The 56981-nt window shown below is 42.8% G+C and carries 67 protein-coding genes and 1 pseudogene (1 of these 68 running past the window's edge); 43 read left to right on the forward strand and 25 right to left on the reverse strand.

All coding sequences use genetic code 11. The annotated features are described in order from the left end of the window. Nucleotides 1-196 precede the first annotated feature (196 nt). The 40 genes and pseudogenes from plsX (at nucleotide 197) to rsfS (ending at nucleotide 33326) form a co-directional block, all read left to right on the forward strand. Nucleotides 197-1201 carry a phosphate acyltransferase PlsX gene (plsX, locus tag EV212_RS00005; RefSeq protein WP_132086976.1) on the forward strand — a complete coding sequence of 335 codons (1005 nt, stop codon included), beginning with the start codon at nucleotides 197-199 and terminating at the stop codon, nucleotides 1199-1201. A 48-nt stretch (nucleotides 1202-1249) separates the two neighbouring features. Beyond that, nucleotides 1250-1480, forward strand: coding sequence for an acyl carrier protein (gene acpP / locus EV212_RS00010; protein ID WP_132086979.1), 231 nt, complete (start codon nucleotides 1250-1252; stop codon nucleotides 1478-1480). Between the two features lie 79 nt (nucleotides 1481-1559). Further along, the gene (gene rnc / locus EV212_RS00015) at nucleotides 1560-2285 is read left to right on the forward strand and encodes a ribonuclease III (protein WP_132086982.1); all 726 of its coding nucleotides are present in this window, start codon (nucleotides 1560-1562) and stop codon (nucleotides 2283-2285) included. Beyond that, nucleotides 2276-5842, forward strand: coding sequence for a chromosome segregation protein SMC (gene smc, locus EV212_RS00020; protein WP_132086985.1), 3567 nt, complete (start codon nucleotides 2276-2278; stop codon nucleotides 5840-5842). Before rnc ends, smc begins: the two co-directional genes overlap by 10 nt. 10 nt (nucleotides 5843-5852) lie before the next feature. Next, a complete protein-coding gene (ftsY, locus tag EV212_RS00025; RefSeq protein ID WP_132086988.1) occupies nucleotides 5853-6776 on the forward strand; it encodes a signal recognition particle-docking protein FtsY in 924 nt (307 codons plus the stop codon). A gap of 18 nt (nucleotides 6777-6794) precedes the next feature. After that, on the forward strand, nucleotides 6795-8012 hold the full coding sequence (gene ilvA, locus EV212_RS00030; protein ID WP_132086991.1) for a threonine ammonia-lyase: 1218 nt from the start codon (nucleotides 6795-6797) through the stop codon (nucleotides 8010-8012). Between the two features lie 85 nt (nucleotides 8013-8097). After that, on the forward strand, nucleotides 8098-8457 hold the full coding sequence (gene ylxM, locus EV212_RS00035; protein ID WP_132086995.1) for a YlxM family DNA-binding protein: 360 nt from the start codon (nucleotides 8098-8100) through the stop codon (nucleotides 8455-8457). 18 nt (nucleotides 8458-8475) lie between these two features. Next, nucleotides 8476-9822 carry a signal recognition particle protein gene (ffh, locus tag EV212_RS00040; protein WP_132086998.1) on the forward strand — a complete coding sequence of 449 codons (1347 nt, stop codon included), beginning with the start codon at nucleotides 8476-8478 and terminating at the stop codon, nucleotides 9820-9822. A gap of 98 nt (nucleotides 9823-9920) precedes the next feature. Continuing rightward, nucleotides 9921-10166, forward strand: a complete 246-nt coding sequence (rpsP, locus tag EV212_RS00045; RefSeq protein ID WP_132087001.1) for a 30S ribosomal protein S16 — start codon at nucleotides 9921-9923, stop codon at nucleotides 10164-10166. 21 nt (nucleotides 10167-10187) lie between these two features. Further along, nucleotides 10188-10418: a KH domain-containing protein gene (locus EV212_RS00050; protein ID WP_132087004.1), complete on the forward strand. Its 231-nt coding sequence runs from the start codon at nucleotides 10188-10190 to the stop codon at nucleotides 10416-10418. A gap of 72 nt (nucleotides 10419-10490) precedes the next feature. Further along, complete coding sequence (gene rimM, locus EV212_RS00055) at nucleotides 10491-11012, forward strand: ribosome maturation factor RimM (RefSeq protein WP_132087007.1); 522 nt, start codon at nucleotides 10491-10493, stop codon at nucleotides 11010-11012. 19 nt (nucleotides 11013-11031) lie between these two features. Beyond that, the gene (trmD, locus tag EV212_RS00060; protein ID WP_132088243.1) at nucleotides 11032-11778 is read left to right on the forward strand and encodes a tRNA (guanosine(37)-N1)-methyltransferase TrmD; all 747 of its coding nucleotides are present in this window, start codon (nucleotides 11032-11034) and stop codon (nucleotides 11776-11778) included. Nucleotides 11779-11871: 93 nt separating this feature from the next. Further along, a complete protein-coding gene (gene rplS / locus EV212_RS00065) occupies nucleotides 11872-12219 on the forward strand; it encodes a 50S ribosomal protein L19 (RefSeq protein ID WP_132087010.1) in 348 nt (115 codons plus the stop codon). Between the two features lie 68 nt (nucleotides 12220-12287). Next, the gene (gene lepB / locus EV212_RS00070) at nucleotides 12288-12860 is read left to right on the forward strand and encodes a signal peptidase I (RefSeq protein WP_165873243.1); all 573 of its coding nucleotides are present in this window, start codon (nucleotides 12288-12290) and stop codon (nucleotides 12858-12860) included. Between the two features lie 13 nt (nucleotides 12861-12873). Continuing rightward, nucleotides 12874-13728, forward strand: coding sequence for a ribosome biogenesis GTPase YlqF (gene ylqF, locus EV212_RS00075; RefSeq protein WP_132087016.1), 855 nt, complete (start codon nucleotides 12874-12876; stop codon nucleotides 13726-13728). After that, a complete protein-coding gene (gene lepB, locus EV212_RS00080; RefSeq protein WP_243115413.1) occupies nucleotides 13725-14309 on the forward strand; it encodes a signal peptidase I in 585 nt (194 codons plus the stop codon). The genes ylqF and lepB (EV212_RS00080) overlap by 4 nt, the downstream gene beginning before the upstream one ends. Nucleotides 14310-14376: 67 nt before the next feature. Then, nucleotides 14377-15135, forward strand: a complete 759-nt coding sequence (locus tag EV212_RS00085; protein ID WP_132087019.1) for a ribonuclease HII — start codon at nucleotides 14377-14379, stop codon at nucleotides 15133-15135. 51 nt (nucleotides 15136-15186) lie between these two features. Next, nucleotides 15187-15504: pseudogene (locus tag EV212_RS00090) on the forward strand (YraN family protein); the annotation flags it as partial. A 13-nt stretch (nucleotides 15505-15517) separates the two neighbouring features. Beyond that, nucleotides 15518-16345 (forward strand): peptidoglycan editing factor PgeF, encoded by an 828-nt coding sequence (pgeF, locus tag EV212_RS00095; RefSeq protein WP_132087027.1) that lies wholly within the window; start codon nucleotides 15518-15520, stop codon nucleotides 16343-16345. 15 nt (nucleotides 16346-16360) lie between these two features. After that, nucleotides 16361-17701: a DUF512 domain-containing protein gene (locus EV212_RS00100; RefSeq protein WP_132087030.1), complete on the forward strand. Its 1341-nt coding sequence runs from the start codon at nucleotides 16361-16363 to the stop codon at nucleotides 17699-17701. Nucleotides 17702-17739: 38 nt separating this feature from the next. Beyond that, the gene (gene der / locus EV212_RS00105; RefSeq protein ID WP_132087033.1) at nucleotides 17740-19065 is read left to right on the forward strand and encodes a ribosome biogenesis GTPase Der; all 1326 of its coding nucleotides are present in this window, start codon (nucleotides 17740-17742) and stop codon (nucleotides 19063-19065) included. A 5-nt stretch (nucleotides 19066-19070) separates the two neighbouring features. Further along, nucleotides 19071-19700, forward strand: coding sequence for a glycerol-3-phosphate 1-O-acyltransferase PlsY (gene plsY / locus EV212_RS00110; RefSeq protein WP_132087036.1), 630 nt, complete (start codon nucleotides 19071-19073; stop codon nucleotides 19698-19700). 98 nt (nucleotides 19701-19798) lie between these two features. After that, complete coding sequence (locus EV212_RS00115; RefSeq protein WP_132087039.1) at nucleotides 19799-20809, forward strand: ABC transporter substrate-binding protein; 1011 nt, start codon at nucleotides 19799-19801, stop codon at nucleotides 20807-20809. Between the two features lie 99 nt (nucleotides 20810-20908). After that, nucleotides 20909-21835, forward strand: coding sequence for an ABC transporter permease (locus EV212_RS00120; protein ID WP_207669037.1), 927 nt, complete (start codon nucleotides 20909-20911; stop codon nucleotides 21833-21835). Continuing rightward, a complete protein-coding gene (locus EV212_RS00125; protein WP_132087042.1) occupies nucleotides 21828-22622 on the forward strand; it encodes an ABC transporter ATP-binding protein in 795 nt (264 codons plus the stop codon). Before EV212_RS00120 ends, EV212_RS00125 begins: the two co-directional genes overlap by 8 nt. Before the next feature lie 61 nt (nucleotides 22623-22683). Next, a complete protein-coding gene (locus EV212_RS00130; RefSeq protein WP_132087045.1) occupies nucleotides 22684-22956 on the forward strand; it encodes a hypothetical protein in 273 nt (90 codons plus the stop codon). Nucleotides 22957-23003: 47 nt separating this feature from the next. Then, entirely contained in the window at nucleotides 23004-24875 is a 1872-nt protein-coding gene (locus tag EV212_RS00135) for a TIGR03960 family B12-binding radical SAM protein (protein WP_132087048.1), read from the forward strand. Next, nucleotides 24850-25542 carry a TIGR03936 family radical SAM-associated protein gene (locus EV212_RS00140; protein WP_408609151.1) on the forward strand — a complete coding sequence of 231 codons (693 nt, stop codon included), beginning with the start codon at nucleotides 24850-24852 and terminating at the stop codon, nucleotides 25540-25542. Before EV212_RS00135 ends, EV212_RS00140 begins: the two co-directional genes overlap by 26 nt. Further along, nucleotides 25523-26737: a ribonuclease E/G gene (locus EV212_RS00145; protein ID WP_165873244.1), complete on the forward strand. Its 1215-nt coding sequence runs from the start codon at nucleotides 25523-25525 to the stop codon at nucleotides 26735-26737. The genes EV212_RS00140 and EV212_RS00145 overlap by 20 nt, the downstream gene beginning before the upstream one ends. After that, complete coding sequence (locus EV212_RS00150; RefSeq protein WP_165873245.1) at nucleotides 26730-27212, forward strand: phosphatase PAP2 family protein; 483 nt, start codon at nucleotides 26730-26732, stop codon at nucleotides 27210-27212. Before EV212_RS00145 ends, EV212_RS00150 begins: the two co-directional genes overlap by 8 nt. A 116-nt stretch (nucleotides 27213-27328) precedes the next feature. After that, nucleotides 27329-27931, forward strand: coding sequence for a cytidylate kinase-like family protein (locus EV212_RS00155; protein WP_132087060.1), 603 nt, complete (start codon nucleotides 27329-27331; stop codon nucleotides 27929-27931). A 270-nt stretch (nucleotides 27932-28201) separates the two neighbouring features. Continuing rightward, on the forward strand, nucleotides 28202-28834 hold the full coding sequence (locus EV212_RS00160; RefSeq protein WP_132087063.1) for a cytidylate kinase-like family protein: 633 nt from the start codon (nucleotides 28202-28204) through the stop codon (nucleotides 28832-28834). 262 nt (nucleotides 28835-29096) lie between these two features. Next, nucleotides 29097-29405: a 50S ribosomal protein L21 gene (gene rplU / locus EV212_RS00165; RefSeq protein ID WP_132087066.1), complete on the forward strand. Its 309-nt coding sequence runs from the start codon at nucleotides 29097-29099 to the stop codon at nucleotides 29403-29405. A 16-nt stretch (nucleotides 29406-29421) separates the two neighbouring features. Continuing rightward, nucleotides 29422-29751, forward strand: coding sequence for a ribosomal-processing cysteine protease Prp (locus EV212_RS00170; RefSeq protein ID WP_132087069.1), 330 nt, complete (start codon nucleotides 29422-29424; stop codon nucleotides 29749-29751). 3 nt (nucleotides 29752-29754) lie between these two features. Beyond that, nucleotides 29755-30045: a 50S ribosomal protein L27 gene (rpmA, locus tag EV212_RS00175; protein ID WP_132087072.1), complete on the forward strand. Its 291-nt coding sequence runs from the start codon at nucleotides 29755-29757 to the stop codon at nucleotides 30043-30045. An 89-nt stretch (nucleotides 30046-30134) separates the two neighbouring features. Then, a complete protein-coding gene (obgE, locus tag EV212_RS00180; RefSeq protein WP_132087075.1) occupies nucleotides 30135-31424 on the forward strand; it encodes a GTPase ObgE in 1290 nt (429 codons plus the stop codon). Between the two features lie 15 nt (nucleotides 31425-31439). Further along, nucleotides 31440-31742 (forward strand): ribosome assembly RNA-binding protein YhbY, encoded by a 303-nt coding sequence (gene yhbY, locus EV212_RS00185; protein WP_132087078.1) that lies wholly within the window; start codon nucleotides 31440-31442, stop codon nucleotides 31740-31742. A gap of 12 nt (nucleotides 31743-31754) precedes the next feature. After that, a complete protein-coding gene (gene nadD / locus EV212_RS00190; protein ID WP_243115414.1) occupies nucleotides 31755-32381 on the forward strand; it encodes a nicotinate-nucleotide adenylyltransferase in 627 nt (208 codons plus the stop codon). Beyond that, nucleotides 32371-32952: a bis(5'-nucleosyl)-tetraphosphatase (symmetrical) YqeK gene (gene yqeK / locus EV212_RS00195; protein WP_132087081.1), complete on the forward strand. Its 582-nt coding sequence runs from the start codon at nucleotides 32371-32373 to the stop codon at nucleotides 32950-32952. The genes nadD and yqeK overlap by 11 nt, the downstream gene beginning before the upstream one ends. Continuing rightward, nucleotides 32952-33326 carry a ribosome silencing factor gene (gene rsfS, locus EV212_RS00200; RefSeq protein ID WP_132087084.1) on the forward strand — a complete coding sequence of 125 codons (375 nt, stop codon included), beginning with the start codon at nucleotides 32952-32954 and terminating at the stop codon, nucleotides 33324-33326. Before yqeK ends, rsfS begins: the two co-directional genes overlap by 1 nt. A 96-nt stretch (nucleotides 33327-33422) precedes the next feature. Here the strand turns inward: rsfS and lexA are convergent, their stop codons facing one another. Next, a complete protein-coding gene (gene lexA / locus EV212_RS00205) occupies nucleotides 33423-34037 on the reverse strand; it encodes a transcriptional repressor LexA (RefSeq protein ID WP_132087087.1) in 615 nt (204 codons plus the stop codon). Between the two features lie 217 nt (nucleotides 34038-34254). On the opposite strand from lexA, the gene EV212_RS00210 reads away from it, so the two are divergent. Together EV212_RS00210 and EV212_RS00215 are read left to right on the forward strand one after the other, a co-directional pair. Then, nucleotides 34255-34569, forward strand: a complete 315-nt coding sequence (locus EV212_RS00210; protein WP_132087090.1) for a LysM peptidoglycan-binding domain-containing protein — start codon at nucleotides 34255-34257, stop codon at nucleotides 34567-34569. Nucleotides 34570-34629: 60 nt separating this feature from the next. After that, complete coding sequence (locus EV212_RS00215) at nucleotides 34630-35973, forward strand: FAD-dependent oxidoreductase (protein WP_132087093.1); 1344 nt, start codon at nucleotides 34630-34632, stop codon at nucleotides 35971-35973. 6 nt (nucleotides 35974-35979) lie between these two features. On the opposite strand, the gene EV212_RS00220 is transcribed toward EV212_RS00215, so the two are convergent. The 12 genes from EV212_RS00220 to EV212_RS00275 all read right to left on the reverse strand — a co-directional run bounded on the left by EV212_RS00220 (nucleotide 35980) and on the right by EV212_RS00275 (nucleotide 45856). Next, nucleotides 35980-37032, reverse strand: coding sequence for a tyrosine-type recombinase/integrase (locus EV212_RS00220; protein ID WP_132087096.1), 1053 nt, complete (start codon nucleotides 37030-37032; stop codon nucleotides 35980-35982). A gap of 17 nt (nucleotides 37033-37049) precedes the next feature. After that, on the reverse strand, nucleotides 37050-37802 hold the full coding sequence (locus tag EV212_RS00225) for a tRNA lysidine(34) synthetase (RefSeq protein WP_132087099.1): 753 nt from the start codon (nucleotides 37800-37802) through the stop codon (nucleotides 37050-37052). A gap of 161 nt (nucleotides 37803-37963) precedes the next feature. After that, nucleotides 37964-38887, reverse strand: coding sequence for an RluA family pseudouridine synthase (locus tag EV212_RS00230; protein WP_132087102.1), 924 nt, complete (start codon nucleotides 38885-38887; stop codon nucleotides 37964-37966). Next, nucleotides 38880-39386, reverse strand: coding sequence for a signal peptidase II (gene lspA / locus EV212_RS00235; protein ID WP_132087105.1), 507 nt, complete (start codon nucleotides 39384-39386; stop codon nucleotides 38880-38882). Before lspA ends, EV212_RS00230 begins: the two co-directional genes overlap by 8 nt. Continuing rightward, complete coding sequence (gene aroB, locus EV212_RS00240) at nucleotides 39383-40465, reverse strand: 3-dehydroquinate synthase (RefSeq protein ID WP_132087108.1); 1083 nt, start codon at nucleotides 40463-40465, stop codon at nucleotides 39383-39385. Before aroB ends, lspA begins: the two co-directional genes overlap by 4 nt. A gap of 93 nt (nucleotides 40466-40558) precedes the next feature. Next, nucleotides 40559-41185: a DivIVA domain-containing protein gene (locus EV212_RS00245; protein ID WP_132087111.1), complete on the reverse strand. Its 627-nt coding sequence runs from the start codon at nucleotides 41183-41185 to the stop codon at nucleotides 40559-40561. An 11-nt stretch (nucleotides 41186-41196) separates the two neighbouring features. Next, on the reverse strand, nucleotides 41197-41934 hold the full coding sequence (locus EV212_RS00250; RefSeq protein WP_165873246.1) for a YlmH/Sll1252 family protein: 738 nt from the start codon (nucleotides 41932-41934) through the stop codon (nucleotides 41197-41199). A gap of 5 nt (nucleotides 41935-41939) precedes the next feature. Continuing rightward, nucleotides 41940-42209 carry a YggT family protein gene (locus EV212_RS00255; protein WP_132087117.1) on the reverse strand — a complete coding sequence of 90 codons (270 nt, stop codon included), beginning with the start codon at nucleotides 42207-42209 and terminating at the stop codon, nucleotides 41940-41942. 2 nt (nucleotides 42210-42211) lie between these two features. Further along, the gene (locus tag EV212_RS00260; RefSeq protein ID WP_132087120.1) at nucleotides 42212-42802 is read right to left on the reverse strand and encodes a cell division protein SepF; all 591 of its coding nucleotides are present in this window, start codon (nucleotides 42800-42802) and stop codon (nucleotides 42212-42214) included. Between the two features lie 23 nt (nucleotides 42803-42825). Further along, entirely contained in the window at nucleotides 42826-43518 is a 693-nt protein-coding gene (locus EV212_RS00265) for a YggS family pyridoxal phosphate-dependent enzyme (protein ID WP_132087123.1), read from the reverse strand. Nucleotides 43519-43529: 11 nt separating this feature from the next. Next, the gene (locus EV212_RS00270; RefSeq protein WP_132087126.1) at nucleotides 43530-44891 is read right to left on the reverse strand and encodes an HlyD family efflux transporter periplasmic adaptor subunit; all 1362 of its coding nucleotides are present in this window, start codon (nucleotides 44889-44891) and stop codon (nucleotides 43530-43532) included. A gap of 11 nt (nucleotides 44892-44902) precedes the next feature. After that, nucleotides 44903-45856, reverse strand: a complete 954-nt coding sequence (locus EV212_RS00275) for a TIGR01212 family radical SAM protein (protein WP_132087129.1) — start codon at nucleotides 45854-45856, stop codon at nucleotides 44903-44905. A 114-nt stretch (nucleotides 45857-45970) separates the two neighbouring features. Here EV212_RS00275 and EV212_RS00280 point away from each other — a divergent pair, with 114 nt between their 5' ends. Next, nucleotides 45971-46177: a DUF378 domain-containing protein gene (locus tag EV212_RS00280; RefSeq protein WP_132087132.1), complete on the forward strand. Its 207-nt coding sequence runs from the start codon at nucleotides 45971-45973 to the stop codon at nucleotides 46175-46177. A 142-nt stretch (nucleotides 46178-46319) separates the two neighbouring features. Here the strand turns inward: EV212_RS00280 and EV212_RS00285 are convergent, their stop codons facing one another. The 12 genes from EV212_RS00285 to EV212_RS00340 all read right to left on the reverse strand — a co-directional run. Beyond that, a complete protein-coding gene (locus tag EV212_RS00285; RefSeq protein WP_132087135.1) occupies nucleotides 46320-46739 on the reverse strand; it encodes a cupin domain-containing protein in 420 nt (139 codons plus the stop codon). Nucleotides 46740-46825: 86 nt separating this feature from the next. Next, a complete protein-coding gene (locus EV212_RS00290; protein ID WP_132087139.1) occupies nucleotides 46826-47941 on the reverse strand; it encodes a serine hydrolase in 1116 nt (371 codons plus the stop codon). A gap of 21 nt (nucleotides 47942-47962) precedes the next feature. Then, nucleotides 47963-48355 (reverse strand): methylglyoxal synthase, encoded by a 393-nt coding sequence (locus EV212_RS00295; RefSeq protein WP_132087142.1) that lies wholly within the window; start codon nucleotides 48353-48355, stop codon nucleotides 47963-47965. Between the two features lie 5 nt (nucleotides 48356-48360). Further along, nucleotides 48361-49494: an FtsW/RodA/SpoVE family cell cycle protein gene (locus EV212_RS00300; RefSeq protein WP_132087145.1), complete on the reverse strand. Its 1134-nt coding sequence runs from the start codon at nucleotides 49492-49494 to the stop codon at nucleotides 48361-48363. After that, on the reverse strand, nucleotides 49494-49778 hold the full coding sequence (locus EV212_RS00305) for a cell division topological specificity factor MinE (protein ID WP_165873247.1): 285 nt from the start codon (nucleotides 49776-49778) through the stop codon (nucleotides 49494-49496). The genes EV212_RS00300 and EV212_RS00305 overlap by 1 nt, the downstream gene beginning before the upstream one ends. An 11-nt stretch (nucleotides 49779-49789) precedes the next feature. Continuing rightward, on the reverse strand, nucleotides 49790-50581 hold the full coding sequence (gene minD / locus EV212_RS00310) for a septum site-determining protein MinD (protein WP_132087151.1): 792 nt from the start codon (nucleotides 50579-50581) through the stop codon (nucleotides 49790-49792). Nucleotides 50582-50655: 74 nt separating this feature from the next. Then, on the reverse strand, nucleotides 50656-53448 hold the full coding sequence (locus EV212_RS00315) for a penicillin-binding transpeptidase domain-containing protein (protein ID WP_165873248.1): 2793 nt from the start codon (nucleotides 53446-53448) through the stop codon (nucleotides 50656-50658). Further along, nucleotides 53441-53953, reverse strand: a complete 513-nt coding sequence (mreD, locus tag EV212_RS00320; protein WP_132087157.1) for a rod shape-determining protein MreD — start codon at nucleotides 53951-53953, stop codon at nucleotides 53441-53443. Before mreD ends, EV212_RS00315 begins: the two co-directional genes overlap by 8 nt. Before the next feature lies 1 nt (nucleotide 53954). Next, nucleotides 53955-54830: a rod shape-determining protein MreC gene (gene mreC / locus EV212_RS00325; protein WP_132087160.1), complete on the reverse strand. Its 876-nt coding sequence runs from the start codon at nucleotides 54828-54830 to the stop codon at nucleotides 53955-53957. Between the two features lie 14 nt (nucleotides 54831-54844). Then, nucleotides 54845-55867 (reverse strand): rod shape-determining protein, encoded by a 1023-nt coding sequence (gene mreB, locus EV212_RS00330; protein WP_132087163.1) that lies wholly within the window; start codon nucleotides 55865-55867, stop codon nucleotides 54845-54847. 12 nt (nucleotides 55868-55879) lie between these two features. Beyond that, a complete protein-coding gene (gene radC, locus EV212_RS00335; protein WP_132087166.1) occupies nucleotides 55880-56593 on the reverse strand; it encodes a RadC family protein in 714 nt (237 codons plus the stop codon). A 96-nt stretch (nucleotides 56594-56689) separates the two neighbouring features. Continuing rightward, nucleotides 56690-56981: the final stretch of a methionine gamma-lyase family protein gene (locus EV212_RS00340; protein WP_243115415.1), read on the reverse strand. 1004 nt of this gene lie beyond the right edge of the window; 292 of the gene's 1296 nt are visible here — the last part of the coding sequence; its start codon lies off the right edge, out of view; it ends in the stop codon at nucleotides 56690-56692.

Raw genomic sequence — 56981 nt, forward strand, 5'->3', positions numbered from 1 at the left:
AGCCGAAAGAGAAAGCCAGCGCCTTGAGACGCTGGCCTAGTATCATGGGCTTATAGCCCTGGAACAAGCCACCCGTTTTACGGGTGGTCATGACTTTTAAACACAGGAAAACTTCTATGTTTTTAGGGTTGATTTAATGAATATTATCTAGTATATTTATAGATGATTACAGAGTATGTAATTGGAGGCATAAAATATGGAAGAGTTAGTAACGGTCGCTCTGGATGTCATGGGCGGTGATCACGCACCGTCTGAGATTATCAAAGGCGGCGTGGAAGCGGTAAATGCCAGTAAACAGGTCAAGGTCCTCATGGTCGGTGATGAAGTGAAGATTAAAGAGGAACTGGACAAATATACCTGTGACAGGGAACGGATTGAAATTGTTCCGACAACGGAAGTCATCAGTAATAATGAAGCGCCGGTCAATGCGATTCGGAATAAAACGGATTCCTCTATCGTGCGGTGTCAGCGACTTGTAAAGAAAGGCGAGGCAGATGCTATGGTGTCGGCCGGTTCGACCGGAGCTCTGCTGGCCGGAGGACAATTGATCGTAGGACGGGTTAAGGGTGTGCATCGACCGCCATTGGCTCCGTTGATTCCGACGGCCAAAGGATTTTCATTGCTGATTGATTGTGGGGCCAACGTGGATGCCCGGGCGGTACATCTTCTGCAGTTTGCACAGATTGGTACGATATATATGGAAGATATCATCGGCGTTAAGAATCCGAAAGTTGCCATTGTCAATATTGGTGCAGAAGAAGAAAAAGGAAATCAATTGGTCAAGGAAGCTTATCCGCTTTTGAAAGAATGTCCATCGATTCATTTTATCGGCAGTATTGAAGCCAGAGATATTCCGTCAGGTGAGGCAGATATCATCGTCTGTGATGCGTTTGTCGGTAATGTCATTTTAAAACTGTATGAAGGCGTGGGTAACACATTGATTCATAAAATTAAAGTATCCATGATGTCATCGCTCCGGAGTAAAATCGGCGGATGGCTCGTTAAACCTGCATTAAAGGCTACGGTGAAAGAATTTGATGCTTCGGAGTACGGTGGCGTTCCACTGCTCGGGCTGAAAGGGCTGGTCGTGAAAGCCCATGGCAGTTCCAGCGCACAGGAGATCCAGCGGGCAATAATTCAATGCATAACCTTTAAACAGCAGAATATCAATGTACGGATAGAGGAAGTTTTGAATCAGTGATTTCCCAATCTCATAAAATAATTAATATTTTTGAAAGGACGTTAGATTATGGAATTAGAAAGATTAAAAGAGATTATTGCAGATATCCTGGGGCTTGATACCAATGAGATTACAATGGATTCTTCTTTTACGGAAGACCTTGGCTGTGATTCTCTTGATACAGTAGAGATTATTATGGCTATTGAGGATGAACTTGACATTAAGATTTCGGATGATGCGGCCGAAAGCATTGTCACTGTTGGTGATGCGATGGAAGCGATTAAAAACATTTTAAATTGATTGTAGTAAACAGGGGTCTCCGGTTACAAGAAGAGGCTCCTTTTTTAAATCATCGAACAAAAACAGAAAGGAAAATATAATGGATTTAAAAAAAATCACAGTTTTTCAACAAAAGATCGGCTATGAATATTCGGATGCTTCGCTGCTTGAAACAGCATTGATTCACAGCTCCTTTGCCAATGAACATGATCTCAGAAAATTTCAGAATAATGAACGTCTGGAATTTCTTGGGGATGCGGTATTGGAACTGGTCTCAAGCGAGGTATTGTTTAAAAAATACCCGGAAAAGCTGGAAGGTACGCTGAGCAAGACACGGGCAAGCCTTGTATGTGAACCTGCACTGGCCCATTGCGCCAGAGAATTGGATCTTGGGAATTTTCTTCAGCTTGGTAAGGGGGAGGATATGACAGGAGGAAGAGACAGGGACTCTATTTTGTCTGATGCTCTGGAGGCTGTCATCGGAAGCTTATATCTGGATGGAGGACTGGAATCGGCGCGGCAGTTTATCATGAATTTTGTCTTAAATGATATGGAAAATACCCGTCTTTTTCATGATAGTAAAACAACGCTCCAGGAGAATATTCAGAGCTGGTCGAAGGAAACGCCGGTCTATGAATTGGTGGATGTTTTCGGACCGGAACATAATCGGACCTTTGTCATGCAGATTCGTCTGGGAAATCGGATCCTCGGAAAAGGAAGCGGCCGGACAAAACAGGCAGCCGGACAAAATGCGGCTTATGAATCCTTATTGGCGTTAAAGGCAGAGGGACTATTCAAGGACAAGGACGAAGATTTATGTATTTAAAAAGTATCGAACTGCAGGGGTTTAAATCCTTTGCCAATAAGACGGTTTTAAAATTCAATAAAGGTATTACCGGCATTGTGGGACCTAACGGCAGCGGAAAGAGTAATGTGGCCGATGCGGTGCGATGGGTACTTGGCGAACAAAGCGCCAGGCAGCTTCGCGGAAGCAAGATGGAGGACGTTATTTTTTCTGGTACCGAGAACAGAAAACCCTTAGGTTTTGCCTATGTCGCCATTACCATTGATAATTCAGATCACAAGTTGCCTATCGATTATGAGGAGCTGACAGTGGCCAGGCGTGTCTACCGCTCCGGCGAGAGTGAATATCTGATCAATGGACATACTAGTCGGCTTAAGGATGTACAGGAACTTTTTTTTGATACGGGAATCGGAAAAGAGGGATACTCGATCATCGGCCAGGGACAGATTGATAAAATATTAAGCGGTAAACCGGAGGACCGGCGGGAGCTTTTTGATGAAGCGGTCGGTATTGTTAAATATAAAAAACGGAAGGCTCTGGCAGAGAAGAATCTTAATATTGAAAAGCAGAATCTGTACCGGGTGACGGATATTTTGTCCGAACTGGAAAAACAGATCGGTCCTTTGTCACGTCAGTCTGAAAAGGCAAGAGAATATTTAAAATTACGGGATTCCTTAAAAGCTCTGGACATACAAATGTATCTCTCCGAATATGCCCGGCTGAAAAAAGCGTCGGCAGAGTATGCGGACAAATTAAACATTGCACAGAACGATCTGGAAACAACGAGGAAGGCTCTGGAAGCCGCCCGGTTGGAATATGGCCGGATGGAAGCTGCTCTCGAGGAACGGGGAGGCCGGATTGATGCATTAAAAAATCAGATTTCTGATATACAGTTGGAACGTGAAAAGGCAGAAAGCGAGATTCGTCTTTTAAAAGAGCAGGTTCGCAGTGAGGAAGCTGCCGAAGGACATTATAAGGAACGGCAGGCTCAGGTTTCAGACGGCATTGCCGGAAAAAAACAGGAAGTCTCCCAATGGGAACAAGAGATGACCGGGCTGGCAGATAAGATTGCTGCACTACAGGACGCAAAGGATCAGGCGGAGAATCAACTGGATTCCATGAATGGCAGTATTGACAAACTTCGTCAGGCGATTGAAGAGAAAAACAGTGATGTGATCGAATCGCTGAATCACATCGGTAGTGTGAAGGCGAAACTTCAGCGTTATGATACCATGCTGGAACAGATTCAGATTCGTAAGTCGGAATTGAATCAACGTTTGCTTACGATGCAGAGTGAGGCGGCCAGCCGTGAAGAAACACTTGAACGATACAGCAGTGAACAGAAAGAATTGGATGCGCGTCGGGAATACCTTCAGAAAAAATTAGCGGACTGTCATGAGAAAGGTCAGATGATCCAAAAGCAGATCGATGACTTTCATGACACCCTGAATGCAAAAGAACAGGAATATCATCGGTTAAGTTCCCGATTCCAGACGCTTCAGGGAATCACGGAACGTTATGAGGGTTATGGTAACAGTATTCGCCGAATCATGGAACAGAAAAAGCAAACACCGGGAATCATCGGTGTTGTTGCAGATATAATCAAAGTAGATAAAGTCTATGAGACGGCTGTGGAGACAGCCCTTGGCGGCAGTATCCAGAATGTTGTTACAAAGGATGAAAAAACAGCGAAGCTTATGATTGATTTTTTGAAACGAAATCGCTTTGGACGGGCCACATTTTTACCACTGACAAGTATCCTTCCAAAGACTCTGCCGGAACGGGAACGCATTTTAAAAGAGAATGGGGTTGTCGGCATTGCAAGTGAATTGATTTCGTGCGGACCAGAGTTTGACGGCCTGGCCGATTATCTTCTGGGCCGGGTGGTGGTTGCTGACCATATGGACAATGCGCTGAAGCTGGCAAGAAAATATCGCTATTCCCTCAGAATCGTTACTCTGGAAGGCGAATCCCTGAGCCCTGGCGGCTCGATTTCCGGTGGTACATTTAAAAATGCAAGTAATCTCCTTGGCCGTCATCGAGAGATGGAAGAAATGGAGACCAGGATGGAACGGCTTAAAACCGAACTTGCTCTTTTAAATCGTCAGACCGATGAAGCTCACGATGCAAAACGGGAAAATAAACGGCGTATCGGAAGTATTCAGGAGGACCTGCAGGAAATCGGTCTTAAATCCAATACCATTTATGTGAATGTGAATCAGTTAAAATCTTCTGCTGCATCCCAGGGAGCGACGTATAAAGAGCTTTCGGGAGAGTCTGATGAATTGAAGCGTCAGACTGGGGAGATCAATACATTTAAAAAAGATCTACTGAAAGAACGGGAAGCGCAGGAACTGCTGAAATCTGAAGCAGAGGGCGCTATCGAGGTATTGAATGAGAAACTGGAAGCAGAAATTTTACGTCAACAGGAGTTTTCTGGTAAAACATCGGAGCTTGGCATTGATTTTTCAGGCTACATACAAAAACAGAATTTCCTGAAAGAGAATCGAAAACGCATTCTGGAAGAAATTCAGGCGTTGGAAAGGGAATATGAGGAACTTTCCGGAAAGGTGTCGGAATGTAAATGTATTATCCGGGAAAAGACTGAAAAGATTCAGACTATGGAATCGAAGGCTGAAATGATGGAGACAGGCGATGCTTCTCTGGATAAAGAATTAGAGCTTCTTTCAGCTGAACGAGAAAAAATGACAGCAGTTCATAAACAGTTTTTTGAGCGCCGGGAGAATCTTTCAGACCGATGCAGCCTTCTGGACAAAGAGATTTTCCGATTGGAGCATTTAAGTGAAAAATGTGAGGAAGACCGGACGAAACTCAGCAATTACATGTGGGATGAATATGAGCTGACTTATAATAAGGCTTTAGAACTTCAGAAAACAGACTCGGAAGCCTTGTCAATAGAGGATATCCGGCGCTGGATCAGTGAACTTAAGAAGTCCATCAAAGGACTTGGCAATATTAATCTGAATGCTATTGAAGAATATAAAGATGTATCGGAACGTTATACTATGTTAAAAACACAGCATGACGATCTGGTTGAAGCTGAGGGTAAATTGACGGGAATCATTCATGATCTGGATCAGGCCATGCGTGAACAGTTTCGGGAAAATTTTGTTAAAATCCAGGAAAATTTCAAACGGGTATTTGCCGAATTGTTCGGCGGCGGTAAAGGAACATTGGAATTGATGGAGGATGCGGATATTTTAGATGCGGGTATCCGGATCATTGCTCAGCCTCCAGGTAAGAAACTCCAAAACATGATGCAGCTTTCCGGCGGTGAAAAGGCGCTGACGGCCATCGCCCTGCTTTTTGCCATTCAGAGTCTGAAGCCATCACCTTTCTGCCTGCTGGATGAAATCGAAGCGGCTCTGGATGATGCCAATGTTAAGCGCTATGCCAGATATTTGAATAATCTGACCGAGGATACCCAGTTTATCATTATCACACACCGGCGCGGGACGATGAATGCGGCAGACGTACTCTATGGTGTGACGATGCAGGAAAAGGGCGTATCCGCACTGGTATCTGTAAATTTGATTGAAAATGAACTGACAAAATAGGAGGAAAACAATGTCGGAAGAGAAGAAAGGCTTTTTCAGCCGTCTGGTCGAAGGACTTACAAAGACCCGGAACAATATTGCTTCGGTATTTGATGATATTTTCAGTGGATTTTCATCCATTGATGATGATTTTTATGAAGAACTGGAAGAAGTTCTTGTTATGGCGGATATCGGCATTCATACAACAGAGATGATCATTGAGGATTTAAAGGTGAAAGTGAAAGAAAATCATCTGAAGGAACCAGCCGAGTGCCGGGAGTATCTTATCCATTCGATCAAAGAACAGATGGCGGTGACGGAGGGCGCCTATGAATTTGAAAATAAGAAGACAGTCATGCTCATTATCGGTGTCAACGGCGTAGGCAAGACGACTTCTGTCGGCAAACTGGCCGGACAGTATAAAAATGCCGGAAAAAAAGTTTTACTGGCGGCGGCGGATACCTTCCGGGCCGGAGCTATTGAGCAGTTGGTCGAGTGGTCGCATCGGGCCGGAGTAGATGTCATTGCCGGTCAGGAGGGTTCAGACCCGGCAGCGGTAGTTTTTGACGCAGTAGCCGCTGCAAAGGCACGAAATACAGACATTTTAATTTGTGATACGGCGGGACGTCTCCATAATAAGAAAAATCTGATGGAAGAATTGAAGAAAATTAATCGAATCATCGATCGGGAATATCCGGATGCCTTCCGTGAAACGATGATCGTTCTGGATGGAACAACCGGACAAAATGCCCTGGTACAGGCAAAACAGTTTAAGGAAGTGGCGGATATAACCGGAATTATTCTGACGAAACTGGATGGAACCGCCAAGGGGGGAATAGCCATAGCTATCCAGTCCGAACTGGGAGTTCCGGTGAAATACATCGGTATTGGCGAAAAAATCGAGGATCTGCAGAAATTTGACAGTGATTCTTTTGTGGATGCACTGTTTCAATAAAAAAAGGGGAATGCCATCATGTTGACATTAGAAAAATTTGAAGAAGCTTCCGAACGACTGAATCGGGTATTACTTGAGACAAAACTGGTTTACAGTGATTATTTTTCAGAACAGACCGGAGCGAAAGTCTATTTCAAACCGGAAAATATGCAGTTTACAGGCGCTTATAAGCTTCGGGGCGCCTACTATAAAATCAGTACGCTGACGCCGGAGGAAAGGGAACGGGGGATTATTTCAGCCTCTGCCGGAAATCATGCTCAGGGTGTGGCCTATGCGGCTAAATTGATGGGAGCGAAGGCGGTCATCGTTATGCCGACGACAACACCGCTTATTAAAGTGAACCGGACCAAAGGTTACGGTGCCGAGGTCATTCTTCATGGAGACGTTTATGATGATGCCTGCGCCTGCGCATTGGAACTGGCTGAAGAAAAGGGGTATACCTTTATCCATCCTTTTAATGATGAAACTGTTGCTACCGGCCAGGGAACGATCGCCATGGAAATCATCAAAGAACTTCCGACGGTCGATTACATTCTTGTGCCGATCGGCGGTGGCGGACTTTGCTGCGGCGTCTCCACTTTGGCTAAAATGCTGAATCCAAAGATCAAGGTCATTGGCGTGGAACCGGCCGGAGCCGCTTGTATGAAAGCCTCCCTGGCTGCCGGACATGTAGTGACGCTGCCGAAGGTGACGACGATTGCCGACGGTACGGCTGTAAAAACACCGGGTGATGTGGTCTTCCCATATATTCAGAAAAATGTAGATGATATCATTACAGTGGAGGATGACGATCTGATCGCAGCTTTCCTTGATATGATGGAAAATCACAAAATGATTGTTGAAAATTCCGGACTTTTGACCGTAGCAGCTTTAAAACAGTTGAATATTAAGGGCAAAAAAGTTGTTTCTATTTTGAGCGGCGGCAATATGGACGTTATTACCATTGCATCGGTTGTTCAAAATGGCCTGATCCAGCGAGACCGTATTTTTACCGTTTCCGTACTTTTACCGGACAAGCCGGGTGAACTCCATAGGGTTGCCGGTATTCTTGCCGAGCTGCGGGGCAACGTTATCAAATTGGAACATAACCAGTTTGTCAGCGTCAACCGGAGCAACGTGGTTGAACTTCTTATTACTTTGGAAGCCTTCGGTACGGAGCATAAAGAACGGATTTTAAAAGAACTGGAGAACCAGGGATACCGGCCGCTTTTGAAGATTCCCAAACAGATTTACTAAATTTTTAAAAAATCAGTTGACAGAGCGTCAAAGATAAGGTACAATACCACCTGTAAAGTAAAAACACTTTACAGGTGGTGCTTTTATGGATAAGATATTAAGGCAGGCATTGCTTTATGATTTTTACGGAGAATTGCTGACGGAACATCAAAAGTCAATCTATGAGGATTTCGTTCTGAACGATTACTCTTTGAGTGAGATTGGAGAGGATCGGAAGATCAGCCGTCAGGGAGTTTATGATATTATTAAACGCTGCGACAAGCTTCTGAATGGTTATGAAGAAAAACTTCATCTGGTTCAGAAGTTTTTAATGGCAAAAGAGCAGGTTGCAAAGATTCATGAACTTGCCAGTGAGATTCTTAAAGCGGAAGGCGCCCCGGATGAAGCCACCGAATATCTACGGCAGATTGAGAATATTTCCAATGGCATATTGGAAGAGATGTAGCCGGAAGGGAGGTTTTCCATGGCATTTGAAAGTTTATCTGAAAAATTACAGAACGTCTTTAAGAATCTGAGGAATAAAGGGCGTTTGACAGAAGCCGATGTGAAAGCCGCTTTAAAAGAGGTCAAGATGGCACTGCTGGAAGCAGATGTCAACTTTAAGGTTGTAAAGCAGTTTATTAAATCCGTTCAGGAGCGGGCAATCGGACAGGATGTTCTGAACAGCCTGACGCCCGGGCAGATGGTTATAAAGATTGTCAATGAAGAGATGGTTTCCCTGATGGGCAGCGAGACAACAGAGATACCGCTGAAACCGTCGAATGAGATCACCATTATTCTTATGGCTGGTCTTCAGGGTGCCGGTAAGACGACAACCTGTGCGAAAATAGCCGGCAAGATGAAGCAGAAAGGGCGCAGCCCTTTGTTGGTAGCCTGTGATGTTTACCGCCCGGCGGCGATCAGGCAGCTTCAGGTCAATGGCGAAAAACAGGGTGTTCCGGTTTTTGCCATGGGTGAAAATCAGAATCCTGTGAATATTGCCAAAGCGGCTGTGGAGCATGCGGTAAAAAATAATATGAATGTGGTCATTCTGGATACAGCCGGCCGTCTTCATGTTGATGAAGAAATGATGGCTGAGCTCCAGAATATCAAGGCGGCTCTTGACATTGATGAAACGATTCTTGTGGTCGATGCCATGACCGGTCAGGATGCTGTGAATGTGGCTAAGTCTTTTGATGAGACGGTTGGACTGGACGGCGTGATTCTTACCAAACTGGATGGCGATACGAGAGGCGGTGCCGCACTGTCGATTCGGGCAGTTATCGGAAAGCCGATTCTTTATGTTGGTATGGGCGAAAAACTCTCTGATCTGGAACAGTTTTATCCGGATCGTATGGCTTCAAGAATACTTGGTATGGGTGATGTGCTGACTTTGATCGAGAAGGCAGAAGCCCAGATTGATGAAGATAAAGCCCGTGAGATGACCCGCAAGTTTAAAAAGGCGGAATTCACTTATGAGGATTACCTTGAGAATATGAGCCAGGTAAAGAACATGGGCAATATTCAGGATCTGATCGCCATGATTCCCGGTATGGGGAGTCAATTAAAAAATGTGGATCTGAGCGGCAGTGAAGCTCAGATGAAACGGACAGAATCCATTATTCTGTCAATGACTCCGGAGGAGCGGGCGAATCCGGACCTGATGAACATGAGCCGTAAAAAGCGTATTGCCGCAGGCGCCGGTGTTCCGATCAGCGAGGTCAATGCACTGGTCAAACAGTTTGAAATGATGAAAAAGATGATGAAACAGTTTTCCGGACAACTTTCCGGAAAGAAACGGAGTAAATTCCGTATGCCTTTTGGCTTTTAGCCGGCCGTGATTCTGAAAAAACGGCTCAGAGAAAGATAAACAGGAAGAAGATTTCCTTTTTATAAATGATTTAGAAGTTAATTCAGGAGGTGAAAAAGATGGCAGTAAAAATTCGTTTAAGAAGAATGGGTCAGAAAAAGGCTCCTTTTTATAGAATTATCGTCGCTGATTCCCGTTCTCCAAGAGACGGTCGTTTCATTGAAGAAATCGGTACTTACAATCCAAATGTAGAACCAAGCGAAGTTAAGATCAATGCTGAACTGGCACAGAAATGGTTATCTACAGGTGCTCAGCCAACAGACGTTGTAAGCAAATTATTTAAAAATGCAGGAATTACAAAATAATTGCTGATGGAGGTGCGAGGGATGAAGGAATTAGTTGAAGTTATCGCTAAGGCTCTTGTTGACCATCCGGAAGGTGTTGTCGTTACGGAGACTGTGCACCCGAAATCCGTTGTTCTGGAACTGAAAGTAGACCCGGAAGACATGGGTAAGGTCATCGGCAAACAGGGACGTATTGCCAGAGCGATACGTACCGTTGTAAAATCCGCTGCATCAAAGGATGACAAAAAAGTAATTGTTGAAATTCTTCAGTAATTCAACATTGAAAGAGACCTCAATCCATTACGGACTGAGGTCTTTTCAGAATCAGGAATGTGAGGAAATATCATGGAAGAATATTTGCGTGTCGGCGTGATTTCAAACACTCATGGTGTGCGTGGAGAAGTTAAGATTTTCCCGACAACGGATGACATTGGGCGTTTTAAAAAATTAAAACAGTGTGTGATCGATACGGGAAGAGAATATGTCGCGGTCGAAGTAGAGAGCTGCAAATTTTTCAAGCAGACACCAATTTTAAAATTTAAATCCATCGACCAGTTAAATGACGTGGAGCGTTACAAGGGAAAAGATTTGCTTGTTCACCGTGAGCATGCCGTGAAACTGGAGAAAAATGAGTTTTTCATTATCGATTTAATTGGCCTGAAGGTCGAAAGCGATGAGGGAATGGACATCGGCACATTGACGGATGTGCTTCAGACCGGAGCCAATGATGTTTTTGTGGTAAAAACGGCGGAAGGGGAAGAGGTGCTGATTCCATATATTGAACAGTGTGTACCGGATATCCGACCGGAAACCGGAAAAATCACGGTTCATTTGCTTCCGGGACTTCTGGATTTAAACCGTAAGTAAACGGTAAGAGGAGTTAATGATGCGATTTCATGTGATGACGCTTTTTCCAGACATGGTGTCCGGAGGACTTCGGACGAGTATCACGGGAAGAGCTATAGAAAATCATATATTTGAACTGAATATTGTCAATATCCGGGATTATTCCAAAGATAAGCATAAACATGTGGACGATTATCCCTATGGCGGCGGGGCCGGTATGGTCATGCAGCCCGGACCGGTCTATGACTGTTATCAGGATATTGTTAAAAATATGGATAAGAAACCGAGGGTCATCTATATGACACCCCAGGGAAAGGTTTTCAGCCAATCCATTGCGGAAGAACTTTCAAAGGAGGAAGAACTCATCTTCCTCTGTGGTCATTATGAGGGAATCGATGAGAGGGTTCTGGAGGAAATCGTTACGGATGAGCTGTCCATTGGGGATTATGTACTGACCGGTGGTGAACTTCCGGCAATGGTCATGATTGATTCAATTTCCAGGCTGATTCCCGGTGTCTTAAATAACGATGATTCGGCGGAATATGAATCTTTTCAGGACGGACTTTTGGAGTATCCCCAGTATACCCGTCCGGAAACCTTTATGGATAAAAAAGTCCCGGCTGTTCTTCTGTCCGGGCACCATGGGAATATCGCGAAGTGGCGCAGAGAAGAATCCCTGAAACGAACCTTTCTTCGACGGCCCGAATTGCTGGGAACAGCCGAATTGACCGATAGTGACAAAAAAATACTTGAAAAGCTCAGGAAAAATCTTGATTTTCCTGAATGATTGTGATATAGTATCTTGGTATGAAAAAAGACGGTCCTCTGTTACACAGGTATTAAGAACGTCGGATTTATAAATTTAAGGAGGTTCATTGAAATGAACGACATTATTAAGAACATTGAAGCTGCTCAGTTGAAAGCGGAAGTACCTGTATTCCATGTAGGTGATACTGTACGTGTATCCGCAAAAGTAAAAGAAGGAAACCGTGAAAGAATTCAGGTTTTCGAGGGAACAGTCATTAAACGTCAGAACGGAAGCAGCCGTGAAACATTTACTGTAAGAAAAAGCTCCAATGGTATCGGCGTAGAAAAAACATGGCCATTACATTCTCCAATCGTAGAAAAGATTGAAGTTGTAAGAAAAGGTAAGGTAAGAAGAGCTAAATTATTCTACTTGAGAGACAGAGTAGGTAAGAAAGCAAAGGTTAAAGAATTAGTTAAATAATTCGTCAGGATTTTTGGGACAAGTACTTAGGTAGTTGTCCCATTTTTGTAATGCTAAAGGAGCAGACCATGAATCAGTTAAAACGCAAGACGAAAGTAAAACGCAAATGGAAGCGTTCCGTCAATAAAGTAAAAAAATTTCGGATCGGTACTCGCGCCATGAATCTTGGTATGTTTATTATTGGATGGTTTCTTGTCGTTGGTATTGCGGTTATGTATGTCCGGGGTTTTGGCATGAAAACCATTATTTCCAATGATTCTATGGTGCCGACCTTTCAGGAAGATGAAGTCCTGAAAATTAATCGCTTTATTTATAAAATCACTTCACCCAAACGGATGGATACGGTGGCGGTGAGAATGGGTGAAACCAAATCCAATGTCTACTATGTGCTTCGAATCATTGGTCTTCCGGGGGAAAAGGTTCAGATTCAGAATGGAAAAATCTATGTAGACGATAAAGAAATCAGCTACCCGGTAGGTGAGGAGCCGATTGAAGATGCAGGTATTGCCAACGATATCGTTTTATTGCAGGATGATGAATATTTTATGCTGTGCGACAATTACAATAACAGCAGTTATGACAGCCGTTCTGCCAATATCGGAGTGATTGATAAATCTCAGATTGAGGGAAGAGTCAAATAGGAGGACAGAAGTTATGAACATTCAATGGTACCCCGGGCATATGACAAAAGCCCGGAGAATGATGCAGGAGGATATTAAGCTCATTGATATTGTAATTGAGCTGGTGGATGCCCGGATTCCTCTGTCCAGTAAAAATCCGGACATTGATTCGCTGGCCGGACAGAAATCCCGGATGATCTTGTTAAATAAATATGACCTGGCAGACCCGGAGCACACCGCTGAATGGGAACGATGGTTTAAAGGGCAGGGCTTTTATGTTTATAAGCTGGATGCGCGTAAAGGCGGCCAGATGAAAGCAATAACAAACATTATTCAGGAGGCCTGCAAAGAAAAAATCGAGAGGGATCGGAAACGCGGGATCATTAACCGGCCAGTGCGTGCCATGATCGTTGGTATTCCAAATGTAGGTAAATCCACCTTTATTAATACCTATGCAGGAAAGGCCTGTACAAAGACGGGAAATAAGCCGGGAGTTACCAAAGGCAAGCAATGGATTCGACTGAATAAAAATGTCGAACTTCTGGATACACCAGGCATTCTCTGGCCAAAATTTGATGATCCGGCTGTGGGTGAGCGCCTGGCTCTGATTGGTTCCATTAAGGATGAAATTCTGAACATCAGTGAGTTATCGATACGCCTGATTGAGTTCTTGAAGGAATTTTATTCGGGAATTTTGGCGGAAAGATATGCAGTTGATGAAAATTGTGATAAAATAGCCATATTAGAGAAAATTGCGGAAGTCAGAAATTGCCGTCAGAAGGGAAATGTCCTCGATCTGGATAAGGCCTCGAAGCTTTTGATTGATGATTTTCGTTCCGGCAAACTTGGACGACTGACATTGGAATTTCCACAGGAGCAGAAAATATGAGTAAAAAAGTTTATTCGGATAAAAAGACCAAACCCGAAAAAATCGAACAAAGCAAAATGAAGGAAATCATTGGATTGGTGATTTATTGCATTATTGTTGTAGCAATTATGTTTTTCGTTATAAAATTTATCGGACAGCGGACAATCGTCATTGGCGATTCGATGAATCCGACGCTTCATGAAGACGAGAATCTGATTACCGATAAAATCACCTATCGCTTTAAAGAACCGAAACGGTTTGATATTATTGTATTTCCATATAAGGATAATACATCCAAGCTGCTGATCAAACGTATCATTGGCATGCCGGGAGAAACCGTACAGATCAAAAACGGCCGTGTCTATATCAACGATCATGAACTGAATGAGAACTATGGTAATGCGATCATGAACGATGGAGGCGTTGCTGCCAATGCGATCATTCTTGGAGAGGATGAGTATTTTGTCCTCGGCGATAACCGGAATAACAGCCAGGACAGCCGTTTTGCGTCAGTGGGGAATGTCCACCGCTCAGATATTATCGGTCGGGCATGGCTTCGTATATGGCCGCTGGATAAAGTGGCCTTATTAAAACATCAGTAATGTATCAGGTTCTCCTGCTCCAGGGCAGGGGAATTTTTTCACTACACAAAGGAGAAGAAGAGGGAGTATGGCTGCGATCAGTGACATTCGCCGGGAACTTTCTGAAATGTCATCATCAGAATGGCCGGCATTTATTGAACGATATGTAACAGACCAACGGGCTGGTGTGCAGAAGCTTGTGGAGAAATGCCGAAAACAGATGGAAAAGGCTGCTGAAGAGGATGCGCGTTTGGAGCATATGTTAGTTTATGAAAAAAAGTACTATAAAGATTATGATTATATCTGTGGGATTGATGAAGCCGGGCGAGGGCCGCTGGCGGGTCCGGTGGTGGCCGGGGCGGTCATTTTGCCAAAGGGATTAAAAATTCCCTACTTAAATGACTCAAAGCAACTCAGTGCCAAACGCCGGGAGGAACTTTTTGATATTATTATGGATAAAGCTCTGGCCGTCGGTGTGGGTACAGCGTCACCGGAACGCATTGATGAAATCAATATTTTACAGGCAACTTATGAAGCGATGCGTCAGGCTGTGACTGAACTGAAGGTAAAACCTCAGATATTGCTTAATGATGCGGTACTCATACCGGGGCTTGATTTGCCTCAGGAAAAAATCATCAAAGGAGATGCTCGGAGTCTGTCCATTGCGGCGGCAAGTGTTATTGCCAAAGTGACCAGGGACCGGATGATGGTTGCTTACGATGAGATTTTTCCGGAATATGGCTTTGCAAAGCACAAAGGCTATGGCGCAAAAGCCCACATTGAGAAAATTCAGTCCATCGGGCCATGTCCGATTCACAGACGCAGTTTTATTACGCATTTTATATAAGCATGCAGGGAGGACTGTCCTACGGATAAACGGACTTTAGGTAAAGCATATGAAATTCAGGCAGCCGAATATCTTCGCTCCAAGGGTTATCAGATACTGGCAGAGAATTATCGCTGCCGGTATGGGGAAATTGACTTGATCGCAAAATCCCCGGAAAGTGTGATCGTTTTTGTGGAAGTCAAAGCCCGCAGAAATGATGTCTTTGGCAGCGGAGGTGCCGCGGTAACGCCGGCGAAACAAAGAAAAATCATCCGCACGGCGAAACAGTATATTTTCGATCATCGCCTTTCGTGGGAAGGGGATTTTCGTTTTGATGTCATTCTTTTTGAAAAGGACAGGATGGAACATATGGTTCATGCATTTTTTTAATAAGGAGAAACGAATGATTTTAGAAAATAAATCAGAATATGTAGACTGGAATGCGAAGGTTCCGGTGATCCGGTATGCTTCCCTGGATGAAACCGGTTGTGTTGAACATGGTTTTTCCACACGGCTCGGAGGTGTGAGTGAGGGAATTTATCGTTCTATGAATTTATCCTATACCCGCGGAGATGATAAAAATCATGTCGATGAAAATTTTCGTCGATTTTGTTCGGCGGTTCATATGGATTGGAAAAGGGTAGTAGGGACAGATCAGACTCATACGTCCAATGTCCGTGTCGTTACAGAAAAGGATGCAGGGCATGGCATTATCCGTTCAAAAACCTATCATGACGTGGATGGACAGATTACCAACGTTCCCGGATTGCCCCTCATTACTTATCATGCGGACTGTGTGCCTTTGTTTTTTGTCGATCCGGTGAAAAAAGCAATTGGTCTGACCCATTCGGGATGGCGCGGTACGGTGGGGCGTATTGGTCGGAATACTGTAGAGGCCATGGGGGAAAATTATGGTTCCCGGCCGGAAGATATCATCGGTGTGATCGGTCCATCCATCTGTCAGTCCTGTTACGAAGTCAGTCAGGATGTGGCAGAGAGATTTGAGAAAGATTTTCATGTGACGGATGCGCTTGTCTATGCGAAGAAAAATGGTAAATATCAATTGAACCTGTGGGAAGCCAACCGGCAGATCATGCTGGATGCTGGGATGCTGCCGGAACATATCACGGTGACCGGATGGTGCACCGGATGCCATCCGGACCTTTTATGGTCTCATCGAAAGACAGGAAATAACCGCGGAAGTCTGGCCGCTTTTTTATGTTTGAAGTAAGAGAGGAAATAGCTGATGAAAGAAGGACACAAAATAAAAACGATCATTCCGGGCAGCATTGGTGATGAACTGGAACTTGAACCGGGAGACCGGGTGCTTGCGGTGAATGATCAGCGAATTGAAGATGTCTTTGATTACCACTATTTGATCAATGATGAATATATTGAGCTGACTGTTCTGAAAAGGGATGGAGAAGAATGGGTTTTTGAGATTGAAAAGGATGCGGAAGAAGATTTAGGCATTGAATTTGAGTCCAGCCTGATGGATGATTACCATTCCTGTACCAATAAATGTATTTTTTGTTTTATCGATCAGCTTCCGAAGGGGATGCGCTCCACGATGTATTTTAAGGACGATGATTCGAGACTTTCATTTCTCCAGGGGAATTACATCACTTTGACCAATATGAAAGATAAAGATCTGGATCGGATTATTAAATACAAATTATCTCCGATCAATATATCCGTTCATACCACCGATCCGGAGCTGCGCTGCATGATGCTGCATAATCGCTTTGCCGGAAAAATCATGGAGCAGATTCAAAAGCTCTATGGGGCGGGAGTTCTCATGAACGGACAGATCGTACTCTGCAAAAATATCAACGACGGTGATGAGCTTCGTAAGACCATCAACGATCTGGGCAAATTTTTACCCTATATGGAAAGTCTCTCTGTTGTACCTGTGGGACTTTCTGACCACAGAGAAGGACTTTATCCGCTGGAACCCTTTACGCCAGAGGATGCCAGAGAGGTCATTGACATTATCCATGGTTATCAGAAAATATTTATGGAGGAATACGGGACCCATTTCGTCCATGCCAGCGATGAGTGGTATATTCTCGCCGATGTACCGCTTCCCGAAGAGGAAAATTACGATGGCTATGTCCAGCTTGAAAACGGTGTGGGTATGCTCAGGCTGCAGGAACGGGAATTCCACGCCGCTTTAGATGAAGATGTTTTTGAAAGTGTATCTGAAGTGGCGGAAGAACGAGAACATCAAAAAAGAAAACATTGTACGATTGCCACCGGGAAACTGGCCGGCCCCTTCTTAAGGAAGCTCGTGGACGATTTACATGTACATTACCCAAATATTCAGGTGGACGTGGTTGAGGTTACTAATTATTTCTTTGGTCCAAGAATTACCGTATCCGGACTGCTGACTGGTCAGGACATTATCCGCGCTTTAAAGGGCCGGAATCTGGGAGAGGAACTATTACTTCCAATTAATGTGCTGCGCAGTGGTGAAGATGTATTATTGGATGATGTGCACGTGAAGGAAATTGAAAAAACTTTACAAGTTCCGGTTCGTATTGTACAATCAAACGGAAAAGATTTGTACGATGCCCTTATTTCCTGAGGGATTCGGAATGTCGTTACAGAAGGAGATTTATATATATGAGTAAACCAATTGTGGCCGTTGTAGGCCGACCGAATGTGGGGAAATCCACATTATTTAATGTTCTGGCCGGACGTAAGATATCGATTGTTAAAGACACGCCCGGTGTTACACGGGACCGCATTTATGCGGACGTAACCTGGCTGGACAAGCAATTTACGATGGTCGATACGGGCGGTATCGAGCCGGAGAGTAAGGATTTAATTTTATCCAGTATGCGGGAGCAGGCTGAGATTGCTATTGCCACCGCAGATGTGATCTTATTTGTGACTGATGTACAGCAGGGCGTGATCGATGCCGATTATAAAGTGGCCGATATGCTTCGCCGTTCCGGGAAACCGATCGTACTGGCTGTCAACAAAGTCGATAGTTTCAAAAAATATGAAGCAGATATCTATGAGTTTTATAATTTGGGTATCGGAGACCCCTACGGTATTTCCGCTGCCTCACAGCTTGGACTGGGCGACCTTCTGGATGAGGTCGTGAAGCATTTTCCGGCCGGTTCGGCGGAAGAGGAAGAGGACGAACGCCCAAGAATTGCCATTATCGGCAAACCGAATGTGGGAAAATCTTCCCTGATCAATAAGCTCTGCGGAAGTCAGCGCTCCATTGTTTCGAATATTGCAGGAACGACCCGGGATGCCATTGATACCGTAGTCAAGTTTAATGGCCAGGAATATGTCTTTATCGATACGGCCGGAATTCGCCGTAAAAACAAAATAAAAGAGGATCTGGAGCGATACAGTATTATCCGGGCTGTATCTGCCGTTGAACGGGCAAATATTGTTATTTTAATGATTGATGCCACCGAAGGCGTGACGGAGCAGGATGCTAAGATCGCGGGGATTGCTCATGAACGAGGCAAAGGCGTCATTATCGCTGTGAATAAATGGGATGCAGTGGTAAAAAATGACAAGACTATCTATGAGTATACAAAGAAAATCCGTGACACGCTCGCTTACATGCCTTATGCAGAGCTGATTTTCATTTCTGCCATGACAGGACAGCGGATTACAAAGCTTTATGAACTGATCGATATGGTCATCCAGAATCATTCTCTGAGAGTGGCTACCGGTGTGCTGAATGAGATTATGGCAGAGGCAGTTGCTTTGAAACAGCCGCCATCGGATAAGGGACGACGTCTGAAACTTTACTATATTACACAGGTCGCCGTGAAGCCTCCGACATTTGTTATCTTTGTCAATGATAAGGAACTGACCCATTTTTCCTATACACGTTATATCGAAAATAAAATCCGTGAAGCCTTTGGCTTTCGTGGGACACCGTTAAAATTTATCATTCGCGAGAGAAAGGATAAGGGTTAATAGAGATGCTGAGAGATATCATTCTTTGCCTTTTTATCGGATATGTTTTCGGGTGCTTTCAGACCGGGTATATTTACGGCCGATGCCACGGAATTGATATCCGTAATTACGGCAGCGGAAATGCCGGAACAACGAATACACTTAGGGTTCTCGGAAAGAAGGCGGGCTATATCACCTATCTTGGAGATGCACTGAAGGCGATCATTGCTATTCTTCTTGTTAAGTACCTGATTTATGGAAATCTGCTTGTACCTGCACTGGATTTTCAGCTTCTTTTAGCTTATACAGGGCTTGGAGTGGCCTTCGGCCATAACTATCCATTTTATCTGAAATTCAAGGGCGGCAAGGGAATTGCTGTGACTTCCGGTGTCATGCTCGCACTGGATCTGAGAATTGGCCTGATTGGTATTATTGGATTTCTGATCATTTTTTTTACAACACGATATGTTTCAGTAGGTTCACTTTATATGAGCCTGGCTTTTCCTGTCTGTGTCCTCATTTTTTATCCGGGACAGTGGCACTTGTTTGGCATCAGCGTTGTTTTCTGGCTGATGGCATGGATGCGTCATCGTGAAAATATCAAACGGCTGATGAATGGAAATGAAAACCGATTTGAACGTAAGAAAAAGAACTAAAAGAATTGACTTTTTCACATAAATCATTTATCATTATAGAGAAGCGTTGCTTCAACGCTTTTATGTATTGAAGTATGAAAAGGAAAGAGGATGAAAACATGAAAAAATCACTTGCAATGTTGTTGGCAGGTGCCATGGTTGTTGCTTCCCTGACAGCATGTGGCTCAGGGAAAAAGGAAACAACCGCTGAAACGACGTCAGATACAACTGCTGAAAGCGCAGAATCTAAAACGGTTTCAGATGGAGAAACTTACAAAATCGGTGTGCTGCAGTTAACAGAACATGCTGCTCTGGATGCAGCAAATGAAGGCTTTGTAGCCGCTCTCGACGATTCTGGCATTTCATATGAAATCGACCAGCAGAATGCTCAGAACGATCAGTCTGCCTGCCAGACGATCGCTGAAAAATTAGTAAATGACGGCGACGATCTGATTCTTGCCATTGCAACTCCGGCTGCTCAGGCGGTTGCAGGCGTTACAACAGAGATTCCGATCGTAGGTACAGCTATTACCGATTTTGCTGATTCCGGTCTTGTTGAATCAAATGACGCACCAGGCGAAAACGTTACAGGTTCTTCTGACTTGACACCGATTAAAGCCCAGATCAGTCTGCTCCAGAAAGTCCTTCCGGAAGCAAAAAAAGTCGGCGTTCTTTACTGCTCAGCAGAAAGCAACTCTGAAATCCAGTTACAGATGACAAAAGAGGCCTGTACAGCTGCCGGCCTCGATGTTGAAGAATTTTCTGTAGCAAGCTCCAATGAAATCCAGTCGGTTGTTGAATCTGCCGTTGGTAAAGTTGACTGCTTATATACCTTTACAGATAATACGATTGCAGCAGGTATGAATACTGTGACCATGGTAGCAAACGAAAACAATCTTCCTGTAATATGTGGAGAACAGGGTATGGTTGAAGCCGGTGGTCTTTGTACATACAGTATTGATTACTACGAATTAGGATATATTGCAGGTGAGATGGCTGTTAAGATTCTTAAAGGTGAAGCTGAACCAGCTACAATGCCGATCGAATATTATCCAGAAGAAAAATGCGAATTTGTGGGTAATGAAGAAACAGCAAAGTTACTGGGAATCGATATTTCCGGACTTGAATAATTTGACAGTTTCATAAAAACTCCGGCAAATATGAAACACATATTTGCCGGGGCTATTTTTTGTTATCTTACATAGACAAATAAAAGGAGAGAAATGCTCATGAATATTGGTGGTATACTGCTGGCACTACAGGGTGCTGCTTCTCAGGGAATTCTCTGGGGCGTTCTTGTGCTTGGCGTATATATTACATATAAAATTCTTGATATTGCAGATTTGACAGTCGATGGCAGTTTTGCTCTGGGCGGTTGTGTCTGTGCGACTTTAGTCGTAACACATGGAATGAATCCGGTCCTGGCTCTTGTCATCGCCACCCTGGCCGGGATGATTGCAGGAGCGGTTACGGGGCTGTTGCATACAGCTTTTGATATTCCGGCGATCCTGGCCGGTATTTTGACTCAGATTGCCCTGTGGTCCATCAATCTTCGAATCATGGGAAAAAGTAATATTCCTTTATTGAAGACTGAAACGATTTTTTCAGGTTTTGTGGAAGCCACAGGATTGAAATCTTCTCAGGCTTCCGGTTTGATCGGACTTATCATTGCCGTTGTAATCATCATTGCATTATACTGGTTTTTCGGTACTGAAATCGGGTCGGCACTGCGTGCCACCGGCAATAACGAGGACATGATTCGCGCCCTTGGTGTAAATACAAAAATGACAAAGATGATTGCTTTGATGCTCAGCAATGGTCTGGTTGGTCTTTCCGGTGGGCTTGTATGTCAGAGCCAGAAATATGCGGATATCGGTATGGGTACCGGCGCTATCGTTATCGGTCTGGCCGCCATCGTCATTGGCGATGTGCTGATGGGAAGATTTCGTTCTTTCGGCAGCCGTCTGGCCTCTGCCATTGTCGGTTCTGTTGTTTATTTTTTGATTCGTGCCGTCGTTCTCCAGCTCGGTATGGATGCTAATGACATGAAACTGTTATCAGCGATCATTGTTGCCCTTGCCCTCTGTATTCCTGTTTCTTTAAATAAATATCGTGCAAAACGTGCTTACTCGGAAGGAGGAGAGAAGAATGCTTAAAATCTCCAATGTCAGCAAGACGTTTAATATTGGAACTATTAATGAAAAAAAAGCACTTCGGAATATCAGTCTTCATCTGGAACCGGAAGATTTTGTTACGATCATTGGTGGTAACGGTGCCGGAAAATCTACGATGCTGAATATGATTGCCGGCGTTTATCCGATTGACTCCGGTGTCATTAATCTGGACGGTGTGAATATTTCAAGACTTCCGGAATATGCCCGTGCAAAATATCTTGGCCGGGTATTTCAGGATCCAATGAGGGGTACCGCCGCTGATATGGAAATTCAGGAAAATCTTGCCCTTGCTTTAAGACGTGGTCAGAGCCGGGGACTCCGTTGGGGTATTTCCGCAGAAGAAAAGGAGCAATATAAGAAATTGCTCACCCGTCTGGATCTTGGTTTGGAAAATCGACTCTCATCGAAGGTTGGCCTTCTTTCCGGCGGTCAGCGTCAGGCGTTGACCCTGCTCATGGCCACATTGAAAAAACCGAAGCTGTTGCTTCTGGATGAACATACAGCCGCGTTAGACCCGAAAACAGCAAAAAAGGTTCTGGATCTGACGGAGGAGATTATCACAGAAAATCACCTGACAGCTTTAATGGTCACACACAACATGAAAGATGCCATCCGTCTTGGAAACCGCCTGATCATGATGAATGATGGTGAAATTATCTACGATGTTCGCGGTGAAGAAAAGAGCCGTCTGGAAGTCAGCGATCTTTTGGAGAAATTTGAACAGGCCAGCGGCGGTGAATTTGCCAACGACCGTATGCTTTTATCCTGATATGCATATTTTTCAGATACCGCCGATATAATTAGAAGAAGATTATATCGGCGGTGTTTTTATGGATATGGACAGGAGACGTGAAATTCAGAATATGCGTGTCCGGAGCGGACGCATGACCCGGGATTATACGGACCATATTTCAGGTATTAATCCGGGGATGTATTGTCTGTTCCGCTGTTTTCTGGCAGCGGCATTTTTTGTTGCCGGAATTACCTTTCCAATGATTCCTGACAGCCAGATTCCAAAAGAATTGACAAAAATCCCGGAATACATTTCCGTAAACTATACATTGGAGGATGTTTCGGATTTAATTGACAGTCTGGCAAATTAAATAAGAATATGATATACTGGATGCAATGTGTAAAAAAGGAGAACATTATGAAAAAACTTGCTTTAACCGATGATATTCTTATGAAGGTGGAAAAGCCTGCAAGATATCTTGGTAATGAATATAATGCGGTATATAAAGACCCTTCATCGGTAGATATCCGTTTTGCTATGTGCTTTCCGGATGTTTATGAAATCGGTATGTCCTATTTGGGGATACAGATTATTTACGACATGCTGAATCAGCGGGAAGATGTTTATTGTGAGCGTCTCTATTCACCATGGATGGATTTGGATGCCATCATGAGGGAACGTCACATTCCATTATTTGCCTTGGAATCTCAGGACCCGATCAAGGATTTTGATTTTCTTGCAATGACTCTCCAGTATGAAATGTGTTACACCAATGTGCTTCAGATTTTGGATCTCAGTCAGATTCCATTAAAGTCAGCAGACCGTACAACAGACCATCCCTTTGTTATCGGTGGCGGTCCCTGTGCTTATAATCCGGAGCCGTTGGCCGAATTTTTCGATATTTTTTATATTGGTGAAGGCGAGACGGTGTACAATGAATTGATGGATTGTTATAAGATATGGAAAGAAAAAGGTGGAAGCCGAAAAGAATTTTTGATAGAAGCATCGAAAATTTCAGGACTTTACGTTCCATCCTTATATGAAGTGACCTACCATGAGGATGGAAGAATCAAATCCTTTGGACCTGTGGAACCTGAGATTCCGAGAAAAATCAAGAAACAGGTCGTTTCGGATTTAAGCCATACCTATTATCCTTCAAATCCGGTCGTACCGTTTATCAAAGTCACTCAGGACAGAGTGGTTCTTGAGATCCAGCGCGGTTGTATCCGTGGGTGCCGTTTTTGCCAGGCGGGCAACGTGTATCGCCCCAACAGGGAAAGAGATTTGGATTTTCTGAAAAAATATGCTCATGATATGCTCATATCCACCGGTCATGAGGAAATTTCACTGAGTTCCTTAAGCTCCAGCGATTATTCTCGCCTGGAAGAGCTGACAACTTATCTGATTCAGGAATTTGGAGTAAAAGAGCGAGTGAATATTTCACTTCCGTCTTTGCGGATTGACGCTTTTTCATTGGATGTGATGCGTCAGGTACAGGATGTGAAAAAAAGCAGTCTGACATTTGCCCCGGAGGCCGGCTCTCAGCGAATGCGGGATGTGATCAATAAAGGACTGACTGAAGATGATATATTCTCCGGTGCTATGGAAGCCTTTAACGGTGGATGGAACCGTGTAAAACTTTATTTCATGCTCGGCCTTCCGGGAGAAACCTATGAAGATATCGAGGGTATTGCAAAATTGTCAAATGATATTGCTGCCCTCTATTATACCATTCCGAAGGACAAACGTCCGGGAGCCAGAGTGGATGTCGTATCCAGCACGTCTTTTTTTGTGCCGAAGCCATTTACGCCGTTTCAGTGGGTGCCTCAGAATACAACGGAACAGTTTAAAGATAAACAGCATTTTTTAAGTCGTAAGATGAAAGAACAGCTTAACCGGAAGAGTATGCGGTATAACTGGCATGATTTTGACCTGACGGCTTTGGAAGGTTTTTTGGCCAGGGGTGACCGCAGGGTTGGCGAAGTTATTTACAGAGCTTATAAAAAAGGCTGTATGTTTGATTCCTGGTCCGAATATTTTTACTATGATCGATGGCTTGAAGCGATGGATGAAGCTGGTATAGACCCGGCCTTTTACACGGGACGTGCCCGTGAATATGATGAGATACTTCCTTGGGACTTCATTGATGCCGGCGTGACGAAAGAATTTTTATGGCGGGAATATATGCAGTCTAGGAAAGAGATGGTGACACCGAATTGCCGCATGCAGTGTTCGGGCTGCGGCTGTCGGGTTTATGAAGGAGGTGTCTGTTTTGAAGGTACGAATTAAATTTGCCAAAGAAGGGATTATGCGTTTTATTGGTCATCTGGATATGATGCGTTATTTTCAGAAAGCTTTCCGTCGTTCCGGGATCGATATTCAATACTCTCAGGGATTCAGCCCGCATCAGCTCATTTCCTTTGCGGCTCCACTGGGTGTGGGACTGACAAGTACCGGTGAATATATGGACATTGTCATGGGTGAATGTCCTTCATCAGAAGAGCTCGTTCAGCGTATTAACGAACAGATGGTTGAAGGCGTACGTATTTTAAGTGCGGTGGCCCTGCCGGATGACAGTAAAAATGCTATGTCTATTGTGGCGACCGCAGATTATCGGATAAGTTTCCGTGAAGGTATGTCGCCGGATTTTGAACTCCCATCGGCTATCCATGAATTTATGGCCCAGGATAAGATTATGGTCACAAAAAAGACAAAAAAGAGTGAAAAAACAATGGATATTAAACCAATGATTCATGTTTTTCGCGGGGAGGGTGATGGATGCTTTATGAATGTTGCAACAGGAAGCACACAAAATCTGAAACCGGAGCAGGTTATGGCAACTCTCTACCAGTTTTCGGGTAGAGAGTTTGATCCATTTACAATCTACATCCATCGAGAAGAAACCTATGGTGCCGATTTTAAACCTCTGGAAGCCTATGGCAACAGAATACTGTAATGCAATGATGTCGAAAGAAGTTATTATTACAAACTATAAAAATCAATATATGATCGCATCCTTGTTTGATGGCAAAGCAGCAGAGATTTTCTTTAAAGCTCCCGATGCTCTGAAAATTGGCGATATTTTCATTGGCAAGGTGAAAAATATCGTCGAAAATATTCAGGCCGCCTTTGTGGAAATACAGCCGGGAATCATCGGATATTATTCTTTAAAGACAAACACCCATCATCTGTTGACCCGACCGTCTAATAGAAAGTTAAGCGTCGGAGATGAGATACTTGTCCAGGTAGAGCGGGGGAGTATCAAAAGCAAGGCTCCGGTATTGACAAGTAAAATCCAGCTTTCAGGGAAGAATATGGTATTCCTTGGAAATCAGCAATTCATCGGAATTTCAAAAAAAATCATCTCCACGGAACGCCGTGAGGCATTAAAGGCATTGGGAAAGACTTTGACCGAAACGGAGGTTAGCGGACTGATTTTTCGTACAGACAGTTCCGAATGTACAGATCAGATACTTCAGGATGAATATCGGCAGCTTGAAGTTGACTATAAAAATATTATGTCAATATATCCGAATCGGACCTGTTATTCAAAAATTTACACAAAACCGGAAGATTGGCTGCAGTATGTGCATATGGTTCCTGATCCAGGGCTTCGCATTTTAACCGATGTACCTGAAATATATCATCTGCTCCAAAGTAAGTATCGTCATATGATAGAGCCGCCGCTTGTGGAATTATATGATGACCCGGAGTATCCGCTGATAAAATTAAAAAGTATGGAAACCCAGATCAGCCGGGCCCTGGCAAAAAATGTCTGGTTAAAATCAGGTGCTTCACTGGTCATAGAATCAACGGAGGCGCTGACTTCCATTGATGTGAACACAAGTAAAACTGAAATTCACAAAAAGGACGAGGAAACTTTTTTTCAGATTAATATGGAAGCGGCAGCTGAAATATGTCGACAACTCAGGCTGCGCAATCTATCCGGAATTATTATCGTAGATTTCATTAATCTTTCATCAAAGGAAAATGAGCTGCGTTTAATGTCAGAATTAAAAAAACTGGCACGAAAGGATCCTGTGCCTTTGAATGTGGTGGATATGACAGCACTCGGACTGGTGGAAATAACCCGAAAACGGACATATCGCCCTCTACATGAACAGGTAAAGGAGGTGCAGATTGGTGAGTAAAGCACAATATTTGCATATTATCCGGTGGGCCGAAGAAAAACCATTCAGAAAAAAACTTCTCTGTCGGCTTAATCAGTTTCTTCCTTTTCTTTTAGCGGGAAGTTATCTGATCTGTCTGGTTCTCTGCTTTCTTGTTTATCCGGTCTTTCTTGTACGTTTAATCCTTCGTCCAGCTTTTTGTTTTTTGTTTGTAACTGTTCTGAGGTATATTCTTAAATTTCGAAGGCCTTATGATGTCTATGGTTTTGTTCCAATCTGCGGTTATCATCCAGGGAAAAATCGAAGTTTTCCCAGTCGACATGCGGCCAGCGCAGCAATTATTGCTTTGGAGATTTTCCATTTGTGGAGCAGTCTGGGGATTATTTTGATTATTTTTGCCTTACTTATCGGAGCCCTTCGGATTTTGTGCGGAAATCATTTCGTGAAAGACGTTCTTGCGGCATACGCGATTGCTTTTTTATTAAATATTCTGTGAATTAGAGATTAATCCTTGATAATTCTAAAAAATACCAGTATTAGATTGACGTTTTCAGAATATTGTGCTATAATAAGACTAAATTATAGAATGTCTTTAATAAAGGGGGGCTGGTCATGGGTAACAATTATATTATCACTATAGGTCGTGAATATGGAAGTGGCGGCTGTGAGATTGGTAAGAAACTTGCTGAAAAACTTGGTATCGGATTTTATGATAAAAATCTGATTGATGCAGCGGCTGAAAAGAGTGGTATACATATCGATATGCTCCATAAAGCCGATGAAAAACCTGCAAATCCATTGACGAATCCATTTTTACATCCGGGGTATGAAGCAGGCACCATTAATGATCGTTTATTTTGGACCCAGTCGGAAGTGATTCGTGAACTGGCTGAGAAAGAATCCTGTGTGATTATCGGGCGGTGTGCGGATTTCGTTTTAAGGGAGCATGAAAATGTACTGAAAATTTTCATTCAGGCGCCTTTAGCCGACCGGATTGCCCGTATTTCTGAAAAGTACCTGATTGAGATACCATCCGAAGCAAAAAAAGAAGTGCTTCGTAATGATAAACTTCGTCGGAGCTATTATCAGTTTTATACAGACAGCAAGTGGGGCGGCAGAGATCATAAAGATCTTGTTATCAACAGTAGTGTTCTCGGTATTGACGGTACCGTAGATTTTATCAAAGATTTTGTCGATCGCAAATTTAATACATAATTTCTCCATAAGTACATGTGTAAAGGCTGCCCTTGCTGGCAGCCTTTTTATCACTTTATAATATGCCCCATATTTTTGGTCACACTTTCTGACTGGTTCATTTTTGAACATGACTGGTTCAATAGGTCGGACAACTGGTGCAATTGTATTTAAATTGTACAGAAAAAACATAATAAATACATCAATTCACATTGACTTTCAAGACTAAAAAAGCTACTATATGGATGTAAGGACGAGATATGTTGCAACGAAAAAAAAGGGGGCTTTTATATGAGTGGCAATTATATCATTACTATCGGACGAGAATATGGCAGCGGTGGTCTTGAAATCGGTCAGAAACTTGCTGAAAAATTAGGCATCAAATGTTATGACAAAGAATTGATCAATCTGGTTGCTGAAAAAAAGGGGTTTAAAAAAGAAACCCTGGAAAAGGTGGATGAGAAAAAAGGAAGTTCTCTTCTTGAACCGTCCGGAAGTTTTTTCCCAAGCAGACCTTCAAAAAACCTTCCTGCTTTTGGCGCTTTTGGCAAAACGATAAATGACAAAGTTTTTCTTGCCGAATCGACGGTTATTCACAGTCTTGCCGAACAGGAGTCTTGTGTGATTATCGGCCGCTGTGCAAATATGATACTGAAAGACAGAGAAAATGTCCTGACGGTATTTGTTCAGGCGCCGAAAAAAGCACGAATCAAACGATTAGCGGAACGTCTTCAGTTGTCAGAAGAGATGGCTGAAAAAGAGGCGCACCGTATTGATAAGATTCGTGCATCCTACTATCAGTTCTATACCGACACCAAATGGGGTGACAGGAACAATTATGATCTGGTCATTAACAGCGGCGCCTTCGGAATAGACAATGTTGTAAATATTATTAAAGATATTGCAGAAAACAAATTCAGTTAATTTCTCAGGGGATATGGATATTCCAGGAGAAATTACATCCCCTCTTAACCAGGGCTGCCATGAAGGCAGCCCCGTTTAAATTCACAGGACAACAGATGGGGGTACATCCTTGATTTTTGTTGAATTTTATACAATTTGTTGGATTAAAGCCATTGACAACATATGTCCCTCATGGTAAACTAATCTAGTGTGCCGCTCAGTGGGGTTTTAAGTTCTCTAAGAGACACCGAAGCTGGCGAGTTTTATTATTAGGAGGTGCCATATGTACGCGATTATAGCAACAGGTGGTAAACAGTACAAAGTATCTGAAGGCGACGTTATCCGTGTTGAAAAACTTGGTATCGAAGCTGGTGAATCCGTTGTATTTGATCAGGTTCTTGTTGTCAGCGGTGATGATGTGAAGGTTGGTAACCCAACAGTAGCTAATGCAACTGTTTCCGGAACTGTTATGTGTGAAGGAAAAGCAAAAAAAGTCATCGTTTACAGATACAAGAGAAAAACCGGATATCACAAAAAGAATGGTCACAGACAGGCGTATACACAGGTTAAGATTGATAAGATCAACGCTTAATCCGGGACGGTGAGTGATGATTTGGGTAACTGTTGTCCGTACAAAGGACAACCAGATCCGGTCTTTCCAGGTTTCCGGGCATGCTGAGTATGCAGAAAGCGGACAGGATATTGTATGCAGTGCAGTTTCCGCATTGACGATCACAACGATCAATGCACTGTCTATGTATACTTCTCAGGTTTTTGAGACAGATGCGGATGAGGAAAGCGGGTGCATTACCGTGAATTTTACCGAACCGCTGAATCATGACGGGGAGCTTCTGGTAAATTCTATGATCCTCGGATTGCGAACCATTGAAAATGAGTATAACGACGAATATATACACGTAGATTTCAGGGAGGTGTAGACGATGTTAAAAATGAACCTTCAGTTTTTCGCTCATAAAAAGGGTGTTGGTTCCACAAAGAACGGCAGAGATTCTGAATCCAAACGTTTAGGAGCGAAAAGAGCAGACGGACAGTTTGTAAAAGCCGGAAACATTCTTTACAGACAGCGTGGTACTAAAATCCATCCAGGCGTAAATGTTGGCCGCGGTGGCGACGATACATTATTTGCTTTAGTTGACGGTGTTGTAAGATTCGAGAGAAAAGGTAGAGATAAAAAACAGGTTTCTATCTATCCGGTAGCAGCAAACGAATAAGAATGAACAGGCGACTTCAGATTTTAATATTTGAAGTCGTTTTTTCTTAAGTGGACAAACGCATCCCTCGCAGAAAGGATGGAAAAAATATGTTTGTAGATAAGGCAAAAATATATGTTCGCTCCGGCAAGGGCGGCGACGGTCATGTCAGCTTTCGCAGAGAGCTTTTTGTTCCGGCTGGCGGACCGAATGGCGGTGATGGCGGCAAGGGCGGCGATGTTATCTTTGTCGTGGACAAAGGGCTGAATACGCTGACGGATTTTCGCCATATCCGTAAATATACAGCCGGTGACGGCGAGCCGGGCGGTAAAAACCGATGTCATGGTTCTGATGGTGAGGATATCATTATCAAAGTACCGGAGGGAACGATTATAAAAGAGGAGGAATCGGGTCTTGTCATTGCCGATATGTCAGGAGAAAATGATCGGCTGGTGCTTTTAAAGGGCGGACGAGGCGGCAAAGGAAACCAGCATTACGCCACACCGACGATGCAGGCTCCAAAATATGCTCAGCCGGGCCAGAAATCTCAGGAATTGAATTTAATTCTGGAGCTGAAGGTGATTGCGGATGTAGGACTTGTAGGCTTCCCGAATGTGGGTAAATCTACATTTTTAGCCCGTGTTACAAATGCAAAGCCAAAGATTGCCAACTATCATTTTACAACCCTGAGTCCAAATCTCGGTGTTGTGGATCTGGACGGAAGCGATGGTTTTGTTATCGCGGATATTCCCGGAATCATTGAAGGTGCTTCGGAGGGCGTTGGATTGGGGTATGAGTTTTTACGTCATATCGAACGGACCCGTGTAATTATCCATATTGTGGATGCAGCCGGAGTGGAAGGCCGTGACCCGATCAATGATATTCATATGATCCAGAAAGAACTGGCGGCGTACAATGAATTGCTGGCAGGGCGACCTCAGGTGATCGCAGCTAACAAGATTGACGCTTTATATGAAGGTGAGAATGACGATGCGATTCAGCTTTTAAAGGAAGAATTTGAACCTCAGGGCATGAAAGTCTTTCCAATATCCGCAGTCAGCGGAAAAGGCGTACGCGAATTACTTTATTACGTAAACAATCTTTTAAAAGAGATTGGAGAAGATAAGATTACTTTCGAACGGGAATATTTTCCGGAGCAGCTTGAAGAAAATCTTCCATTTACCGTATTCAAATCTGAAGAAGAAGAGAATGTATATCATGTAGAAGGCCCTCGGATTGAGCGTATGCTAGGGTATACCAACCTGGAATCCGAAAAAGGGTTTGATTTCTTTCAGAAATTTATGAAAGATAATGGTGTTTTGGACGAATTAGAGGCGCTTGGCATTCAGGATGGCGACACCGTAAAGGTTTATTACCATGAATTTGAATATTATAAATAACAGGAGGAAAGGGTTTTGATAAAAGACAGTAAGCAGAGAGCCTATTTAAAAGGACTTGCAATGAATATAACTCCGATTTTCCAAATTGGCAAATCCAGTCTGACACCGGAATTGACAAAGGCAGTGGATGAGGCACTGGCAGCCAGGGAATTGATAAAAATTTCTGTACTTCAGAATTGCCTGGATGATCCAAGAGCAATTGCTGAATACCTGAGTGAACGGACCCATTCAGATGTGGTTCAGGTCATTGGAAAAAAAATCGTTTTATACAGGGAAGGTAAGGATAAAAAGAAAAAAATCATTCTCCCGGAACGATAGGAGGGCTTTGTCGTGAAAAAGATCGGTATCATGGGCGGTACATTTAATCCCATACATCTGGGGCATTTGATGTTGGCTGAAAATGCCTATGATTTTTGTAAATTGGATGAGGTATGGTTTATTCCTTCCGCAGATCCTCCCCACAAAACGGGCCAGCCTGTACTTGCCTATCATCATCGAAGCCGAATGACGGAGCTGGCTATTGAAGGAATCCCATACTTTGTGAAGTCGGATTTTGAGGCACAGCGTCAAGAACGAAGCTATACAGCAGAAACGCTGCGTTTGCTTCACGAAATTTATCCGGAGGTGGAATTCTATTTTATCATGGGCGCCGATTCTCTGTTTCAGATTGAGACATGGTATGCGCCGGAAAAAGTCATGGCACAGGCACGTCTTCTGGTGGCTGTACGCGACCATCATTCTTTAGAAGAAATGCAGAAACAGATAGATTATCTGACAGAAAAGTATCATGCAAGTATTGAACTGATGTGCATGCCCGGCATTGATCTATCCTCAAATTTTATCCGGCAGAGAACAGCAAACCATGAAACCATTCGTTTCTTTGTGACAGAGCAGGTACGTGACTATATTATCAAAAACGGTTTGTATAAAGGAGACGAGACGCTGGATGAAATATAGTATTGAGGATATACAGAATAAACTGAGAAAAAAGCTGAAAGGCAACCGGTATATTCACACCTTGGGTGTGGAGTATACATCTGTCTGTCTTGCCATGAAATATGAAGCAGACCTGGAAAAAGCAGAATTAGCAGGACTTCTTCATGACTGTGCCAAGGAACTTCCAGCGGAAAAATTGATAAAAATATGCAGTGATCACGGTGAAAAAATTTCGACAATGGAGTTCAAACAGCCATTTTTGCTTCATGGAAAAGCAGGAGCCTGTCTGGCAAGAAATAAGTTCGGTGTTGAAGATGAGGAAGTGCTTGATGCCATTCGATATCATACCACCGGGCGTCCGGCAATGACTCTGCTTGAGAAAATTGTCTTTGTAGCAGATTATATTGAACCCAATCGTAAAAAAGCAGACAATCTTACAGAACTTCGGCATCTGGCTTTCGAGGATCTGGATGAAACCGTTCTGCAGATATTAGAACAAACTCTGGACTATCTGGAAAAAACAGATAAAGAGATTGACTGCCATACGATCATGACACGCGACTATTATAAGAAATTATTAAGGAGTTCATAATGAATAATTCAAAAAAAATGACAACCCTGGCGATCAAAGCGCTGGAAGATAAGAAAGGAAATGATATCCGGGTTATTGATATCCAGGATGTATCCATTATCGCAGATTACTTTATTATTGCCAGCGGAAGCAACCGGAATCAGGTACAGACGATGGCTGATAATGTGGAAGAAGTTCTTGGCCGGGCCGGTTATGAGCCGAGACAGTTGGAAGGCTATGGTACGGCAACATGGATTTTGATGGATTATAATGATATTATTGTCCATATTTTTTCAGAAGAAGATCGTTTGTTCTATGATCTTGAAAGAATCTGGAGAGATGGAAAAAATGTCGATATTGATCAGTTCGGAAATATAGACAGTAAAGCTGAATAAAATCTATCTAAAAAGAAATGTTTCAAGCTTCTGAAAATCAAAAAGAAGGTTCTTCACAAAAGCGTTTCAAGCTTTTAAGAAGAACCTTCTTTTTTGCTACATATCCATGCGGAGCAGTCCAATAACTTTTCCAAGAATTTCAACATGATCACAGATGATCGGGTCCATTGTATCGTTTTCCGGTTGGAGACGATAATGACCATTTTCTTTATAAAAGGTTTTGACTGTTGCCGAATCACCAATCATGGCAACGACCATATCACCGTTTTTAGCAGTGGAGCGTTGTTCGACAATGACTGTATCACCGTTATAGATACCGGCATTGATCATACTGTCGCCCCGAACCTTCAGCATAAAAACTACGGCATTCGGAAGATACTCAACCGGAATCGGAAAATAGTCTTCGATATTTTCCTGAGCCAAAATCGGTTCTCCGGCAGTGATCGTTCCGATAATAGGAACATTCGTCATCTCACGACGCGTCAATGCAAAAGCATCATCAATAACTTCAATCGTTCGCGGTTTCGTAGGGTCTCGCCGGATATAACCCTTTTCTTCAAGAGAAGAAAGATGGGCATGAACAGAAGATGTGGACTTTAAATGAACAGCGATACAGATTTCCCGCACTGAAGGCGGATAACCCTTCTGTAAAATTTCAGACTTTATATAATCAAGAATTTGTTGCTGTTTTTCGGTTAATTGACCGGCCATAGGAAATCCTCCTTTTCTTTTTTTCTTGTTTATTATCATAACATATTTTCTCGAACATTGCAAATAAATAACGAACAAATGTTTGAAAAAATTTAAAAATGCTATTGACAAAAGAACGAATGTTCACTATAATGCAGATATACAAACAAATGTTCAATCCAGTGTTTTGTTGATTGTAACAAAAATATAGATTAACAATCTACAGGGAGGGGTACTTATGAAAAAGTTATTGATGATGGCGATTATACTTGGATTACTGGGTGTGATTCTGATTTTTCATTTGGATGCGGCAGAAGTCGAGGCAAATGATTCTTTGAGAGTAAATGAGCGGAAGTATTTTACAAGTTATGTGGTTGAGAAAGACGATACATTATGGGATATTGCTGAACGTTTTTCCACACCAGAGTATGCGTCGAACCACTGTTATATTAAAGAAGTGATGGAAACGAATCATTTAGAACATTTGGAAATCAAAGAAGGACAGTTATTGGTTCTTCCTTATTATGCAGATGAGCCTGTTTCAGGGTTTTAATTTAAATTATTCGAATATTCTCCGTGTTTCCCGCATATACTTGCAGAAGGAGGCTTGTATATGTCGGAATCGATATGGAAAAAAAATCTCTCTATTTCTGATAGAGATCAATTAGAAGAAACAATAAAGACAGATGTCTGTATTATAGGCGCAGGTATGGCAGGAATACTGACCGGCTATATGCTTCAAAAACAGGGACTAGGGGTGGTCATCCTGGAAGCGGACCGTATCGGAAGCGGCCAGACCCGCGGTACAACAGCGAAGATTACATCGCAGCATGGATTAATTTACAATCGTTTATGCCGGAATTTTGGTGCGGCCGGAGCATGGCAGTATGCCAGTGCGAATGAAGAGGCTATAGATAATTATGAACGAATAATTGATGAGGAGCACATTTCCTGTGACTTTAAACGATGTGCTTCTTATCTTTATACCAAAAAATCAACAGATCTTCTGGAAAAGGAAGCAGAGGCTGCAAGGCTCAGTGGAATTGCTGCCAGTCTGACGAAAGAAATTGAATTGCCGCTAAACATTACGGCCGCACTTCGTTTTCCAAATCAGGCTGTTTTTCATCCTTTAAAATTTTTACAGGCACTTTCCGAAAAATTAGATATTTATGAAAAGTCAAAGGTACTTAAAATTACCGGGCGAAAGGTTGAAACAGAATTCGGAAAGGTCTGGGCAAAACATATTGTCTTTGCCTGCCATTTTCCTTTTATAAATATTCCCGGATATTATTTTATGCGGCTGTATCAGGAACGAAGCTATATACTGGCGTTAAAGAATGCCATGTCTCTTGAAAATTATTATTATGGTATTGACAACGATGGACTTTCTTTCAGAATGGCCGGAGAATATCTCTTGCTCAGTGGCGGAAATCATCGAACCGGTGCAAAACTGACAGATAGTCCCTATAAGCTGCATTCGGAAATGGCTGCAAAGTTGTGGCCGGATAGTTTTACAGCGGCCAATTGGTCGGCTCAGGATTGTATGACGCCGGAGGGCGTTCCCTATATCGGGCGTTTCTCAAAAAAAGCGCCAAATTGGTATGTGGCTACTGGTTTTGGAAAATGGGGAATGACCAGTTCCATGATAAGTGCAAAGATCTTGTCGAATCTTATTATGGGACAAGCCGGGATAGGACAGGATATTTTCTATCCTCAACGAGAATTGTGCGGGGAGGCCATTGTCGGATATCTGAAAAATGGCCTGCACACAATAAAGAATTTCAGCAAGTATCTCATTCCAAAGTCAAAAAAGTCATGCACCCATTTAGGATGCCCACTGACATGGAATCCGGAAGAAGGAACTTACGAATGCCCGTGCCATGGTTCCCGTTTTGATTCGAAAGGACGTCTGATCGGCGGACCTGCCCGGAAAAATCTGCATACAGACGGACTTTAATGCGGATTATTGCTTTTCCCTTAAGGTGACGGCACGGGCGGCCATACGGCGCCGGCTGTCTTCCAGGGAGGCATAGTGTTTCTTTGTTGTATTGACATCTTTATGACCGAGGACATCTGCTACAAGGTAAATATCTCCGGTCTCATTATAAAGATTTGTGCCGTAGGTACTCCGCAGCTTATGCGGTGTGATGTTTTTCATGGTCGTTACAGTTTTTGCGTATTTTTTTACCAGGTTTTCTACAGAGCGAACAGACATACGTTTCTTCTGCATGGAGAGAAAAAGTGCATTTGTATGTCCGGGAAGAGCTTCGATCTGCTTACGTTCCTCCAGGTAGGGGAGAAGTGCCTCCAAGACCTCATCACCAAAATAAACAATAACTTCATTACCGCCTTTCCGGATGATTTTAATTCCATTGTTTTTTAAATCGATATCATCAATATTTAAACCAACACATTCGGATACACGGATTCCTGTACCGAGAAAAAGTGTGAGCAGTGCCAGGTCCCGAACTTTTGTTTTTTCATGATAGGCCAGTTGCTTACCGGTCAGTTGTTCTCCGGATTCCACGTTATCCAAAAGACGGGCCACCTCATCGATATCCAGCCGTATAATCGTCTTATCATGGAGTTTTGGCGCCGATACAAGAGCCGCCGGATTGGTTACGATCAGTTCTTTTTTGAAAAAGTAGTTATAAAAAGTTTTTAATGAAGCCAGTTTTCGGGCAATTCCCCGTTCCGTATTTGTAAATGTTTTTCCGTCTTTTTCATAGAGTTTTAAATATTCCAGATATTCTTCGATATCCAAAGCTTTAATCTGATCCAGCGTAGCCATGGGAATATCCCGCATCTTCATTTTATCGATTTCCGGATTGTATTGCTGTAGAAATTCAAAAAAAATGCGCAAGTCATAGCCATATCCCAGACGCGTCCTGGAGGACGTTCTTGGCTCGATTCCCCGGAAAAAGGAGAGTGTAAAGGAAGGAAGTTCCTGAAGAAGTTCACGGAGCTTTTTTTGATTTTCGATATTATTTTGTTCCTGATAGGTATATTCTTTCATTTGAGATAACCTCCTGACTATATGTTATTTAACTTATCGGCCAGCACTTTATCTACTTTAGGCCAGGAAGAAATGTTTCCATTGATAATAGCATGAAACATCTTATCCATAACACCAGGATGTTCGGTATTTAATTGTTTTAAAAGATCTTTCATGTATTCCCGTTTCGTGTTGCCGTCAGCCGGACATGGATTTTTGCTCACCGGCAGGTTATATTTATTTTTAAATCCGATCACGTCAGCTTCATAGACGAATAAAAGAGGACGGATCACCGTCAGATCCATACGGTCCAGGTAAGTCACCGGTGAATAACAGTAGAAACGGCCTTCGAACATTAAAGACATGAGCATAGTTTCCACCAGGTCATCTCTGTGATGGCCATAAGCGATTTTATTACAGCCGTGGGCTTTGGCAACCTCATTCAAAGAACCCTTGCGCATTTTGGCGCAAAGTGAACATGGATTTTTTTCCTTGCGTTCTTCAAAAATGATTTTTCCTATATCGGTTTTAACAACCGTATACGTAACATTCAGTTCGGCACATAAATCAGCGATGGGGGCCGTCTCAAATCCGTCAAAGCCTAAATCTACCGTAATTGCTTCAATTTCAAAAGGGTTTGGATAAAAGCGTTTTAATCCATGCAGCGCATATAATAATGTCAGGCTGTCTTTACCGCCGGATATACCGATGGCAATTTTGTCGCCGGGCTGAATCATCTGATAGGTGTCCACGGCTTTACGGGTGAAGCTTAAAAGTTGTTGTAATTTCATAATCGCAGACCTTTCTGTAATATAAATGATATAAGGCAAAAGAAAACCACATTTGCCCGTGGTGACTATGATTTTAACATATTCCCGGATTTTTCGCAATATCTTTTCGGAAAAGCTGTGTTTAGCGAATAGATTGATACAAAAAGAAAAAGACTGCTCTTTCAGCGAACAGTCTTTGAATTTCTTAATTTTTCAAGGATATCTTCAAAATAATCCGGTAAAGGTGTTTCAAATTCCATATATTCTCCGGTTGTTGGATGGATGAAACCAAATACTTTGGCATGAAGCATCTGCCCCTGGGTCTTAAAAGGCTGTCTGGACGGACCATAGACCGGGTCGCCGACCAATGGATGTCCAATGGACGTCATGTGTACGCGAATCTGATGTGTACGGCCGGTTTCCAGTTCACATTCCACATAAGTATAATTTCCGAAACGTTCCAGCACTTTGTAATGTGTAACGGCCGGTTTGCCGTTTTTATGGTTAATGGCCATTTTCTTACGGTCGATCGGATGACGCCCAATGGGTGCGTCTATTGTTCCCGAGTCCTCTGTCAGATTATGCCATACGAGGGTGTGATATTTTCGGGTAATGCTGTGTACCTTTAGTTGTTCCGCAATACAGTTATGCGCCTTATCATTCTTACATACAATAAGAACCCCGGTGGTATCCTTGTCAATCCGGTGTACAATACCCGGACGCATAACGCCGTTAATGGACGACAGAGAATCTTTACAGTGATACAATAAGGCGTTGACCAATGTTCCATCCATATGACCGGCGCTCGGATGGACGACCATATCCTTCGGTTTATTGACGAGAAGAACATCTTCGTCTTCATAAAGGATATCCAGAGGAATGTTTTGAGGCTCGATATCCAGGCTGACAGGCTCAGGGAGGGTCACTTCCACCCTATCCCCTTCATTTACCTTATAATTTGCTTTAACGGGCCTTAAATCGACGGTGACACGTTCGTCTTTAATAAGTTTCTGAATGTAGGAACGGGATACTCCATCCATGCGTTCGCTGATAAACTTGTCGATACGGACGGCGTTCATTTCCTTTTCAACGGTCCAGCTATTCATGGGAGCCTCCCTTTTTCGGATTTAAAAAATCAAAGTCACTGTCTTCCTTATATACAAATATAGAAACGAAAATCAATAAAAAGGCGGCAATGACCACGTACATATCCGCTACATTAAAAATCGGAAAATCAATCAATTCAAAATAGATAAAATCCACCACATAACGTCTAAAAAGACGGTCGATAAAATTGCCGATGGCACCGGCGATGACCAGCACTGCAATAAAATGAAGCCACCTGTACTTTTTTGTGTCCGGTATCCGGGAATATATCCATAAAACAACGGCAAGGATAATAACTGTTGTCACGATCAGAACAGGAATCTGTCCTTGCATGATCCCCCATACAGCGCCGCGATTTTCGTGGTAGGTAAAGGAAAGAACTCCTGGAATCAAAGGGATGCTGCCTAGCGGTTTTACATGAAAAAGCACCATATATTTCGTCCACTGGTCCAGAGCGATCAATAGAATAACTCCGATCAACGCTTTTAAATATTTCATAAACAAGCTCCTATTCCTTCGAGAATTTCATCGTCAGACACGCCACGGTCTATGAACGCATTGCCCGGCGATTGAAGAAGAATAAATTTCACTCTGCCGCCGTCCATCTTTTTGTCTGATTTTGTTGCGGAAAGAATATCCTCCGGTTTCAGCCCCTCCACTTGAACAGGAAGGTGGAAGGTCGTCAATACTTCCCGGATATCTTTACAGGTTTCATCGGAAATCAATCCCCTATGCATGGAGATTGCGGCAGCGGCGACCATTCCAAGGGCAACACATTCACCATGAAGCCATTTAAAATCTTTTAATTTTTCAACGGAATGACCGATCGTATGACCAAAATTCAAAAGGGCACGCTCCCCCTGCTCTTTTGGATCGCGTTCCACAACGCCGCCTTTTACAAGACAGCTTTCATAAATCATATGTTCCAGCGTATCATAATCCCGTTCCAGGATTAAATGGGTATGGGCTTTGATCCATTGGTAATAGGCATTGTTTTTAATCAATCCATGTTTAATGACCTCTGCCATACCGGCACAGAGCTGTCGGTCATCCAAAGTTTTTAATGTATTTAAATTCATATAGACTAAAGCAGGCTGATGAAAAGCGCCGACCATATTTTTGTACTGTTGAAAATCGACGCCGGTCTTACCTCCGATACTGCTGTCCACCTGAGATAAAAGTGTTGTCGGAAGCTGGATAAAGTCTATGCCGCGCAGATAGGTTGCTGCTGCATATCCGGCCATGTCACCGGTAACACCGCCGCCAAGGGCAATAATGTAATCCTTTCGGTCAAACTTTTCGATGATCAGTTTTTCATAGATTTCTTCAATTACTGCTAAATTTTTGCTCGCTTCTCCGGCGTCAAAAACAAAATGCGTGACTTTAGAAACAAGTCCACAGCACAGATTGGCAATTTCTTTTAAGTAAAGCGGTGCCACCTGACTATCAGTGACGATACATACTTTCCGTCCACTTACGCCAAGTTCCTGGAGCTTTTCACGAAGGTGGGCATAGGAGTGATCCAGACAGATATCATAGATTTTTTTTTCACCATTTCGAATTTCAATTGTTTTCAATCAGAACACCTCTTTCACAATATAGATGAACGAAGAAAGAGTCTGACAGACATTTTCCGGTCCGTGCAGACTCTCTGTGTATTCGTTTTGACATTATTTTTCAAAAATACTTGCAATGTCTTTGATCATAGTATCATCTTCCATGGATACGGTTTCATCCATATCATCTTCTGCTTCTTTTGCTGCATTGGCAGCCACCTGAGCGGCTGCTTCCTGATATACAGGTTTCGCTGCCGGTGCTTCGCTGACAACAAGGGAATCGACCTTTGTAAGTTCGATATTGAAAGCGTCGCTTGACAGCAATTCCATCTGGGCTGAAGCCAAAGCTTTATACTGAGATTTGTAGGATTCATATTTTTGAACCAGTTCAACTGTCATAGAGCGGATATTTTCCAGTTCCTGTTTTGCATCTGCAACGATAGCTTCTGCTTTCACACGGGCTTCCTGTTCAATAACAGCGGCATTGGTCTTTGCGGAAGCAATTGTTTCCTCGGAAGTTGTCTCAGCAAGCACGAGAGCCTTCTGAAGCGATTTTTCGATATCTTTATAACGGTTCAGACTTTCATTTAAAAGATTTGTCTTATCTTTGAGTTCCATATTTTCCCTATACAATGTTCCATAATCTGCATAAAGATTTGTCAAAAAGCTGTCTACATCTGCTTTCGAATATCCCATACCAGATTTAAAAATTTTTGCCTGTACATCAATTGGTGTTAACATAGACACTCCTCCTATACATATTTGTGTATTTCAACGATACACTTGTTTTTCTTTGATTTATTTTTACTATCTGAAAAAATAAATTTTCCCTTGTGTCGAACGGAAATCATATCGCCGTCTTTTAATGTGGCTCCATTGGATGTGTTCAGACGACTGTTTATATAGACCTGTCCGCTTTCAATCAATCCGCAGGATTGGGACCTGGACAAATGAAAAGCCAAGCTGATGACTGCATCCAGCCGCAGCGAATTGACCGTCCCGCAAATCGTTTCAAATTTCGGACGTGCAACACGCTCCGGAATTTCAATGACCTTTGCCTGAACGTTCGTATGTTTTACTTGTGTCAGTTCCTGAATAATAAAATCCCTGACTCTTTCCAGACATAATACTCTGGCTGTTGATTCCTCAATTAAAAGGTCGCCGATACAGCTTCTTTCCAGACCAAGGCCTAAAATACTTCCCAAAAAATCTCTGTGTCCAAGTTTTTCCGCATACTTTGGATAAGTCGGTCCAATTTCCAACCAGCAGACCGGAGAATCCACGGGTGTTTCTGAAAAGATGGCGATTTTACGTTCAGCAAAATCATAACCACCATAAAGTACCGGAGCAATCGGACCTTTGAAAAACTGAAGAAGCAGGCTCTGGGCATTCATATCCAAAAAATCGGTAAAACATGGCCGATTCTGATAATAGGCCCTTTCGGACAAATCATTAAAGTGTTTTAACAACATCTGTTCTTCTCTTGTCATGGTTTCTACCTCAGCGATATACATAACTGGGCGCCATAGACTACCAGAAGATACAGAATGATCGGCGACAGATCAAGTCCCCGTGTATGAAACACTGAACGGTTGAGCAGTCTGCGTACCGGAGTCAGCAGAGGATTCATAATGTCTGTCATGACTGTCTGCAGCTTTGGAAAAAAGGGCAGCCAGGTTAAAATAATATAGGCCGTCAGGGCAATTTTAATGACCTGGAAAAACCAGTATCCGATGCTTATAATATATATGAACAAATGGTCCATCTCTAGAAACTATCCTTAAAAGATGGAATGCGGATTCCAGAAGAAATTTCTTCCGGTGTGTTCCCTGAAATTTCGATAGATTCCGGTGTAATAATAAAAATATAATTGGAAATCTTTTCAATATGTCCGTTCATAGCATAACAGGAACCGGAAACAAAATCGATAATCCTCTGGGCAAGATTCATATCAACCCCTTCAAGGTTGAGAACCGCTGCCTTTCCGGATAATAAAACATCACTGATCTCACGTGAATCATCAAATATTGTAGGGCGCATGACACATACCTCTCCTCTGGAAACTTTGGATTTCATTGGGACAATCTTACCGCGGGAGGAAGATGCCGATGTTGCTGCAACCGTCTGTGAAGGCTGGAACGAAGTCTCGTGTTTCTGTGCTTTTTTTGCAGAAGATTTTGTCTCGTGTTTCGATTCCGAAGATTCTTTTTTAAACGTCTTTTTCTTTACAACCGGCGCTGGTATATCTTCAAACTCATCTTCGTAGTCATCATCAAAATCATCGTAGTCATCATAATCGTCATAATCTTCATCGTTTAAACGAATCATATTAAGAAATTTGTCAAAACCTTTACCCATGAATAATCTCCTAACTCTATAATCTACTTCGAATATATTCTTGCACCGAAGATACCCGTGCCAACCCTTACCATGGTAGCACCTTCTTCGATGGCAACCTCATAATCACCTGTCATACCCATTGACAGCACACTCATAGTAACATTATCAATGTTTTTTTCGGCAATGTCAACAGCTAATTGTTTCAAATTGCGGAAATATGGCCGGTTCTCTTCCGGGTTATCCGTAAACGGTGCAACCGTCATAAGTCCTTTAATATGGACAGAAGGAAGTTTGGAAATTTCTTCTACCATTTGAATGACTTCTTCGGTGCTAAGCCCAAATTTTGATTCTTCTTCAGCAACATTAACTTCTATCAGAATGTTTGATTCCACTGATTTTTTCTGTGCTTCCTGGCTGATCTGCTGTGCCAGACGTAAAGAATCTACTGAATGGATAAGTGTTGCTTTATCTACGATATATTTTACTTTATTTCTCTGCAAATGTCCAATCATATGCCAGTTTAACGGCTGTTGAATCATTTCCATTTTATCGCACATTTCCTGGACTTTATTTTCACCGAAGTCTTTAATGCCCGTTTCCATAACTTCGTAAATATCACGGACTGGTTTGGTCTTGCTGACTGCGATCAGCGTAACTTCCTCACGGCGTCGGCCTGCCCGTTCACAGGCGGCTTGAATACGCGCCTCGACTTCAGCAACATTTTCTTTGATCATGATTTCATCTCCTAATATACAATTTGATTTTCTGATACAGTTTCGCTGTTCAAAACAATATTGTCGTAAAGGGCCACACTGTAATTCAAATTCTCTGTCACGATACAATAATCGCTGTTCTTGTGAAGAATCTGTACAATTTCAAATTGGGTGTATCCCTTATTTACATTATAAACGCCGGGAAGCTGACCTGTGGCACCGATACGGAACCGTTCATCTTCATTTCCCGTATTAACCTTGCCGATGTAATCGCCAAGAGAAAAATCATCCATACTTACATAGAAATAATTTTCATCTTTATAATAGATGCCTGTCGTGCGGAAATCAGCAACCGTTTCACCATTCTCATTGGTTCGTTCACAATAAAATCCTTCTTCATAAGAACGATTATCCTGAATCAGGTATTCGATCGGAATCTGATAAAAATCCTTTGTCAGAAGAGCTGAAGTCGGAATTTTAAGACCATGAGCTTCCTCAAAAATAATTTCAATATCAATATAGCGTTCTGAAATATATCGGACCATGTAGTCATTTAAAGTCAGTACCCCGTAAGTACCGTCACTCCCTTGAAAAATATAAAAGTCAGATACAGTCTCTATATTATCTTTTTTAAAAGTCAGATTAACGGAGCTTACATCTGTTAGTTGAGCTGCCTGTTCAGAAGTCAGCGGAATGACGATCTCCCACTGATGGTTATGAACCAGTTTATAAGCTGGTTGCCCTGATTCTATATAAGTATAGGGATTGACCTGATGTTGTTCATAGGTACTGTCTGTTAATACTTCTTTAGTTACAGTTTCCACAGAAAGATTTTCATACCCGTCATAACTGTAAGAGACAATGCCGCTCCCGGAGGTTTGAATAACCTGACCTCCGGAGGTGTTCGCCTGATAGTCCTGAATTTTGGCATTACTGACCATTTCTGTGGAAAGGCTTTGCAGATTATAGCTCAGGGAATAGACCTGAGAAAACTGACTGTCTGTATAATTCTTAGAAAACACTGTGATCTGGTCCCGGATATCACTGTAGGCCGAAGCGCTGAACGTCCTGTTTTCAGAATCCTGAGTACTGTTGTTTTGAGGCGGATTGCTGCTCAGCAGATAAATATTTCCTGCACTGGCTACTTTATCACCTTCTCCGACATAGAAATTAATATAACCATTCCCGGAAGCATTGATAACTTCTTCATCACGGATACATACACCGGTAAAGGATGCGCTGTTGACAATCTGACCCTCTTCCACACGGCATACAGAAATTCTGTCTTTCATCAGATTAGCGACGATGGTGATCGTCAGGTAAACGAAAAGAATAATAAAAACAATAAAGCCAATATTCAATTGAAATTTAAAACTTTTACGATTATCTTCCATAATATATCCCTCTAACGGTCGTCAAAAATCTTTAATGCCGGGCCGTTTCTGTAGTCATATCGTTTGCCTTGAAAGCTTTTATGAGCTTCCATATGAGCTAAAAATTCATCCTGAAGTTTCCACCAGCTTGTCTGCCAGTTGGAGAACAGGGCTTCTGCCTCGGGAATGCGGCTAAACAAGCGCTCCACAGCAATATCCGGCGAAAGGTATTCAAGAAATGTCTGCAGTCTCAGAAAATAATCTTCTTTTGTACCGATCTCCAGTCGGCCAGTTTCAAACAGCCGGGCCATTTCTGTCTCACGAGCAATATAAAGTGAATGCGCCTTCACAAGATGATTTCCCATGATAGAGATAATTTTTGCTGTTTCGATAACATCCTCCAAAGTATCCCCCGGCAGATTCAAAATAGCATGGGTACATAAAAGAAAATCTCTTTTCTGAATCCGAAGACAGGCGTCCAGATATTCAGCCAGACCATGACCGCGTCGTATTTCTTTTAATGTATGATAATTTGCCGTCTGAAGACCAAGTTCGATGCCGATAGAAATATGACAGGTATCGGCAATCTCTTCCATCACGTCCAGATAATCTTCACGAATACAGTCCGGGCGGGTGGATATTGCAATTTCAACAATATCCGGTAACTTTGCCGCTTCTTCCATATATTTTCGCAGACTTCCTAACGGCAGGTACGTGTTCGTATAGTTCTGAAAATACACAATAAATTTTTGTGCTTTGTAGCGCCTGCGGATAAATTCCTGTGTTTTCATAAGCTGTTCTGTCACAGAAATTTCAGCAGACATAGCTTCAAAACCGGTGCCGGATTCCGCGCAAAAGCTGCATCCCTGCCCGTTCACACGGTTTGGACAGGTTACCGGAAGATTTACCGGAAGCTTATAAACTTTTGCCAAATATTGTTTTTTTAAAAAATCTGAATATTTATAGTATAAGTAATCTTTGCCCATATCATAATATTATATATGTTTTTGCGATAGATTTAAAGTCTAAATTGTTTTTTCAGGTATAATTCACAAAAAATTCGTAAATACTAGAAAGAGAAAAACAGGAGGTGGAATCATATGGAAAGGAACTGGCTTGACGTCGTTTGCCTGATTTTGATCATTATAGGCGCTGTTAACTGGGGACTGATCGGCTTTTTTAGCCTGGACATCATATCCGTTATATTTGGAAATATGTCCATGATCTCCCGGATTATTTATGCAGTTGTCGGTATTGCAGGTATCTACTCTTTGGTACTTTTCTGGAAACTTAAAGCCGAGGAATAAACGAGATGAAACACGCTTCGCGAGTTTCACTCGTTATCGCGACAGTCGCCAAATATCCGCGCAAGTGCGGCTGCCTGGCTCGTTGCTCGCGTAAATAAAAAAGGGACTTCAACCTTTTGGTTCAAGTCCCTTTTTTCATGTTTTATAAAGAGATGATAATATCGTCTTTAAAGTCGTCCGGTAAATGTTCAGCATCTACGGAAATGCTGATAACAAAATTAATATCAAATCTGGAAGAAATATCTTTCAATTTGGAAAGAACAAAGCCAATATATTCATCCGATACGGAAGAAATGGTTAAAAAGCTATCCAGATACATAGCCTCCAAATCGTGATCCTGAGAAATAAGACCACATATAAAACCTAAAAATGCGTCATATGTATCCAGTGGATACTCACTTAAATTGATCAAACGAATCTTGTTGCTCAATTCATACATATGTTTGTTGTTTTTGTCCAGATATACCACATTACCATTTGCATTTTTAACTTCTTCATTGGCTTTCTGGATTAAGTATTTTGTTTTACCCTTACCTTTTACACCTGAAATAATCTGTATCATTTTGTTCTCCTCCTCTATATGCCCTCGTCTTATTCGTGTAATAAGCCTATCCTTATTATAGTATAAGCTGACTGAAAATTCAATCTCTATTTCGGAATTTTATTCAATAGGATATTCATTTCCGAATACAATTCATCACTGTCGGAAGCTCCTAAAACAACCGAAATGTATCCTTGATTTTTTTTGTCCACCTCGTAGAGAATCAGACAACATCCGGCCTCATCGGTGGTTCCTGTCTTGCCGCCAAGGACCCGGACACTATCCGGATAATCGTAATAGTCAAGGAAGTATTGATTTGTTGTGTTATAGACCGCATCCACGGTTCCGCCGCCGGCGTCTTTATAACTTAAGTGATAAGAATTCTGTCGGATTGTTTCCTGAAAAGCGTCATACTCTAAACACTTGTCAAAGATTAAATATAAGTCATAGGCGCTGGTATAGTGATCACTGTCATGAAGTCCGCTTGGATTGACAAAATGGGTATCTACACAACCGAGTTTTTTCGCTTCTTCATTCATCATATCTGCAAAAGCCTCAACACTTCCAGCAATATGGATTGCCAGTGCATTGGCGGCGTCATTGCCGCTATATACCAGAAGGCCATGAAAAAGCTGTTCCACAGTCAGCTGGTCTCCCACCTCGAAACCACACAGTTTTGCTCCATAATCGGTAACGACCATATCCTCGGTAAAAACAACCGTTTCGTTAAAGTCAGCTTTCTCCATGGTAATCAAAGCCGTCATGATCTTTGTGACACTGGCCGGATAGACCCTGTCGTAGATATTTTTTCCGTAAATATTACTTAAGGTATCTTTTCCGGCAATCAAACCAGCTTTTGCATCAATGTCTTCATCTTCCTTCACACTTTCGGATGTTTCATCAATCGTCTCCGTTTCCGGTTCGGTTTCTGAATCAGAAGCACTTTTTTTTGTTTCGTCTGTTTCAGATTCCGATGGATCGGTTTGTGTTTCATCGGTCTCGGCTGTATTGTCTGTACTGCTGACAGCACTCGTGTTTTTAGGGAAAACAGCCAGATCCTCAGCAAAAAATGTGTAAGCATTTTCTGTAGAAGTATTGATGATCAGACTTTTACTGTTCAGTGCCGTATCCGTATAGGATTTAATCAATGGCGCCGACTGAGAACAGCCAGTTAGAAGACTTATTGTCAAAAGGCATATTGCGCCTGTCTTGATTTTTTTCATATTATTATCACCTGTTTAAAATCATTTGTAAAATTCCCGCCAGTCTAAATCGCCACGATCCAGAGCCTTGATCAGAAGTTCGGCAGTGGCCAGATTGGTAGCCAGCGGAATATTGTGATTATCACACAAACGGACAAGGGTATGTACGTCCGTCATACCGGAAGCCTGGGACGGATCTCGCATGAATATAACCAGATCAATATCGTTATTTTCAATTTGAGCGCCCATCTGCTGCTCACCGCCGAGAGTCCCCGCCAGATATTTGTGTACGGTCAGATTTGTAACTTCTTCGATCAACCGGCCGGTGGTTCCCGTAGCAAAAAGTTCATGCTTCGCAAGTATGGCGCGATATGCAATACAGAAATTCTGTATCAGCTTTTTTTTGCTTTCATTTGCAACGAATCCAATGTTCATATAATCTACCTCCTGCCTTTCTGCAAATCAATATTAATAACCAGCCCGATGCCGACCATATTGGCCAACAGGGCACTTAAACCATAACTGATAAAGGGCAACGGAAGTCCCGTATTCGGAAGCAGATTGGTAGCCACACCAATGTTGACGAATGACTGGAAAGCAATCATAGAAGCTATACCGCTGGCGATCAATCGTCCACTCATATTGGATGCATTTTTTGCAACTTTCAAACATTCAAAAACAATGGCTGCCAGAAGCAAAATGGTTATACAACTTCCAATAAAGCCAAGTTCCTCTCCGATGACGGAAAAAATAAAGTCGGTCTGCTGCTCCGATATGAAATTACCGCCCTTTACAGACGTGATTGTATTATTATTCAGCCCCTTCCCGTTAATCATTCCGGAGCCAATGGCCATAACAGAATTGTACTGCTGATTCGCCGTCGTCTGCTGATATTCGGAAGGGTTAAGGAATGCCAGAATACGGTTCAGCTGGTAGCCGTGAAGCAATACCTGAAAAGGCTGCTGGATATACCAGACGAGAAAGCCGAGTATCGGTACTGTAAACAGACAGACTCTTCCAATAAAACGATAGCTCAGTCCGCCGCAGAAAATCATCATGACAAAAATGAATAAGAACACTAGTGTGGTGGACATATTCGGTTCTTTGTAAATTAAAAATACAGGAATAATATAAATAATACCAATCATGATCAAAGATTTTAACTGGCTGATCTGGTCTCTGTGGTCCACGATCAGACGGGTCAATACAATGATCATCATAATTTTGGCAAATTCACTTGGTTGAAGTGTGCCAAAGGAACCAAGTGAAAACCATCGCCTGGCGCCATTGACATTGACCCCGAAAAATAAAACAGCCGTAAGCATCACAACAGCCATAAGGTAAATCGGCCACTGGAATTTTAAAATAAAATTATAATCAATAAAGGATACAATGACCAGTGCGATCAATCCAACGATCATACCCAAAAGCTGTTTTCTGGCATAGCCATCCGCTGCACTCTCAATAACAAAAAGCCCGAGAGTTGTTGCCGCTATGACGAGGAGCAACAGTCGCCAGTTGTACTTTTTTAAATTATAATTTAAAAAACGAAATTTATCTTCATATAAGTTCATTAACAAATCACCTTGTTTATTTCTTTAAAAGGTACCCGGGCAACGAGCATCATGGAGCCGTCACTTCGGAGTGCCCTTTCGCTTTGAAGAATGTTGACCTCCATATGGTCCACATCCACTTCCATGTATTTTGACAGAGTAAGCCCGATATCCCCCTTGATTCCATTGATCAGGTCGGCGGAACAGTCCGCTCTGTCGGAAATGAGCAATGTTTTGAGACGCTGTTTGGCGACAGCACCGGAACCCTTTTTCTTTTTCCTTTGTAATCCCGAAAACCATCCCATATATATCTCACCTACCCTCTCACGAGGAATCGTGTCAAGCGACGAAACCATCCGGTCTGATAGCGTTCTGCAAGTAATGGAACCTCCTGTCCCATCAGTCTGAGACATATATTGGCATAGGCCTGTCCGGCCATGGTGTTTCTTCCCACGAGGGGTTCGCCCTGATTGGTAGATACGACCACATTTTCGTCATCCGGTACGGCTCCGATCAGGTCAATGGATAAAATGTCCATAATGTCTTCCAATGACATCATTTCGCCATTTCGAATCATATCAAAACGAAGACGATTGACGATCAAATCCATACGTCCAATTTGCTGAGATTCCAAAAGCCCGATAATCCGATCGGCATCCCGAATAGCTGCCACCTCCGGCGTGGTCACAATGAGTGCCCTGTCGGCTCCGGCAATGGCATTCTGGAAGCCCTGTTCAATACCTGCCGGACAGTCCAGGATAATATAATCGAAATCCTCCCGCATCTGCTCTACCAACTTTTTCATCTGCTCTGGGGAGACACTGCTCTTATCCCGGGTCTGGGCTGAAGGCAGCAGAAACAGCCCCGGGTAACGTTTGTCTCGAATAAGTGCCTGCTTCAGACGGCAGGTGCCTTCAACGACATCCACAAGATTGTAGATGATTCGATTTTCAAGACCAAGAATAACATCCAGGTTTCGAAGACCGATGTCTGTATCGATCATAACGACACGCTTGTCCATCTGGGCAAGCCCCATTCCTATGTTTGCTGTTGATGTGGTTTTTCCCACACCGCCTTTTCCGGATGTAACAACGATCACTTCGCTCATATCAATTCCCTCCAATGAATTTCCCGATGTTGAAACTTCTCACAGGTTATCATTGGTATTTTGATGTTCAGGCATTAATCGGAAACCGTAGTGCCTTCAACGTTTGCGGCCTGACGTTTGCCATCGGTAGCTTCATTCTGATGGAAAACGTAGGAAAGCATATTTTTTGCCACACTTCCCGAGTTGTAGGAACCATAACCATAAGGTAATACGACCGTCACTGTAACCTCCGGGTCATCAAACGGTGCAAAGGAAACAAAAAGGCCATGGTCCGGTCTCAGGGCATTTTCCTGAGCTGTACCTGATTTACCGGCAACCTCCACGTCTAATCCGGAAAATATGGAATAGAATGATGAATTCCCGATAACTTTATACATACCATTGAAAATCGAATCCCATGTGGACTTTTTAAAGTCAATGTGATCGATAATCTCCGGCGTGTAGTCTTTGATCAACTGATCATTTGGATCAGTCAGTTTATCCAGAATCGATAAATTATATAAATCCCCTTTACTGGCCACTGCTGTAATATAGCGGGCCAGCTGAGACGGTGTATAACTGTTGCGTGCCTGTCCGATTGCCGAGAGAACCGGGTCCATATCAGACATGTTCGGGTCTGCCTCTTCCAGTTCAATACCAGAAGTACGGTCCAGACCAAACAGGGCCATATATTTCCGAAGTCTCTGAATACCATACTCGGAGTTATAGTGGTCATTTGAATCTATACCGAGACGATATCCTACTTCATAAAAGAAATAGTTACAGGATTCTTTAATGGCCTCCGTGACTTCAATAGAACCATGGCTGAACTGAGTTGACCAACAGCTGGCCGGAGTACCTACTTTATCAAAGACGATCAAATCGGTAATATAACTATCTGGTGTGATCACCCCTTCTTCCAGACCAGCTGCCGCCGTAATCATTTTAAAGGTGGAGCCAGGTGCCGTTTTTTGCAGCATTGCCCGATTGTACAGCGGAAGCGATTCATTTTCCAAAAGTGATGCAAAATAACCGGCATCACCGATCCGGTTCGCATCATAGCTCGGATACGATACAAGTGCAAGAACTTCACCGTTTTTCGGATCCGTGACCACAAGAGAGCCGGAACATGGATCCAGAGCCAGCATATCCGGAGTAATCTCCAGATTTTTTATTTTATTATATATAAATGTATATGCATCGGTCACGTTGTTGACCAGATTATCATAATCCGCATCCTTTTCAAGAACTCCCTGTTCATACAACAATTCACAGATCTGCTGGCCGCTGATCATCCCCTGGTTCAACATAGCACAGTAAACAATCTTGGAAAAACTATTATTTCCATCCAGTTCCAGTAGAATAAACTCAGTCAAAGCTGCATAAATTTGATTGGAGTCCAGAAAAGTATCGGAAATATCCAATGCAGATACCTGAACAGCATCTTTTCCGATAGCATAATGGAGATACTCATAAAGACTTGTGTTGCCTGTTGCCCACAACTGACTCGTCTCATCATCCGAGGACAATTTGGATGTATCCAAAATACCATTATTAGTAATTATATTTTCAATAAGTTCAATATATTCCCGTTCTGCTTCGGAACATCCATTATATGAATTCATATTTGTTCCGTCAAGCAGATGACGGATCGTTTCAAATTGACTGCTCTCCTGAGATTCATACATGGCATAGATGTTTTTTTCCAGTTCGGAGGCAGTTTTGTCCTTCATCCGGTCCAGATCAATAATACCATTTTTTATAAAAGCCGCGTAAACTTCATTAATATCAATACCATCACTTCCGCCGCTGGAAAGTTTTTGCAGAACAATACCTGCAATCTCCTCTTCCAGTAAATTATAGGCCTGAATCTGATAATCTTTATCAATCGTCAGATACAGATTGTTTCCCGGCGAAGACTCGATGCGTTCCGCAACTTCAAGAATACTTCCAAGACTGTCCACATAAACTGTCTGTTTTCCCTTTTGACCATGAAGCTCATCTTCAAAGTTTTTTTCGAGGCCCGTCTTTCCGACAATATCCCCGGAGGCATAATCGTCGTTTCCGGCCTGACGGTATTCTTCAAGTTCATCCTCTGAAATCTCACCGCAATAACCGGTTATATTTGAAAAGTATTTACTATTTTCATATTGACGTACATAGTCCTGTTCAATTGTTACTCCGGGAAGGTCAGCAGTGTTTTCCTTGATTTTTGCCACAAGCGTATCGCTGACGTCCGAAGTGACGGTAACAGACAGATATTGTTCATAACGCTTCATATAAAGCTCATAACGGATAGCTGCAATTTTCAATGCATCTTCTGTAGAATAGGAATCATCAATGCCAAACATGGAAGTACTGTCATCACCATGGCACATATAGTTGAACAACTCTTCCACCGTGACATTTCTCTGCTCCTCCGAAAGCTGGTCAATATTGTCTTTGCCATAAACATTCCTTATAAAGCGCAATCGGCTGTTGCCGCTGGAAGTAAATTCCATCGTTCCATCGTCATAAAGACGAATAGGTATATTATAAATCGTTTCATAACCAGAGCCTTCAATTAATTGAATTAACCGCATAATCATTTCATTCTTTTCGGCATTGGTTTCCAGCAGGGAACTATCTTCGATCGTTATTGAATTGGCCAGACGGTTATATGCCAGAATCTTTCCATTCCGGTCATAGATCGTTCCTCTGGAACTCGGCAATTCTGTTTCTTTCTGTATGCGGTATGTAAAGCTTTCCAGATAGCTTTCACCTTCGATAACCTGCAATACAAAAACTTTGTGAATGAGCAAGACAAAAAGAAATGCAAAAAATGCACCGATTACAAAGATTCTTGATTTTGTCAGATCAGAAATGAAGTTTAATATCTTTTTAATCAATACGGTTTTCACTTCCTTTTATTTCAATCTTTTTATTTATCCAGCTGATTATCCGATACAGAAAAACAGCCAGAATCAATGTGTAAATTATTTCCGGGAGAATAATCTTACGGAAATAGAAGAAAAAATCCATTCGTCCCCGTGTCAGAAAACTGGCCAGGTAGATGGCCGCACTGTAAATCAAGTCACCGACGCCGATCATCACGATTGGCAGTGTCATGTCTTCTTCATAAAAAATCTGCTGTACATAGCCGGCCATGTAGCCGATGACTGAAAGTATCAGTGCATAAAATCCAAAGTACAGCGCAAACAGAGCATCCATCAGGATACCAAAAAAGAATCCGATCAGACACCCTTCTTTTTTTCCACGAATCATTCCGATCGATACCGTACAGATGACGAAAAGATTCGGTACGATGCCACCCAAAGTCAGGTGGGGAAAAACGCCGATCTGAAGAAAATAGACCATGAATATCATAGCAACATAAAATATCAGCCGCCGCATGTCAGGACTCCTCCTCTTCTGATTCCGAAGCCACTAGGTCAGCTTTAAGCTGGGTGATCACCATGACATTTGTAATATTGTCAAAACTGACCTTGGGTGTGATATGTGCATTCTGGGATAAATTCGAACTATCCATAGATACATCACTGATATAGCCAATAACGAGTCCCGGCAGATATTTATCACTGATATATGAGGTCACGACTTCATCACCTGCGGCAATCTGAGCATCTTTTGAAATCATCTCGACGTCCAGAAGCCCATCCTGATAGAGTTTCAGGTCACCATTGACGATACATAATTCAGTGGATTTCGACAACATGCCGCTCACACTGCTCGTATCATCAATGATTGCCCGCACAGTCGCATTATTTGCGGAAACATCGGAAACAATGCCAACAAGACCGTTATCATAAATAACATTCATATCCTTTTTGATTCCGTCATTACTTCCTTTGTCGATAATAAAGCTGTTATACCAATTCCCGGCATCTTTACTGATGATCCGGGCCCCCACCATATCATAATCCGGATAGACTTCTTTCATTTTCAGAAGTTCGCGAAGAGACTCAAGCTCAGACAGATTGTTCTCCATCGAAGAGATCTTCGTATTTAACTGGTCGATCTGCTGTTTTAATTCCTCATTCTCAGTCAGCAGATCATTGACGGAACGGCTGTATTCCCGTCGTTCACCGATCCACTGTCCAATACTGTTCAGCCCTTTTTCCATCGGCAGAACAAGAGAACTGATACCGTTCTGGATATTTAGTTTTTCTCCATTATTCTTCAAACTGACACCAATAAAAACCAGACAAAGGACAATAATGAGCCAAAGCACATATCTCGGCTTCATCTGTTTTCTTTTGTTTTTATTCATAGGTTTAACCTTCTTTAACTAAATATTGCTTCTTTGACAGAAAAAGCCAGTTTGTGCAGCTTTTCGTCAGCCATAATAACACCAAGGCCATGAATCACGCTCTGATCCGGAACATCTGACATAATGACCGGGACTGTCAATGCTCTTTCCAGATACATTTCCAGGTTTGTGAGACGACTGCCCTCTCCCGTAACTAAAATTCCAAGATTGAGAATCGAACGAAGCACTTCCGGAGGCGTATGTTCAAACATATTCCTGGCTGTGCGGACGACCTGGACCAATAGCTCCTGAATCGGCCGACAAACAACCTGAGACTCAATCTTTACTTCGGCCGGAAGTCCGGAGATCAAATCCCGTCCAAGGACATTTTTAAAGGATTGGACCGTGTTTAATGCTGAACCCAGTTCCAGCTTCAGACTTTCTGCTGTTTTCATGCCTATCAAAAGGTTATATTTTTGTTTAACGGCTTCACATATAGCTTCATTCATGGCATTTCCGCCAATTTTTAAGAGACGGCTCGATACGATACCTCCAAGAGCTAATACGGAGATTTCCACCGTGTCCGCACCAAAATCAATGACCATGATTCCCGGAGTATGAAGGACATCAATGGCTTCACCGAGAACTGTCGCAACCGGCTTTTCTACAATATAAAGGTCCTTACTTTTGAACTCGGAGCCCATCGCCAGATCAAAGAAAGCACGCTTCTCTACCTCTGTAATATCGGAAGGCACGGCAAAATAGAATTCATTGCTTCGTATGAAACCATTCGTACATTTAATCTTCTTTAAAAATAAATCCAGTAAAATCTTCATATCATGAAGGCCGGCAATGACACCGTTTTTTACAGGACCGTATACACGGATGTTCTCCGGGGCCCGTTCGAACATGGCATAGGCTTCGTCACCGAAGGCCACCATCTCCGTTTTGCGGCGAATGGCGATCATGTTTTTTTCTTTCAGCACCATTCCCTGCCCTTCTTTATAAATTTTAATTGTTCCTGTTCCTAAATCCAGACCATATTTCTGTACAGCCATAGGATTCTCCTTTCATAGAGCCGACGATGTCATATAACCCTCGGCTTTTAAACTTATATATTTATCACCGGCCACAATAATGTGGTCCATTAAACGTATGCCCAGCAATTTTCCGGCTTCGAGGATTCTTCTGGTCACTGTCAGATCCGCGGTACTGGGTGTGGTGTCACCACTTGGATGATTATGTATCAAAATGATCGAGAAAGCGCCTGCCCGCAGAGCTTCCCCAAAAATGTCCCTCGGTTCTGCCATCGAAGCATTGATCGTTCCCTTGGAAATGAGCCGTTCCCCCACCAGGTGATTTTTTGAATCAAAAAGCATCATCATCAAATGCTCCTGACGATAGGAACGAAATTCGGCCATATAATACCTGGCAATTGATGCCGGTGAATTAAAGGACAACTGTTCCCGGGAGGTAAGTTTCGATAAACGGACAGACAGCTCACACAGGGCGAGAATCTCTATGGCTTTCACCCGGCCGACACCGTGAATCTCCATCAGGTCTTTTTTCGATAAGTGGTACAACTTTTCCAATCCGGAACCGGGCAGGTTCAGGCTCAGTATTTCTTCGGCCAGCGCCACCGCACTTAAACTCTGGCAACCTGTGCGCAGAATAAGGGCCAGCAGTTCAGCATCGGACATCTTATCCGCGCCATAAAGCTCAAACTTTTCTCTTGGACGTTCCTGTTCTGCCATCTCATGGATCAATGGTTTTTTTACTTGCATATCCATCACCTTTCATGTAAGATCCAGGCGATTGCTTTACATAAATATAAACAGGTACACTAATTTATACTACCATAAATTGTGTACCTTGTATACTTAAAATCTATGAATAATTTGTGATTTGTCCACGATACCGGCCTCCACAAGCTTCTCCAAAGACATCATAATTCCGTATTTGGAATGATACCAGGTAATGCCGCCCTGAAAATAAACCGCATACGGAGGCTTGATCGGACCGTCAGCGCTGAGTTCAATGGACGAGCCCTGAACAAAAGCACCGGCTGCCATGATCACATCGCTGTCATAGCCCGGCATAGCCCATGGTTCCGGATCGACAAAGCTGTCTACCGGCGCTGCCGCCTGAATGCCTTTACAGAATTTAATAACA

Origin of the sequence: Frisingicoccus caecimuris (assembly GCF_004340975.1) — a bacterium.
Lineage (GTDB): Bacteria > Bacillota > Clostridia > Lachnospirales > Lachnospiraceae > Frisingicoccus > Frisingicoccus caecimuris.

Coding starts and splice junctions, on each gene's coding strand:
- plsX (WP_132086976.1), top strand. CDS start 197: ATGGAAGAGTTAGTAACGGTCGCTCTGGATGTCATGGGCGGTGATCAC.
- acpP (WP_132086979.1), top strand. CDS start 1,250: ATGGAATTAGAAAGATTAAAAGAGATTATTGCAGATATCCTGGGGCTT.
- rnc (WP_132086982.1), top strand. CDS start 1,560: ATGGATTTAAAAAAAATCACAGTTTTTCAACAAAAGATCGGCTATGAA.
- smc (WP_132086985.1), top strand. CDS start 2,276: ATGTATTTAAAAAGTATCGAACTGCAGGGGTTTAAATCCTTTGCCAAT.
- ftsY (WP_132086988.1), top strand. CDS start 5,853: ATGTCGGAAGAGAAGAAAGGCTTTTTCAGCCGTCTGGTCGAAGGACTT.
- ilvA (WP_132086991.1), top strand. CDS start 6,795: ATGTTGACATTAGAAAAATTTGAAGAAGCTTCCGAACGACTGAATCGG.
- ylxM (WP_132086995.1), top strand. CDS start 8,098: ATGGATAAGATATTAAGGCAGGCATTGCTTTATGATTTTTACGGAGAA.
- ffh (WP_132086998.1), top strand. CDS start 8,476: ATGGCATTTGAAAGTTTATCTGAAAAATTACAGAACGTCTTTAAGAAT.
- rpsP (WP_132087001.1), top strand. CDS start 9,921: ATGGCAGTAAAAATTCGTTTAAGAAGAATGGGTCAGAAAAAGGCTCCT.
- EV212_RS00050 (WP_132087004.1), top strand. CDS start 10,188: ATGAAGGAATTAGTTGAAGTTATCGCTAAGGCTCTTGTTGACCATCCG.
- rimM (WP_132087007.1), top strand. CDS start 10,491: ATGGAAGAATATTTGCGTGTCGGCGTGATTTCAAACACTCATGGTGTG.
- trmD (WP_132088243.1), top strand. CDS start 11,032: ATGCGATTTCATGTGATGACGCTTTTTCCAGACATGGTGTCCGGAGGA.
- rplS (WP_132087010.1), top strand. CDS start 11,872: ATGAACGACATTATTAAGAACATTGAAGCTGCTCAGTTGAAAGCGGAA.
- lepB (WP_165873243.1), top strand. CDS start 12,288: ATGAATCAGTTAAAACGCAAGACGAAAGTAAAACGCAAATGGAAGCGT.
- ylqF (WP_132087016.1), top strand. CDS start 12,874: ATGAACATTCAATGGTACCCCGGGCATATGACAAAAGCCCGGAGAATG.
- lepB (WP_243115413.1), top strand. CDS start 13,725: ATGAGTAAAAAAGTTTATTCGGATAAAAAGACCAAACCCGAAAAAATC.
- EV212_RS00085 (WP_132087019.1), top strand. CDS start 14,377: ATGGCTGCGATCAGTGACATTCGCCGGGAACTTTCTGAAATGTCATCA.
- pgeF (WP_132087027.1), top strand. CDS start 15,518: ATGATTTTAGAAAATAAATCAGAATATGTAGACTGGAATGCGAAGGTT.
- EV212_RS00100 (WP_132087030.1), top strand. CDS start 16,361: ATGAAAGAAGGACACAAAATAAAAACGATCATTCCGGGCAGCATTGGT.
- der (WP_132087033.1), top strand. CDS start 17,740: ATGAGTAAACCAATTGTGGCCGTTGTAGGCCGACCGAATGTGGGGAAA.
- plsY (WP_132087036.1), top strand. CDS start 19,071: ATGCTGAGAGATATCATTCTTTGCCTTTTTATCGGATATGTTTTCGGG.
- EV212_RS00115 (WP_132087039.1), top strand. CDS start 19,799: ATGAAAAAATCACTTGCAATGTTGTTGGCAGGTGCCATGGTTGTTGCT.
- EV212_RS00120 (WP_207669037.1), top strand. CDS start 20,909: ATGAATATTGGTGGTATACTGCTGGCACTACAGGGTGCTGCTTCTCAG.
- EV212_RS00125 (WP_132087042.1), top strand. CDS start 21,828: ATGCTTAAAATCTCCAATGTCAGCAAGACGTTTAATATTGGAACTATT.
- EV212_RS00130 (WP_132087045.1), top strand. CDS start 22,684: ATGGATATGGACAGGAGACGTGAAATTCAGAATATGCGTGTCCGGAGC.
- EV212_RS00135 (WP_132087048.1), top strand. CDS start 23,004: ATGAAAAAACTTGCTTTAACCGATGATATTCTTATGAAGGTGGAAAAG.
- EV212_RS00145 (WP_165873244.1), top strand. CDS start 25,523: ATGGCAACAGAATACTGTAATGCAATGATGTCGAAAGAAGTTATTATT.
- EV212_RS00155 (WP_132087060.1), top strand. CDS start 27,329: ATGGGTAACAATTATATTATCACTATAGGTCGTGAATATGGAAGTGGC.
- EV212_RS00160 (WP_132087063.1), top strand. CDS start 28,202: ATGAGTGGCAATTATATCATTACTATCGGACGAGAATATGGCAGCGGT.
- rplU (WP_132087066.1), top strand. CDS start 29,097: ATGTACGCGATTATAGCAACAGGTGGTAAACAGTACAAAGTATCTGAA.
- EV212_RS00170 (WP_132087069.1), top strand. CDS start 29,422: ATGATTTGGGTAACTGTTGTCCGTACAAAGGACAACCAGATCCGGTCT.
- rpmA (WP_132087072.1), top strand. CDS start 29,755: ATGTTAAAAATGAACCTTCAGTTTTTCGCTCATAAAAAGGGTGTTGGT.
- obgE (WP_132087075.1), top strand. CDS start 30,135: ATGTTTGTAGATAAGGCAAAAATATATGTTCGCTCCGGCAAGGGCGGC.
- yqeK (WP_132087081.1), top strand. CDS start 32,371: ATGAAATATAGTATTGAGGATATACAGAATAAACTGAGAAAAAAGCTG.
- rsfS (WP_132087084.1), top strand. CDS start 32,952: ATGAATAATTCAAAAAAAATGACAACCCTGGCGATCAAAGCGCTGGAA.
- lexA (WP_132087087.1), bottom strand. CDS start 34,037: ATGGCCGGTCAATTAACCGAAAAACAGCAACAAATTCTTGATTATATA.
- EV212_RS00210 (WP_132087090.1), top strand. CDS start 34,255: ATGAAAAAGTTATTGATGATGGCGATTATACTTGGATTACTGGGTGTG.
- EV212_RS00215 (WP_132087093.1), top strand. CDS start 34,630: ATGTCGGAATCGATATGGAAAAAAAATCTCTCTATTTCTGATAGAGAT.
- EV212_RS00220 (WP_132087096.1), bottom strand. CDS start 37,032: ATGAAAGAATATACCTATCAGGAACAAAATAATATCGAAAATCAAAAA.
- EV212_RS00225 (WP_132087099.1), bottom strand. CDS start 37,802: ATGAAATTACAACAACTTTTAAGCTTCACCCGTAAAGCCGTGGACACC.
- EV212_RS00230 (WP_132087102.1), bottom strand. CDS start 38,887: ATGAATAGCTGGACCGTTGAAAAGGAAATGAACGCCGTCCGTATCGAC.
- lspA (WP_132087105.1), bottom strand. CDS start 39,386: ATGAAATATTTAAAAGCGTTGATCGGAGTTATTCTATTGATCGCTCTG.
- EV212_RS00245 (WP_132087111.1), bottom strand. CDS start 41,185: ATGTTAACACCAATTGATGTACAGGCAAAAATTTTTAAATCTGGTATG.
- EV212_RS00250 (WP_165873246.1), bottom strand. CDS start 41,934: ATGACAAGAGAAGAACAGATGTTGTTAAAACACTTTAATGATTTGTCC.
- EV212_RS00255 (WP_132087117.1), bottom strand. CDS start 42,209: ATGGACCATTTGTTCATATATATTATAAGCATCGGATACTGGTTTTTC.
- EV212_RS00260 (WP_132087120.1), bottom strand. CDS start 42,802: ATGGGTAAAGGTTTTGACAAATTTCTTAATATGATTCGTTTAAACGAT.
- EV212_RS00265 (WP_132087123.1), bottom strand. CDS start 43,518: ATGATCAAAGAAAATGTTGCTGAAGTCGAGGCGCGTATTCAAGCCGCC.
- EV212_RS00270 (WP_132087126.1), bottom strand. CDS start 44,891: ATGGAAGATAATCGTAAAAGTTTTAAATTTCAATTGAATATTGGCTTT.
- EV212_RS00275 (WP_132087129.1), bottom strand. CDS start 45,856: ATGGGCAAAGATTACTTATACTATAAATATTCAGATTTTTTAAAAAAA.
- EV212_RS00280 (WP_132087132.1), top strand. CDS start 45,971: ATGGAAAGGAACTGGCTTGACGTCGTTTGCCTGATTTTGATCATTATA.
- EV212_RS00285 (WP_132087135.1), bottom strand. CDS start 46,739: ATGATACAGATTATTTCAGGTGTAAAAGGTAAGGGTAAAACAAAATAC.
- EV212_RS00290 (WP_132087139.1), bottom strand. CDS start 47,941: ATGAAAAAAATCAAGACAGGCGCAATATGCCTTTTGACAATAAGTCTT.
- EV212_RS00295 (WP_132087142.1), bottom strand. CDS start 48,355: ATGAACATTGGATTCGTTGCAAATGAAAGCAAAAAAAAGCTGATACAG.
- EV212_RS00300 (WP_132087145.1), bottom strand. CDS start 49,494: ATGAACTTATATGAAGATAAATTTCGTTTTTTAAATTATAATTTAAAA.
- EV212_RS00305 (WP_165873247.1), bottom strand. CDS start 49,778: ATGGGATGGTTTTCGGGATTACAAAGGAAAAAGAAAAAGGGTTCCGGT.
- minD (WP_132087151.1), bottom strand. CDS start 50,581: ATGAGCGAAGTGATCGTTGTTACATCCGGAAAAGGCGGTGTGGGAAAA.
- mreD (WP_132087157.1), bottom strand. CDS start 53,953: ATGCGGCGGCTGATATTTTATGTTGCTATGATATTCATGGTCTATTTT.
- mreC (WP_132087160.1), bottom strand. CDS start 54,830: ATGAATAAAAACAAAAGAAAACAGATGAAGCCGAGATATGTGCTTTGG.
- mreB (WP_132087163.1), bottom strand. CDS start 55,867: ATGGCTGTACAGAAATATGGTCTGGATTTAGGAACAGGAACAATTAAA.
- radC (WP_132087166.1), bottom strand. CDS start 56,593: ATGCAAGTAAAAAAACCATTGATCCATGAGATGGCAGAACAGGAACGT.